At 43.2% G+C, this 57671-nt stretch carries 59 protein-coding genes and 4 pseudogenes (1 of these 63 running past the window's edge); 41 read left to right on the forward strand and 22 right to left on the reverse strand.

Annotation, left to right across the window (positions count from 1 at the left end):
• Positions 1-193 precede the first annotated feature (193 nt).
• The gene (locus CU633_RS01625) at positions 194-496 is read left to right on the forward strand and encodes a hypothetical protein (protein ID WP_257958385.1); all 303 of its coding nucleotides are present in this window, start codon (positions 194-196) and stop codon (positions 494-496) included.
• Positions 497-735: 239 nt separating this feature from the next.
• Here the strand turns inward: CU633_RS01625 and CU633_RS01630 are convergent, their stop codons facing one another.
• The 10 genes from CU633_RS01630 to CU633_RS01675 form a co-directional block, all read right to left on the reverse strand.
• Positions 736-939 (reverse strand): hypothetical protein, encoded by a 204-nt coding sequence (locus CU633_RS01630; protein ID WP_101657990.1) that lies wholly within the window; start codon positions 937-939, stop codon positions 736-738.
• Positions 940-1127: 188 nt separating this feature from the next.
• Positions 1128-2231, reverse strand: coding sequence for a GerAB/ArcD/ProY family transporter (locus tag CU633_RS01635; RefSeq protein ID WP_101657991.1), 1104 nt, complete (start codon positions 2229-2231; stop codon positions 1128-1130).
• A 3-nt stretch (positions 2232-2234) separates the two neighbouring features.
• Complete coding sequence (locus CU633_RS01640; RefSeq protein WP_101657992.1) at positions 2235-3359, reverse strand: GerAB/ArcD/ProY family transporter; 1125 nt, start codon at positions 3357-3359, stop codon at positions 2235-2237.
• Between the two features lie 18 nt (positions 3360-3377).
• Positions 3378-3611, reverse strand: coding sequence for a hypothetical protein (locus CU633_RS01645; protein ID WP_101657993.1), 234 nt, complete (start codon positions 3609-3611; stop codon positions 3378-3380).
• Positions 3612-3617: 6 nt separating this feature from the next.
• Complete coding sequence (locus CU633_RS01650; protein ID WP_101657994.1) at positions 3618-4826, reverse strand: Ger(x)C family spore germination protein; 1209 nt, start codon at positions 4824-4826, stop codon at positions 3618-3620.
• Between the two features lie 12 nt (positions 4827-4838).
• Entirely contained in the window at positions 4839-6434 is a 1596-nt protein-coding gene (locus CU633_RS01655; protein WP_374703338.1) for a spore germination protein, read from the reverse strand.
• 163 nt (positions 6435-6597) lie between these two features.
• Positions 6598-7671: a GerAB/ArcD/ProY family transporter gene (locus tag CU633_RS01660; protein ID WP_180954820.1), complete on the reverse strand. Its 1074-nt coding sequence runs from the start codon at positions 7669-7671 to the stop codon at positions 6598-6600.
• 13 nt (positions 7672-7684) lie between these two features.
• Positions 7685-7903 (reverse strand): hypothetical protein, encoded by a 219-nt coding sequence (locus tag CU633_RS01665; RefSeq protein WP_101657997.1) that lies wholly within the window; start codon positions 7901-7903, stop codon positions 7685-7687.
• On the reverse strand, positions 7896-9068 hold the full coding sequence (locus tag CU633_RS01670) for a Ger(x)C family spore germination protein (protein ID WP_101657998.1): 1173 nt from the start codon (positions 9066-9068) through the stop codon (positions 7896-7898). The genes CU633_RS01665 and CU633_RS01670 overlap by 8 nt, the downstream gene beginning before the upstream one ends.
• A gap of 14 nt (positions 9069-9082) precedes the next feature.
• Positions 9083-10648: a spore germination protein gene (locus CU633_RS01675; RefSeq protein ID WP_101657999.1), complete on the reverse strand. Its 1566-nt coding sequence runs from the start codon at positions 10646-10648 to the stop codon at positions 9083-9085.
• A gap of 405 nt (positions 10649-11053) precedes the next feature.
• Here CU633_RS01675 and CU633_RS01680 point away from each other — a divergent pair, with 405 nt between their 5' ends.
• The 4 genes from CU633_RS01680 (at position 11054) to CU633_RS01695 (ending at position 16437) form a co-directional block, all read left to right on the forward strand.
• On the forward strand, positions 11054-13000 hold the full coding sequence (locus tag CU633_RS01680) for a sigma-54-dependent Fis family transcriptional regulator (RefSeq protein WP_257958390.1): 1947 nt from the start codon (positions 11054-11056) through the stop codon (positions 12998-13000).
• A gap of 265 nt (positions 13001-13265) precedes the next feature.
• The gene (locus CU633_RS01685; RefSeq protein WP_101658062.1) at positions 13266-14225 is read left to right on the forward strand and encodes a thiamine pyrophosphate-dependent dehydrogenase E1 component subunit alpha; all 960 of its coding nucleotides are present in this window, start codon (positions 13266-13268) and stop codon (positions 14223-14225) included.
• Between the two features lie 31 nt (positions 14226-14256).
• Complete coding sequence (locus CU633_RS01690) at positions 14257-15279, forward strand: alpha-ketoacid dehydrogenase subunit beta (protein ID WP_101658000.1); 1023 nt, start codon at positions 14257-14259, stop codon at positions 15277-15279.
• A gap of 15 nt (positions 15280-15294) precedes the next feature.
• Positions 15295-16437 (forward strand): dihydrolipoamide acetyltransferase family protein, encoded by a 1143-nt coding sequence (locus CU633_RS01695; RefSeq protein WP_101658001.1) that lies wholly within the window; start codon positions 15295-15297, stop codon positions 16435-16437.
• 134 nt (positions 16438-16571) lie between these two features.
• Here the strand turns inward: CU633_RS01695 and CU633_RS01700 are convergent, their stop codons facing one another.
• Complete coding sequence (locus CU633_RS01700) at positions 16572-16793, reverse strand: DeoR family transcriptional regulator (protein WP_101579035.1); 222 nt, start codon at positions 16791-16793, stop codon at positions 16572-16574.
• Between the two features lie 422 nt (positions 16794-17215).
• Here CU633_RS01700 and CU633_RS01705 point away from each other — a divergent pair, with 422 nt between their 5' ends.
• The 4 genes from CU633_RS01705 (at position 17216) to pepV (ending at position 21261) form a co-directional block, all read left to right on the forward strand.
• The gene (locus CU633_RS01705) at positions 17216-17929 is read left to right on the forward strand and encodes an ABC transporter ATP-binding protein (RefSeq protein WP_101658002.1); all 714 of its coding nucleotides are present in this window, start codon (positions 17216-17218) and stop codon (positions 17927-17929) included.
• Positions 17922-19091 (forward strand): ABC transporter permease, encoded by a 1170-nt coding sequence (locus CU633_RS01710; protein ID WP_101658003.1) that lies wholly within the window; start codon positions 17922-17924, stop codon positions 19089-19091. Before CU633_RS01705 ends, CU633_RS01710 begins: the two co-directional genes overlap by 8 nt.
• Before the next feature lie 64 nt (positions 19092-19155).
• On the forward strand, positions 19156-19695 hold the full coding sequence (locus CU633_RS01715) for a DUF3231 family protein (RefSeq protein WP_101658004.1): 540 nt from the start codon (positions 19156-19158) through the stop codon (positions 19693-19695).
• A 150-nt stretch (positions 19696-19845) separates the two neighbouring features.
• Positions 19846-21261 (forward strand): dipeptidase PepV, encoded by a 1416-nt coding sequence (gene pepV / locus CU633_RS01720; protein ID WP_101658005.1) that lies wholly within the window; start codon positions 19846-19848, stop codon positions 21259-21261.
• A gap of 333 nt (positions 21262-21594) precedes the next feature.
• On the opposite strand, the gene cysK is transcribed toward pepV, so the two are convergent.
• Complete coding sequence (gene cysK, locus CU633_RS01725; protein ID WP_308314684.1) at positions 21595-22551, reverse strand: cysteine synthase A; 957 nt, start codon at positions 22549-22551, stop codon at positions 21595-21597.
• 205 nt (positions 22552-22756) lie between these two features.
• Between cysK and thpR the strand changes: the two genes are divergently transcribed.
• From thpR to CU633_RS01750, 5 genes are all read left to right on the forward strand, one after another.
• Positions 22757-23329: an RNA 2',3'-cyclic phosphodiesterase gene (gene thpR, locus CU633_RS01730; protein ID WP_101658007.1), complete on the forward strand. Its 573-nt coding sequence runs from the start codon at positions 22757-22759 to the stop codon at positions 23327-23329.
• Between the two features lie 25 nt (positions 23330-23354).
• Complete coding sequence (locus CU633_RS01735; protein ID WP_101658008.1) at positions 23355-24323, forward strand: nuclease-related domain-containing protein; 969 nt, start codon at positions 23355-23357, stop codon at positions 24321-24323.
• Positions 24324-24357: 34 nt separating this feature from the next.
• Positions 24358-25335 (forward strand): diacylglycerol/lipid kinase family protein, encoded by a 978-nt coding sequence (locus CU633_RS01740; protein ID WP_101658009.1) that lies wholly within the window; start codon positions 24358-24360, stop codon positions 25333-25335.
• Complete coding sequence (gene pulA / locus CU633_RS01745; RefSeq protein WP_101658010.1) at positions 25332-27482, forward strand: type I pullulanase; 2151 nt, start codon at positions 25332-25334, stop codon at positions 27480-27482. Before CU633_RS01740 ends, pulA begins: the two co-directional genes overlap by 4 nt.
• Positions 27483-27782: 300 nt before the next feature.
• Positions 27783-28553 (forward strand): phosphotransferase family protein, encoded by a 771-nt coding sequence (locus CU633_RS01750; RefSeq protein WP_101658063.1) that lies wholly within the window; start codon positions 27783-27785, stop codon positions 28551-28553.
• 1 nt (position 28554) lies between these two features.
• Here the strand turns inward: CU633_RS01750 and CU633_RS01755 are convergent, their stop codons facing one another.
• Complete coding sequence (locus tag CU633_RS01755) at positions 28555-28833, reverse strand: YtzH-like family protein (protein ID WP_101658011.1); 279 nt, start codon at positions 28831-28833, stop codon at positions 28555-28557.
• A 176-nt stretch (positions 28834-29009) separates the two neighbouring features.
• Here CU633_RS01755 and trmB point away from each other — a divergent pair, with 176 nt between their 5' ends.
• The gene (trmB, locus tag CU633_RS01760; protein ID WP_101658012.1) at positions 29010-29654 is read left to right on the forward strand and encodes a tRNA (guanosine(46)-N7)-methyltransferase TrmB; all 645 of its coding nucleotides are present in this window, start codon (positions 29010-29012) and stop codon (positions 29652-29654) included.
• Between the two features lie 112 nt (positions 29655-29766).
• Positions 29767-30606: a YtnP family quorum-quenching lactonase gene (locus CU633_RS01765; RefSeq protein WP_101658013.1), complete on the forward strand. Its 840-nt coding sequence runs from the start codon at positions 29767-29769 to the stop codon at positions 30604-30606.
• 59 nt (positions 30607-30665) lie between these two features.
• On the opposite strand, the gene CU633_RS01770 is transcribed toward CU633_RS01765, so the two are convergent.
• Positions 30666-31931: an erythromycin esterase family protein gene (locus tag CU633_RS01770; RefSeq protein WP_101658014.1), complete on the reverse strand. Its 1266-nt coding sequence runs from the start codon at positions 31929-31931 to the stop codon at positions 30666-30668.
• Between the two features lie 45 nt (positions 31932-31976).
• Entirely contained in the window at positions 31977-32369 is a 393-nt protein-coding gene (locus tag CU633_RS01775; protein WP_257958392.1) for a hypothetical protein, read from the reverse strand.
• 285 nt (positions 32370-32654) lie between these two features.
• On the opposite strand from CU633_RS01775, the gene CU633_RS01780 reads away from it, so the two are divergent.
• From CU633_RS01780 to CU633_RS01795, 4 genes are all read left to right on the forward strand, one after another.
• Positions 32655-32855: a cold-shock protein gene (locus CU633_RS01780; protein WP_101658015.1), complete on the forward strand. Its 201-nt coding sequence runs from the start codon at positions 32655-32657 to the stop codon at positions 32853-32855.
• A 339-nt stretch (positions 32856-33194) separates the two neighbouring features.
• Positions 33195-33569 carry a nucleotide excision repair endonuclease gene (locus tag CU633_RS01785; protein WP_101658016.1) on the forward strand — a complete coding sequence of 125 codons (375 nt, stop codon included), beginning with the start codon at positions 33195-33197 and terminating at the stop codon, positions 33567-33569.
• A gap of 324 nt (positions 33570-33893) precedes the next feature.
• On the forward strand, positions 33894-34079 hold the full coding sequence (locus CU633_RS01790) for a hypothetical protein (RefSeq protein WP_101658017.1): 186 nt from the start codon (positions 33894-33896) through the stop codon (positions 34077-34079).
• A gap of 234 nt (positions 34080-34313) precedes the next feature.
• A complete protein-coding gene (locus CU633_RS01795) occupies positions 34314-34904 on the forward strand; it encodes a hypothetical protein (protein ID WP_101658018.1) in 591 nt (196 codons plus the stop codon).
• 118 nt (positions 34905-35022) lie between these two features.
• On the opposite strand, the pseudogene CU633_RS01800 reads toward CU633_RS01795, so the two are convergent.
• Positions 35023-35404, reverse strand: a pseudogene (locus tag CU633_RS01800) (DUF6262 family protein).
• Position 35405: 1 nt separating this feature from the next.
• Positions 35406-35522 (reverse strand): annotated as a pseudogene (locus tag CU633_RS23185) (tyrosine-type recombinase/integrase); the annotation flags it as partial.
• Positions 35523-35674: 152 nt separating this feature from the next.
• Here CU633_RS23185 and CU633_RS23575 point away from each other — a divergent pair.
• Positions 35675-35971: pseudogene (locus CU633_RS23575) on the forward strand (HI0074 family nucleotidyltransferase substrate-binding subunit).
• Between the two features lie 110 nt (positions 35972-36081).
• On the opposite strand, the gene CU633_RS01815 reads toward CU633_RS23575, so the two are convergent.
• The gene (locus CU633_RS01815) at positions 36082-36621 is read right to left on the reverse strand and encodes a hypothetical protein (RefSeq protein ID WP_101658019.1); all 540 of its coding nucleotides are present in this window, start codon (positions 36619-36621) and stop codon (positions 36082-36084) included.
• Between the two features lie 233 nt (positions 36622-36854).
• Here CU633_RS01815 and CU633_RS22650 point away from each other — a divergent pair, with 233 nt between their 5' ends.
• The 6 genes from CU633_RS22650 to CU633_RS01840 all read left to right on the forward strand — a co-directional run bounded on the left by CU633_RS22650 (position 36855) and on the right by CU633_RS01840 (position 40274).
• Positions 36855-37010: a hypothetical protein gene (locus CU633_RS22650; protein ID WP_180954822.1), complete on the forward strand. Its 156-nt coding sequence runs from the start codon at positions 36855-36857 to the stop codon at positions 37008-37010.
• Complete coding sequence (locus CU633_RS01820; protein ID WP_101658020.1) at positions 37007-37666, forward strand: IS1634 family transposase; 660 nt, start codon at positions 37007-37009, stop codon at positions 37664-37666. Before CU633_RS22650 ends, CU633_RS01820 begins: the two co-directional genes overlap by 4 nt.
• A complete protein-coding gene (locus tag CU633_RS01825; protein WP_101658021.1) occupies positions 37663-37899 on the forward strand; it encodes a hypothetical protein in 237 nt (78 codons plus the stop codon). The genes CU633_RS01820 and CU633_RS01825 overlap by 4 nt, the downstream gene beginning before the upstream one ends.
• A gap of 524 nt (positions 37900-38423) precedes the next feature.
• The gene (locus CU633_RS01830; RefSeq protein WP_101658022.1) at positions 38424-39113 is read left to right on the forward strand and encodes a hypothetical protein; all 690 of its coding nucleotides are present in this window, start codon (positions 38424-38426) and stop codon (positions 39111-39113) included.
• A 653-nt stretch (positions 39114-39766) separates the two neighbouring features.
• Entirely contained in the window at positions 39767-39931 is a 165-nt protein-coding gene (locus CU633_RS22655) for a hypothetical protein (protein ID WP_180954823.1), read from the forward strand.
• Positions 39924-40274 (forward strand): hypothetical protein, encoded by a 351-nt coding sequence (locus CU633_RS01840; protein ID WP_101658024.1) that lies wholly within the window; start codon positions 39924-39926, stop codon positions 40272-40274. Before CU633_RS22655 ends, CU633_RS01840 begins: the two co-directional genes overlap by 8 nt.
• 1044 nt (positions 40275-41318) lie before the next feature.
• Here CU633_RS01840 and CU633_RS01850 read toward each other — a convergent pair.
• Positions 41319-41804 (reverse strand): PH domain-containing protein, encoded by a 486-nt coding sequence (locus CU633_RS01850; RefSeq protein ID WP_101658026.1) that lies wholly within the window; start codon positions 41802-41804, stop codon positions 41319-41321.
• 359 nt (positions 41805-42163) lie between these two features.
• Complete coding sequence (locus tag CU633_RS01855; RefSeq protein ID WP_101658027.1) at positions 42164-42478, reverse strand: PepSY domain-containing protein; 315 nt, start codon at positions 42476-42478, stop codon at positions 42164-42166.
• 172 nt (positions 42479-42650) lie between these two features.
• Here CU633_RS01855 and CU633_RS01860 point away from each other — a divergent pair, with 172 nt between their 5' ends.
• The 14 genes and pseudogenes from CU633_RS01860 to ytxJ all read left to right on the forward strand — a co-directional run bounded on the left by CU633_RS01860 (position 42651) and on the right by ytxJ (position 56551).
• Positions 42651-43724 (forward strand): M42 family metallopeptidase, encoded by a 1074-nt coding sequence (locus tag CU633_RS01860; protein WP_101658028.1) that lies wholly within the window; start codon positions 42651-42653, stop codon positions 43722-43724.
• A gap of 132 nt (positions 43725-43856) precedes the next feature.
• Positions 43857-44372 (forward strand): DUF84 family protein, encoded by a 516-nt coding sequence (locus CU633_RS01865; protein WP_101658029.1) that lies wholly within the window; start codon positions 43857-43859, stop codon positions 44370-44372.
• A gap of 262 nt (positions 44373-44634) precedes the next feature.
• Positions 44635-45159 carry a hypothetical protein gene (locus CU633_RS01870; RefSeq protein ID WP_101658030.1) on the forward strand — a complete coding sequence of 175 codons (525 nt, stop codon included), beginning with the start codon at positions 44635-44637 and terminating at the stop codon, positions 45157-45159.
• 134 nt (positions 45160-45293) lie between these two features.
• Positions 45294-46043 carry a YhcN/YlaJ family sporulation lipoprotein gene (locus CU633_RS01875; RefSeq protein WP_101658031.1) on the forward strand — a complete coding sequence of 250 codons (750 nt, stop codon included), beginning with the start codon at positions 45294-45296 and terminating at the stop codon, positions 46041-46043.
• A gap of 316 nt (positions 46044-46359) precedes the next feature.
• Complete coding sequence (locus CU633_RS01880; protein WP_101658032.1) at positions 46360-47382, forward strand: PTS transporter subunit IIC; 1023 nt, start codon at positions 46360-46362, stop codon at positions 47380-47382.
• The gene (locus CU633_RS01885) at positions 47379-47693 is read left to right on the forward strand and encodes a thioredoxin family protein (RefSeq protein WP_101658033.1); all 315 of its coding nucleotides are present in this window, start codon (positions 47379-47381) and stop codon (positions 47691-47693) included. The genes CU633_RS01880 and CU633_RS01885 overlap by 4 nt, the downstream gene beginning before the upstream one ends.
• Before the next feature lie 93 nt (positions 47694-47786).
• A complete protein-coding gene (locus tag CU633_RS01890) occupies positions 47787-48584 on the forward strand; it encodes a DUF1444 domain-containing protein (protein WP_101658034.1) in 798 nt (265 codons plus the stop codon).
• A 1383-nt stretch (positions 48585-49967) separates the two neighbouring features.
• Positions 49968-51383 (forward strand): annotated as a pseudogene (locus tag CU633_RS23580) (DNA translocase FtsK); the annotation flags it as partial.
• 100 nt (positions 51384-51483) lie between these two features.
• Complete coding sequence (locus CU633_RS01900) at positions 51484-52581, forward strand: nicotinate phosphoribosyltransferase (RefSeq protein WP_101658035.1); 1098 nt, start codon at positions 51484-51486, stop codon at positions 52579-52581.
• Between the two features lie 98 nt (positions 52582-52679).
• Complete coding sequence (locus tag CU633_RS01905) at positions 52680-53369, forward strand: hypothetical protein (RefSeq protein WP_101658036.1); 690 nt, start codon at positions 52680-52682, stop codon at positions 53367-53369.
• A 134-nt stretch (positions 53370-53503) separates the two neighbouring features.
• Positions 53504-54805: a UDP-N-acetylmuramate--L-alanine ligase gene (gene murC / locus CU633_RS01910; RefSeq protein ID WP_101658037.1), complete on the forward strand. Its 1302-nt coding sequence runs from the start codon at positions 53504-53506 to the stop codon at positions 54803-54805.
• Positions 54806-55048: 243 nt separating this feature from the next.
• Entirely contained in the window at positions 55049-55522 is a 474-nt protein-coding gene (locus CU633_RS01915) for a DUF948 domain-containing protein (RefSeq protein ID WP_101658038.1), read from the forward strand.
• Positions 55523-55541: 19 nt separating this feature from the next.
• Complete coding sequence (locus CU633_RS01920; RefSeq protein WP_101658039.1) at positions 55542-56120, forward strand: YtxH domain-containing protein; 579 nt, start codon at positions 55542-55544, stop codon at positions 56118-56120.
• Positions 56121-56224: 104 nt separating this feature from the next.
• Positions 56225-56551, forward strand: a complete 327-nt coding sequence (gene ytxJ / locus CU633_RS01925; RefSeq protein ID WP_101658040.1) for a bacillithiol system redox-active protein YtxJ — start codon at positions 56225-56227, stop codon at positions 56549-56551.
• A gap of 128 nt (positions 56552-56679) precedes the next feature.
• Here ytxJ and CU633_RS22660 read toward each other — a convergent pair whose 3' ends face one another.
• A complete protein-coding gene (locus CU633_RS22660) occupies positions 56680-56823 on the reverse strand; it encodes a hypothetical protein (RefSeq protein WP_180954824.1) in 144 nt (47 codons plus the stop codon).
• Positions 56824-56974: 151 nt separating this feature from the next.
• A protein-coding gene (locus CU633_RS01930; protein WP_101658041.1) for a cell division protein FtsA crosses the window boundary here: on the reverse strand, positions 56975-57671 show its 3' end. The gene runs 1463 nt beyond the window's last position; 697 of the gene's 2160 nt are visible here — the last part of the coding sequence; the start codon falls outside the window, past its right edge — the gene reads right to left on this strand; the stop codon is at positions 56975-56977.

The following is a 57671-nucleotide window of genomic DNA, read 5'->3' on the forward strand; positions in this document are numbered from 1 at the left end:
AAACTACCGGATTTCCTCTAAACAAAAAAGGACCGGGCATGGTTTTCGCCCGGTTTTTCTTAACCAATAATAATCACTCTGAAACCAAGTTTCTTCAAAATCTTCTGGGTAAGTAGGCAAATGTCTACTCCCAGGTAATTGAGGAACATAAGATAAAACTGAATACACTCAATATAAGAAAGGGAGTTAAAACGTGCCTCATTATCATCATCACATGTCTTACCAACCTCAATATACTAACCAGTTTCCGCAATACCCTAAGTCTGAAATTTGGGCAGAGCAACAAATTAAACAACCTTTATACCCTCATTTAAAATCACATGTGTTAAATATTATTGACCCTTTTGTAAAATATGGATTAGAAGAAGCAAAACATACTTCATATGGCCATGCATTGCAGGAAATTGCTGCAATGACCTATTTAATTGGTAAGGGTATGGATACAAAGACCGCTTATTTAACGGTCGAATCCTGGGAAATTAATGAAAAATTTTAAAAATTGATATGACCCCGTGCTTATAGAGAAAAAACCATAGCAATGATTTAAAATGTTTAAATGTATTTCCGGACTGTTGGCTCGAAAAAACAGTGGTGTTTAGTAAAAATTGTTTATAGCGACCAGCATCCCTAAAACTGGTCGCTGTTTCTCATATCTGAATTTTCTGATAATATTTTTCTGCATGAATAGATATTTACCCTAAATGTTCAATTCAAAAGGAAATGATGTTAGAAAATTTATTGATTTTGTTTAGTGAATTGCTGATTTTGCTGAGTGTTTTGTTGCATTTGTTGCCCGCTGCCACCCATTCCTGCTGCTAATGGTAAAAATTGCTTCAGAGCTTGTCCCATACCTTTGCCTTTGGTCATACTATAGAAAGCTGCTGCACCTATGCCGGCAGATGCTAGTAATGGAAACCATATTTTTTGTTGTTTCTGCATGATCAATCACCACCCTATACTAACGTTTAATGCTTTTTTAATTTTTGCTTTGAATATTGACATTATGTAAGTGAACGATTTCCATAATGGTAAGAATCAAGAAAGCTTATTTGTAAAAAAAAGTATGTTTTCGAGGCACATGCATATGCATCGACAGTCTTTTTCTTGCCTAAGATTCCTTTAACCATTCACCGGCGGAGATTTAAGTATTTGCGAATCATCACAACGATCAGCAATAGCAATGGAATACCGATTTGAAAAGGGAGATGCAGATAAACTGGAACTATTTTTAATCCCACTTCCAGATGTTCCGGGAAATTACCTGCCATATAGATAGAGCCTACCAGTATGATCAGACCGATCGAACCTATAATAATGTATCGGTGTTTCGCTTCTTTAAATAGATCCTCAATTCCCTTTACCGCTGCATAAAAAAAGATCACGATCTTAAAGAAACCGCCGACAATCAGCATCGAGATCACGATTGCATCCAACCGCTGGATAAAATCTGCAATATTAATCTTATGCACCGTTTTTAACAAAGGAAACATCGAAGTAGACGCGATATATGGGCCAAGAACAGCAATATTAATAGCGGCTGTTAAAGCGAGCAGCAATCCGCTTACAGTCAAGGCAGACAATCCAACTTTTATTTCCATTTTAGGTTTGTTTAAAAAAGGAAGCAACATGGCAAAGACAATCATCTCTCCAAAAGGAAAGGTTAATGTTTGCGGAAAGGCGGTTTTTAAAACAGGTTTCCAGCCGTTATCGAGAACAGGTACGAGGTTTTCGAATTTTACAACACCGGATGCGAAAAGGAAGAAAAATCCGAAAGCAATTAAAACAATCATTAAGCCAAATAAGATTTCTCCGGTCCTTGCCAAAGTTTCGATCCCCTTGGCGATTCCATATACACTTAAAGCAATCATCATTGCACTGATCGCAAGCATAGGGGTTTCCCGCAACGTTGATGTTAGAAGCAAATCTGAGAAATCACGCAAAACCCGTGAGGCGAGATAAACGAAATAAACGATGTATAAAAAAGTGATTGGATAGCCGATCCATTTACCAAGGATTCTCGGAAGATAACTGGTTAAGGCGAGATTCGGATAGTGACGGAAAAGATAACTGTAAACAAGAAATATCAGCAATCCCCCTGTCATCCCCAGAAGGATCGCCAGCCAGGCATCCTGTTTCGCCTGCATTCCCAATCCAACGACAACAGCGCTGCCAAGTTCAAACAAAAAGATTAACGCAAACAATTGAGATGGACTAATTTGCACTTTTTCCACAGCTTATCTATCCTTTTCGCCTGATCGATTGGTCCCTTTTAAATGTTTTTTTCGGAAGATCGCGACCACCAGCAGAAGTAACGGCAGAAAAAATCCAAATGTTAAAGTATAAGGGAACCAGATCTTAGAAAGGAGTGTTTGAAAATAAACCATATTGGGACTGACGATGATCGAAAGCACGACAAGAATCATCCCCAAAGGAAGCGTTAATGGCCGGTATTCTTTCAGTTTGAATGTTTGGGCAAGCCCTAAAACAGAAGCATAAAAACAAATCGTCAGTTTAAAAAAGATCGTGATAAACCACATTCCGGCTACAATCGCTTCAACCCGCTGCAAAAAATCAGCAATGTCTATTTTTCTGGCTAAAACAAAAGATGGGTACAGATTTCTGGCTGTATAATCAGCACCTAGAACCAAAATGCATAAAGCTGTAATGATGATTATCACTATGCCGCCAATCAATGATCCCGTGAAAAAAGCTTTCCGCACTTTATTTATGCTATTGACAAAAGGATATAACATCAACATAATCACTGTTTCCAGGTAAGGAAAAGCGACAACGGAAAGACTCCCCCTGATGACTGGTTTTATTCCCCCCTCAAAAACGGGCTGTATCTTTTGAAAGTCGATTTGCGGGATAATAGAAAAGACAACAATAAGAAAAAAGATGATTGTCCACGGCATCAAAATTTCTCCTGCCCGGGCTATTGGTTCAAGGCCGAGGCGTGTCCCCATAACCACAACACTTAAAAACATAATATGAATAACCTCGATTGGAGTCTCCGGCATGATTTGAACCGTGACGAAATCTCCGATATTTCGCAGAAGGAGCGCCGCAAGGATGAAGAAGAAAGAAAAATAAAGAAGAGCAACGATTTTGCCCAGCCACTTGCCGAGAATTTCCTCACAATATTCAACCAATGTCATCCCGGGGAACCGATTCCCAATCGTGGTGTATAACCATACGAACAATAAGCCAATCCCTACTCCGAGTGCAGCTGCCATCCATGCATCCTGTTTTGCTTCTGCAGCCAGAACGGAAGGTGAAAACAAGATCGCAGGCCCAAGCATAAAGAGAATCGTTAGCACTGTAAACTGACGCACGCTGATTTGTCCATTTTCCAGCAATCGTTTTCACCTTTCCTTCTATTTCAAAAAACTAAAGATAAAATCGCTAAAATGCTTGTAAATCAAAGTAATCCAATCCATTGGATTGGGAATATCCTTGTGTAATCCCTGGGCTATGCTTAATCCTGTTCCAAATAGCAGAAGGATTGAAAAAACCCATAGTTCCTTTTTAAGCCTTTTCCTTAAAAGATAGGGTACTTCCTTAATCACGATGATGACCGCAACAGCCAATATCCCTGCACTTACCCACATGCGGATTTACTCCTTTAATTCATTTAAGAAGGATTTGCTTAATGTTCCTATGCGCCGAATCTTTACATCCACCTTGATATTTGCCTGAAGGTTGACAAATTCCTTCTTCCAATCTTTTTTTGCTTTTTTCCAATATGCCGGGTCTGCTTTATGTATTGCTTCACCAAAGCCGAATATATCGGATTTATAGTCTTTTTGAGCTTTGTTTAACGCTGCTTCAATATCACTTTGAATGGCTTGTTCTGTTTTGGTTTCAAGGTCAGAAATCGTTTTGGGTTTGGATAAATCAAGGTCGCCGCATTGTACTTCCGCAACATTTGCTTCTGTTCGAACGGTGACATCTACTTGTGGCCGCCCATTTACAACCTTGCCTGACACCTTTGTTTTGGAACGTATCAACTCCACGCTAATAATCCCCTTTTTTGGGCATTGCACTGTAACAACAGTACTTTTCACTTTGTCATTAACAAAGTTCGCCCCTTTGCTTTCGTCTTCGTTTAACCAGCCAACCAGTTTATCTTTATTGAATACAGCCAGTCCATTAATCTTTAAAATGGCCTGAGGACTTGTCTGTTGGATATTCTCCCTTTTTTCTCCTCTCGCCGGATCTCCGCTAATCTCAAGTCCTGTCAATAAAGGATCGGTTCCGGCCGCCACCAGGTCGGATATGAGTTCATCCAATGTTTGGGTGGCAGTCGCTGCCCAGGCTTTCTCTGAGGTTTCAAGTGACTCGAACATCTTATTGGCCGGGATTTTTTCTAATGGGATCGAAAAAATTTTCAGCACCTGTTCCGCCGTTGTTTCCTTTGCGACAATAATGAAAAAATCGGTACGGAACTCCGGATCTCTGGAAATCAGGTCCAACGTTTTCGCAATTCCTTCTTCCCTTGCCAATTCCTCACCAATGACGAACAAGCGGAGATGGGCAAAATAGATTTTTCTCGGCGATTTGGTTGTCATTTTTCGAACCGCCTCCATCATGGAGTCGCCTGTTGAGGTAAGTGTTACGATAGGTGAATCGGTTCCTCCACCCTTTTGCGTAATTACTTCTCCAGGATTGACGATTTGAGCAGAAACCTGGTATTGATCCCTTGATTTATCGATTCCCATCGCTACAGCGAGCGCGAGTTCATTCAATTCACGACGGTTCCAGCAACCCGTAAGCGGAACGAGCAGGATGATAAGCACGAAGAATATGAGAACTTTATGTTTCATAAGCTTCCCCCTTTATTTCTGCTCAGGATTGGGTGGGGGAGTTTGTTCACGAATGACATTTTTCTGGCTTATTAAGCGCGGACGCGAAAACATCCTCCAGATTGGTACACGGAATATCATATCCTTTTGATCCGCGGGAATTAGCGGACCGAACGGGGACATATAAGGGATGCCGAAAGAGCGCAAACTGCACAGGTGCAGGACGATGGCCATGATCCCAATCGTAATGCCGAATAAGCCAAATGATGCGGCAAGAATCATCAAACCAAAACGCAACATTCGAATCGAGATCGCCATATTAAAAGCAGGCAACACAAAACTCGAAATCGCAGTGATTGCAACGACGATGACCATGGCGGCGGATACAATTCCGGCTTCCACGGCTGCCTGGCCAATAACCAGAGCTCCGACAATCGATACCGCTTGCCCAATCGCTCTCGGCATTCTGACGCCTGCCTCCCGTAAAATTTCAAACGTGACTTCCATCATCAGCGCTTCCACAAACGCCGGAAAAGGCACTCCCTCCCGTTGCGCCGCCAGATTGATTAACAGCGGGGCGGGGAGCATCTCTTGATGAAAGGTAGTTACCGCAATGTATAGTGATGGCGCGATCAGGGAAATGGCTAAAGCAATATACCGCAATAACCGGAGCAAATTTGCAATATCCCAACGCTGATAATAATCTTCCGCCGCCTGCAGGAATTGCCCGAAAATGGCGGGAACCAATAAAACAAATGGAGTCCCATCCACTAAAATCGCAATACGGCCTTCCAAAAGTCCTGCCGCCACTACATCAGGTCTTTCCGTATTAAACACCGTTGGAAAAGGAGTATAGGTTTCATCTTGAATCAGTTCCTCGATATAGCCGGTTTCCAAAATCCCGTCAATATCAATGCGGTTAATCCGTTCGCGGACCTCCTGGAGCACCTTGTCATTGACAATACCATTGATATACATGATGGATACTTCCGTTTTTGTGACTCGTCCGATTTGGAATGTTTCAAGCCAAAGGCTGGGATCTTTAATTCTTCGTCTGATTAACATCGAATTGTTTCGAATGGTTTCCGTAAATCCTTCCCTTGGTCCGCGAATAACGGTTTGAGACGATGGCTCTTGTACACCCCGCTGTGCCCATCCTCTTATCGCGACGATCAGACCCTGGGCAGTCCCATCTATTAAGATGACAATATCTCCCGATAAAATAGCGGTAAGCAGGGTTTCAAAATCGGTCACATCCTTAATTCCACCTACTGCAAGTGCTTGTTCTTTTAACAGTTGCAAGGCGGTATTTGGGTTGGCGGAAATCTTTTGATCCAGTTCAGATCCTTTCATATCCAGCAATAATGATTCCATAATGAAATTATTAATGGCTTTGGCATCGGCCAGGCCATCGGTATAAAGCACGGCAGCGCGGATGTTGGCTTTTTTGCCGATGCGAACTTCCCGTATTGTTACATCCGAACTATTGCCAACCGCATTTTTCACCATTTGGATATTTTCTTGAATACTCGTTTTCAATGGCTGCTTATTATTCGTTCCGGCCGGATTTTTATTTGCAGTTGAGGAACGTTTTATGATGCTTTTGAAGTTTTTTTTGAAAATGCCCAAGAAACTCCCCGCCTCTGCATAGTTATTTATTAATCCATTATGATCTTGATGAGACTCTTTCATACTTCTTAGTGGCTTGCTTAACTTTTCAACCAATGAAAAAAGAGCTGCAACTTTTGCAACTCTGTTCTTTATCGACCGACTTAATTGGCAGCTGGACCTCCTATGCTTTCAACAACTGTTCGTTCTTTGGTTTTAAGACAAAAAAGAGAACGATTGGAAGTGCAAACTCAAATATGAGAGCGAAGGCCGGCCACGTTTTATTTAAATTGATAAGCTGCACAGTATCCCGAAAAAACAAAAAGGAGCACACATACGCAAAAGCGGCGAGTGGAGTTGTTAGAATTTTGATCGATGCATCCGGGATGATTCTTTTAATCCCATGGCATATAATGTATAAGCTGAACGCTATTTTGGCGATGATCGTAGGCATCCATATCCCAACAAGCGGCAGGTCAAATCGATCAAGGAAGTCGGTTACCTTCAGGTGCCGGACAAGTTCATAGGTGGGATAAAACAACCTCGGCAACAGATTGGTCCCAAGGATAAGCTGTTCAGACAAGACTAGTATAAACAGCATTCCGGCGCCGATCAAAAGGGAGAACAAGCCATATCGCAACCGGAATTTTATATGGGAAAACAGAAAGAAAACGCCAATTACTTCACCAACGTAGGCCACAAAAAACCAGGAGCCTTTTAAAACACCCGGCAGATTAATTTCTGCATAAGGCATTAAAAGGGTAGGATCAAATTCTCTGGCGAGAAGCAATGGAATAAACAAGATAGCTATCGCCATTATTGGAAAATAGACCTCGGTCAGCCTCCCCATCCCCTCAACGCCCCCGCGGCTGATGTACCAGACAGCGATTACTAATAGTGCGGCTGAAATAAAAATCGGTGTATCAGGCAATAAAACAATATCAACAAAATCCGTCAGCATTCTCATATCACGAATCAGAATCATAAAGAAAAACAACACGTAGAACCCGATAATGATTTTGCCGAGCACTGAAAATCTCTCTGTTAAGGCCTGAAATACATTTTGCCCTGGAAATCTTGCCGCGACCTTGGACATTAATAAAACGGGTGGCAAAATGATCAGGGAAGCGATAATGAGTGATAGATATGTATGCTGCTGGGCATGGATGGCCGCCTGGGAAGGCACGCTTATCAAGCTTCCAGTTAAAATAAACGTGGCACCCATTAAGATCACTTGATGATGTGAGATTTTATTCACAATAATCGGCTCCTTATGAAATAGGATCGAACGGTTCCAATAAAAAATTAAGCCACATTGAAGGATAAACATGGTTTGGATCTGTTTGGATGTACACCCAGATCGCAGCGCTGACGAGAAGTAAACCAATCGTAATGATCCAGGTTGATTTTGTAGCCTTTTTAAGGTTTTTCTTTTCAAGAAATAAGATGAGCAAAACGACACTGCCTGCAAGAAGCATACTGTTAATCATTAATGAGATGGCTCTCCTTTCTGCCTAAAGGGGTAATAACAGCCCCCAGGTTTTCAATGTGAATATCGGCTTTAACTTCAACCTCCACCTCTGGATAGATCTCTCCCCACCTGTTTTGGATTTTCTTCCATTCTCCAGGCTGTTCGTTATAAATGATTTTGCCAAAACCGACAACATCAGCCTTATATTCGTTCTGCAGGCGGTCCATCGCTTTTAAAATATCGTCTTTGATTTTTTGGTTGAGTTTCTTCTCCAGAGCCTGTACATTCTTTTCGGAGTCAATATCATAATTGGATTCATTTTCAACGACCACTCCGCGGCCCTCGATCGACATTTTCATAGTGATTTTGTCTCCATTCACAATCGGTTTTACGTCAAGTTTATATTCCTGAATTTGAACTGCGATTTCTTCCTCTCCTGCAGGTGGAGGGACAACTAATTCAGGCTGGTTCGCTTCTCCCATGGCCAAAAGAGCACCTGTGGCTTGATCGGATTTTAAAAAACCCCTTAATTTATTATTTTTAAAAACGGCCAGACCTTCCATTTTGATCAGTTTTGCGTCACTTTTCTCTACAATCGCATATGGAAGTGCAAGATCCACTCCATCTGCAATCATAATGTTGACTACATGCTTTAGTGATCTTGGTTCTTTCATGGAAGTCAATGCTAATTCGCGTATTGATTCAGAGGGAAACTTCTCCAAAGGAATGTCTGTTTCCATTACTTTTTTGGCCTCCCCCCTGGTTACAATCATTAACGCCGATAAGCGATTTTCTGGAATCCTTCCCAATATATCAATGATTGGCTCTATTCCCGAGCGCGCCATATCTTCTCCAACCAAAATCACCCTTCTATGGGCAAAATTAAGCTCCCTGGAGTTGGCTTTCTGCTGCCGATTGTTGATCTCCCGAAGGGTTTTTCCTTCCGCTGATTGCATCAAATACGACTTTCCACCGCTTGTACCGCCACCGCCCCCTTTGCTGCCAGCCCCTCCAAGCTGTCCTGGCAAAGCGATCTGAAGCGTCGCTCTATATTGCTTGTCAGATTTATCAATCGCGGTTCCCATGACAAATGCGACATCATTGATTTCCTGGCGATCCCAGCAGCCGGTTAATGTGAGAAGGAGTGAAGCAAGCAAGAGATAGCGAAGCTTTTGAAATTTCATTTACCTCACCTTTCCTATTGGGTAGGAGGGTTGTTATCCTCCTGCATGCGTTTTAGGTTATGCCGTGCATAGGTGGACGGCCGCGAAAACATTTTCCACCATGGAGCCCTGCCAAGGATGTCTTTTACTTCGTGTTTTCTCAGCGGAGCTATTCCGGCGAAGTAAGGAACTCCAAATGAATTGAGCTGGCATAAGTGAGTAATTAATATAGTGGTACCGATGATAATGCCATATAAACCAAATGCAGCGGCCAGTATCATAAGCGGGAATCTCAATAGACGAATGGCGATGGCAAAATTGAATCTTGGTATTGTAAAAGAAGCGATACCGGTTAAAGAAACAATGATAACCATTGGAGCGGAGACAATTCCCGCCTCCACCGCTGCCTGGCCGATAACGAGCGCCCCGAGAATACTTACCGCTTGCCCGATCGTTTTTGGCAGTCTGACACTGGCTTCGCGGAGCGCTTCAAAAGCAATTTCCATAATCAATGCTTCCACAAGCGCTGGAAACGGGATGGCTTCCCGCGCTGCCGCAATACTGAGTATTAACGTAGACGGAAGCATGTCGTGATGGAAGGTGATCACGGCAATATAAAGAGAAGGTGTAAAAAGCGCCACCATTAAGAAAAAATATCGCAGCCAGCGAATGAAATTTGAAGCATAAAATCGTTCATAATAATCTTCGCTTGCATGGAGCATTTGCCAAAATGTGATCGGGCCGACCAACACAAATGGAGTATTATCAACGAAAATGGCAAAACTTCCTTCAAGCAGCTGCCCGACTACAGCATCGGGGCGTTCCGTATACTGAAACTGGGGGAAAGGTGAATAAGGATTATCCTCAATAAGTTCCTCAATATATCCGGATTCAAGAATACTGTCGATTTTAATCCTGTTTAAGCGTTGTTTTACTTCATCCAGAACATTTTGGGGAATGATTCCGTCTATGTAACTAAGCACAATATTAGTCTGGGTCTGTTTTCCGAGTACCATTGCTTCCATTTTTAATTTAGTCGTTTTCAACCTGAATCGAACGAGAGCGGTGTTTGTCCGTAAATTCTCGGTAAACCCTTCCCTCGGTCCGCGAATGGACGCCTCTGTTACAGGTTCCTCCACGCCCCTGCGAGTCCCCTCCCGGACGGATATTAGCAGCGCGTCGGAATGGCCTTCGACAAATAAGGCTGCATTCCCGGACAGGACGGATGGAAGAATATCCTGATATTTTTTTGTTTTCGTCACGCTTGGATATGACACATTGTTTTCGACCGTACCAGGAAGATCATCCGCAGGCGGGACCCTTGTATACTTATAAATTAAATGTTCGATCACGTTGTCCGCTATTGCTTTTGCATTGACCATTCCGTCGATATAAACAACCAACCCTTTTAAAGACTGTGTGATCGCAATGTCTCTAAAAATAACATCGGAGCAGTCCTGAAAAAGCGCCTTTAATAAGTCGATATTTTCTTTAAGGGCAGTGGAGACCTGCTCATCAATCGAATCGGCGGGATTTGCCTGATGTAAAATCTCCGTAAAATCTTTTTCTTTTACTTTCTTTTTTCTGTTTAGTTTCTTCATACCGTCTCACCTCCCTAAAAATTCATGATAGGAATTAATGTTTCCTCAGGTTAGTAAATGTATGTAAATAGTCCAATTAAAGCCGGCATGGAATTTTTGAAAACAGGCTGTAAATTGCAGCTGTTTGTATGCGCGGAATTTCAGCTTTATTTTTGAAGGAAAAGAACGCACGCGCACAGAAGTAATTAGAGCAATATTCGATTGTATGAAAATTTCATCTATTGCAGTCCGCGAATTAGGTTGCACGCAGACTTTGATTACTCATCAATTTAAAAAAGAAGAGTGAAAATTAAATCCTGACAACGTGATGGATATTTATTTTGCATGTAGCATTTTTCGTGCTTTTCAGTTGTTTTGTCTGGTCTTAAGCCTTTTTTACCTAATATAATTTGGAGGGGAATTGGCATGAAGGAGATTGAGCTGCACCACATGTGGGAAATGTTTGTGAAGGAAGGGAAGCTGCATTCTGATTTAGATCCTGTCGTCAAGAGTTCCTGGTTAAGATCGAAAATCAACAAGGTAGATCCTTTTCAAGACAGCGGCACGGAAAAATTATCTGATCATGAATTAAAGCTGCTGGCAGAAAAGAAGAAAGAATTAATCCAAATTTCACTGCCGCTCATGAACACTCTTCACTCACTTGTAAAAGGATCGGGCTTTCTAGTCATACTCTGCGATGAAAACGGTTACTTACTAAAGGTGATCGGTGATAGGAAACCACTGGTCGCTGCGGAAAAAATTCAGTTTGTAGAAGGGGCGAATTGGAGTGAAGAGGTGATGGGGACAAATGCAATCGGCACAGCCATCAAAATCGGGAGACCGATCCAAATTTTTTCCTATCAGCATTATACAATCGCCACCCAATCATGGACATGCTCAGCTTCTCCGATTTGCGATATTAACGGCAAAATTATTGGTGTTTTAAACATGTCGGGGCCGTTTGAAAAAGTACATCCGCATACACTCGGAATGGTCGTGTCGACGGCCAAAGCGATCGAAAATGAACTGCAGATAAAAGAAAAAATTGAAAAAAATGAACTGATGAAAAGCTATCTCGAAGAAATGACAAACACATTAAGCGATGGAATCATCATTATCAACGAAAAAGGAACGATTATTAAAACAAACAAAATGCTCCAGAAGATGCTTCACATACTTCCAAATGAGATCGAAGGCGTGAAGCTTGCGAACGTCTTTGAAAATAGAACAATCGAAAGCTTCTTTTTGCTGAGCCAGGAGGTTGTTGACAGGGAAATGAAGCTGCGGGTTCGCAAAAACGGCGTCCATCTGTCCGTACTGTTGAGTGCAAAGCCGATTATCAGGGGACTCCATGTCATCGGTTCGCTTGTAACGGTGAAAGAAATCAAGAAAGTACGCCAGTTTGTTAACCATGTATCAGGCAATCAGGCCAAGGTTACTTTCAATGACTTGATTGGCGAAAATGAGCGGTTTCTTGATTGTCTCCACGAGGCAAAGCTGACCGCCCAATCTGCATCAACCGTGCTGATCATGGGTGAAAGCGGAACGGGAAAGGATCTGTTGGCACAAGCGATCCACAATGAGAGCAGCCGCAGGCAACACCCGTTTCTGGCGATTAATTGCGGCGGGATTCCGAGAGATTTACTGGGCAGCGAACTGTTCGGGTATGTGGAAGGCGCCTTTACAGGAGCCAGAAAAGGAGGCAATGCCGGGAAGTTCGAGCTGGCTGACGGCGGGACGCTGTTTTTAGATGAAATTGGCGAAATGTCGTTGGAGATGCAGATCCTCCTTCTGCGCGTGCTGCAAAATCGCGAGGTGGTCAGAATCGGCGGTTCCAAAGTGGTTCCCGTCAATGTCCGGATTATCGCCGCCACAAACAAAAACTTAAAGCAGGAAGTGCAAAAAGGCAGCTTCCGCGAGGACTTGTATTTCCGCTTAAACGTCATGCCGATTACGATGACCAGTCTGCGCGAACGCAAAGACGATATCCCGCTCCTGGTCCATTATTTTTCAAGCCAGCTTGCCCGCCGTTTGCAAAAAAGGATTCCGGTGATTCCGGATGAAGTGATGGATTTATTAATGAAATATGAATGGCCTGGAAATATCCGCGAGCTGCAAAATATATTGGAACGGGCGCTCGTGAAATGCGCCGGAAGCGTGCTTACCGCTGAATTGTTTCCGGAAGAAATAACCGGGCAGCACAGCTTGCCTGCAGAACCCGGTTTATTATTACCGAGAAAGGATGAATTAAAAAAGCAGGCATTAATGGAATCGATCACGAAGTACAATGGCAATTTCAGTAAAGCAGCCAAATATTTAGGCATTTCCAGAAGCACTCTGTACCGGCAGATGGAACGATACAATATTCGCTAGGAGATGAAAACATGGCTGAAGTTAATGATATATTTGGAAAGTTATTTTTGTTAAAACTGTCCCGTTTTGCAACACTGTCCCAATAAAAATGGTGCAACTGTTCCGAAATGGGACAGTTTCTTTTTTATCAATGCAAAAAGAAAGCGTTTTCACGAATGGCATGAAACTTGCATTGAAATAGTTGGGAGTATTTTTAAAAAAAGGAGGAGCTCATGTGTCATTAACAAGTGAAAAAGTTAGTATTCCTGTTGAGAAGCTGAAGTGGATGTACGAAACAATGGTCAAAAGCCGCTATTACGAAGACACGATGGTTGAAGCTTATAACGAAGGGAAAAAACCGGTTTTCAATATTGGGGCAGGGCCTGTACCGGGGGAAATGCACTTAAGTACCGGACAAGAGCCGGCCGCTGTTGGCATTTGCGCCCATCTTAAAAAGGAGGATACGGTGACTTCCCCGCATCGTCCGCACCATCATGCAATCGCAAAGGGTGTGAATTTGAAAAAAATGACCGCAGAGATCTTTGGAAAGGTAACGGGACTTGGCAAAGGAAAAGGCGGCCACATGCATTTGTTTGATCCCGAGGTTAAGTTCTCGTGCGGAGGAATCATTGCAGCCGGTATTCCACATGCTGTCGGGGCAGCACTTGCCGCAAAGAAAAAAGGGAAGGACTGGGTAGCCGTTGCCTTTGTCGGCGAAGGAGCAGCCAATGCCGGAGGCTTTCATGAATCCCTGAATCTGGCGGCGGTTTGGAAATTGCCGTTAATCGTCGTTGTTGAAGACAATGCATATGGAATCTCCGTCCCGAAACAGGCTTCAACCGCTGTTGAATCGAATGATAAACGGGCGGCGGCTTACGGAATTGCCGGTGCCTATGTCCGGAACAATGACCCGATTGAAATGTACCGTGTATCGGAAGAAGCAGTCAAGCGGGCGAGAAATGGACAGGGCCCTACGATTATTGAAATCGAAACGCACCGCCACCTCGGCCATTTTCAGGGGGATCCGGAGCTTTATCGCGATGCGGAAGAAGTACCAAATCTCCGCAAGATCGATCCGATTGTGAAAGTAAAAGAATTGATGCTGCTGGAAGGAATCGCAACTGCAGAAGAAATAGATGAACTGGAATCAAGAGCAAAGCAAGAAGTCGATGAGGCCTATGCTTTCGCAAAGGAAAGCGAATACCCGAAACCGGAGGATGCACTGGAGGACGTGTTTTCAAAATAAACGAATTCAAGCAAAGGAAAGGGGATTTCAAATGGAAACGGTAAAAACGCGGATGTTGACGGGAAATAAAGCGATGGCTGAAGCGATTGCCATGGAGATGGACAGGGATCCAAATGTGTTTGTGTTAGGTGAAGACGTTGGTAAATATGGTGGGATTTTTGGCTCGACTCAAGGATTATTTGAAAAGTTTGGCGCAGAACGGGTTATGGATACGCCTATTTCGGAAACCGCGTTTATTGGTGCGGCAATCGGTGCGGCTGCGGAAGGAATGCGCCCGATTGCCGAGCTGATGTTTGTTGACTTCTTCGGTGTTTGCATGGACCAAATCTATAATCATATGGCAAAAATTCAATACATGTCCGGCGGCAATGTAAAGCTGCCGATCGTATTAATGACCGCTGTGGGCGGCGGCTATAACGACGCAGCCCAGCACTCGCAAACATTATATGCGACATTTGCCCATCTTCCCGGCATGAAGGTGGTCGCCCCATCGACTCCGTATGATTTGAAAGGGATGATGATTTCAGCAATCAGGGATGATAACCCGGTTGTGTTTATGTTCCATAAAACACTGCAGGGGCTCGGCTGGATGGATCAGCTCGACGCGTCGATTTCACACGTGCCGGAAGAAGCCTATACCGTTCCGTTGGACAAGGCGAATGTTGTTCGTGAAGGAAAAGACGTAACGATTGTCGGTTTGCAAATGACGATGCACTATGCTCTCGAAGCTGCGGAAAAGCTTGCAAAAGAAGGCATTGAGGCGGAAGTGATTGACTTGCGGTCACTTGCTCCAATCGACAAGGAGACTATTTTAACTTCGGTTCGAAAAACACACCGGCTGATCGTCGTGGATGAGGATTATTTATCTTACGGGGTAACCGCGGAAGTGTCAGCGATTGTCGCCGAAGAAGCATTGTATGACATGGACGCACCGGTTAAGCGCATCGCCATCCCGGATGTTCCGATTCCATACAGCAGGCCGTTGGAGCAATTCGTGCTTCCAAATGCAGAAAAGATTTTTCAAGAGGCTATTAAACTTGTAAATGAACAATAACAGGAGGTTGTCACCATGTTTGAAGTAAAGCTGCCGCAAACATCCGAGGAGGATTTGGAAAGTGTCATCGTTTTCTGGCACAAATCGGAAGGGGATCCTGTCAAAGAGGGCGATGTACTTGTTGAGGTACAGACGGAAAAAGCTGTCTTTGAAATAGAAGCCGAGGAAAGCGGGGTACTGCAAGAAATTCTCGTTCAACGGGGAGAGGTAGCTGGTGTAGGCGATGTGCTTGCTAAAATTGCAACGGGTGCAGAGATTTCCGGCACGGAAAAGCAGGCTGATCCGGCAGGGGAAGCGCCGCAAGAAAGGACTGTTGCTGCCGAAGCGGCGGATCCGCAGTTTGTCAGGGCATCCCCGCGGGTTCGCCGCCTGGCCAGGGAGCTTGGCGTCGATTTGTCGTCCGTGAAGGGGACCGGACGAAACGGGCAGCCAACTGAAGAGGATATTCGCCAGGCAAGTTTACAGGAGGACGTTTGCGAATACACAATAGTTCCTTTCAGCGGAATCAGGAAAACAATTGCAAGAAGGATGTCCGACAGCCTGCAGGAAGCGGCACAATTAACAGAAACAGCGTGGGCAGATGTGACATTGCTTGATAAAGAACGAAGCCGGATCCAGGACAGACCTTCGTGGAATGATCTTCTCTTGTTTGCGGTAGTGAAATCATTAAGTGCACACCCGGAAATGAATGCCCATGTACATGAAGATCAAATCCACCAATACCGAAAGGTGCATTTGGGTGTTGCCGTTGATACAGATGACGGTTTATTTGTACCTGTTGTCAGGAATGCTGATGAATTAAGTTTAAGAGAGTTGAAAGAACGGGTCAGCGAGCTTGTAGAAAAAGCGAAAGAGAACAGGCTGGCAACTGAGGAATTGTCGGGTGCAACCTTCACGGTTACGAACGTCGGCAGCTTCGGCATTCAATTTTTTACGCCAATCATCAACCGGCCGGAGGCGGCAATCCTGGGCGCAGGCAAAATTGAAACCGATCTTATATTAAAAGCTGGCGAACTGGCCGAACGAAAAAGACTCCCGTTAAGCTTAACATTCGACCACCGCGCCATCGACGGCGCGCCTGCAGCGAGATTTTTACAAACCGTCATTCACTGCCTGGAAGAGCCGGCTAAATTATTGGAAGAGGTTTTGGCGAAATAGATTAGAAGGCTGTCCGTAGGGGCAGTCTATTTTTTATTCACAAAGAGTTGTTCGTGTGTTTTACTTGATCTGTTTCAATGTGGAAGGGGTGGCCATTGCTGGCCACCCCTTGCTTGTGTTTTGTTCCTATGTTTTTAAGAGGTCATTTTCACTTTTTTTTGCGTAGTGGTCCATTTGCCGCGACTCGGGCTTGTGACTAAGTCGTTATAGGCGAGGACGTTCAAGTCTCTTTGGATGGTTCGAGGTGTGATACCAAATTCCTCTACAAGGTCCTGCGTTGTGACAGTTCCATTGTTCCGAATAAACATGTAGATGGACTTGATGCGGTTCAACATTCGGTTAGTTGAAGGTTTCAAAAAACCACTCCCTATCCTTTTTTAAACCAGTGGCACTTCCTGCGACCGACAGATTCTTTGAAGGAATTTGTCTCCAAATGATATGTAGTTTTCTTTTCCTCAGACACTCCTTTTTATTCCTTCGTCAGTAAACCCAAGTTGTATATACCTGTACAATTATTATTTTAACCATAAAACTCTAATAATTTCTAGCATTATAAAAAAGTTCACAAAATATTTACTTTTTCAGTGTGTAAAACTTGTTTTTCAAAGGATGGATTTTCTTTGTTAAATCAAATGAAGTATCCCTCCTTTCAGCCTTGTTATTATAAACTATGGTCGGGACCGGGCTTATTATGATAAATTAAACGAAAATTAAGAAAAATAAATAGTTGCAACTTATCGCTGCTTAAAACCGTAAAATAATGGGGGGAGGAGAGCGAATGCCATTATTAGAGGTTCAGATAAATAAAGCAAGCTATGAAGTCAATAAGCCAGTGATCGAGGATGTTCATTTTTCGATTTCAGCGGGTGAGCTTATTGGATTGATCGGTCCAAACGGTGCCGGCAAAAGCACGACGATCAAATCGATTCTTGGCTTGATGCCGCAAATAGACGGGGCGGCACAGTTTCCGGAAGGCAGCAAATATTCTTATGTCCCTGAACGGCCGCTCTTTTATGATGAATTAACATTATGGGAGCATCTTGATTTTATCGCAGCGGTTGAAGGGCTGGATGATCACGAATATAAAAATAGGGCGGCCGAGCTTCTACGAGTGTATAACCTTACAGATCATGCCCATGAGCTGCCCAATACATTTTCAAAGGGAATGCAGCAAAAAGCCATGCTTATTTTCGCCCTGCTGGCGAGCCCGTCCGTTTACATCATTGATGAACCGTTTATTGGCCTCGACCCAAATGCGATGAAACTGTTTTTAACCTCAATCAACAAGGAACGGGAACGGGGCGCGGGAATTTTGATGTCGACCCATGTTCTCGATATTGCTGAAAAAGTATGTGACCGCTTTTTGCTCCTGCAGGATGGCCGTTTGGCAGCACAAGGCACCCTCGCTGAAATTCGCAGCCAGTGCGGACTGCCTGATGGCTCGCTTTATGACTGTTTCCATGCCATAGGTGAAGGAAGCAGTTATGAGTAGCGGAAAGTTATTTTTGCGGCGGCTCATCGAAGAGTGGAAGTTTCAATACAGGGTGATTCAGTCGATTTTGGATTGGACGATCATGCTGTACCTTGTTGTGCCCGGAATAGTCATTTTTGCGTTTATTTACCGGTCATGGTGGGTGGAGCAGCCGGAGTGGACCGGGTGGATGCCATTAGAAGCCGCTTTCTTGATCGGATATTTGGTCACCTGGAGCGGCAATTACCGCACTTTTGTCCAGGAAGCAGATAAAGTTTTTATCATCAAGCATCCAACCCTATTCCTGTCGATGAAAAAATGGGCTTATCGATACTCGCTCGTCATCCAGGCTCTGTCAATCTTGATCGTTACTTTTTTGCTGCTGCCGTTTTTCATTAATTATTATGATGTTACATACATTCAGGCCTCTGTATTCCTGATCCTGTTTATTACGGTTAATTGGTTTGTAATGGCCATTAAGACGAAGCTGCGAAAAATAGACAGCAGGCCGCTGCGAATTGTTGTGACAATAGTGGTGTTTGTAGCATTAAGCTGGGTCTGCCAATTTGTTTTTCTTTTCTGGGAGAAACATAGTTATGTTCTTTGCCTGGTCACAGCTGCCTGTTTATTAGTGATTTCAAGAGCTATGTACGTGCCGTTCCTTTCGCAAACGTCCAGGTTTGATCAGGAATGGGCCGATGAAAAAATCGAGCGCAATAAATATATCCAGTTGATTTTCCAGATGGCACCCGAGCTTGAAACACCAAGAATGACGGTGAGGAAACGCCCTTGGCTATTTAGGAAATCGAAGCGTATTTTCAAAAAACGGACAGCCGAAAATGGTTTCATTGAGCTTTTTATCAAAATATTTTTGCGAAACCATTCGTATTGGACGATTTATGTGCAGATCGTCTCCGTCAGTTCTGCTGCGATTCTGATTATACCGCCGCTGTGGATCAGGAGCCTGATCGGGATCGGCTTTTTAATCATGTTACATTCCTGGCTCGGTTTGATGTGGGACAAGATTACGATTTCGCATCCGCTTATGAAAAAATACGGCGAGGAAGATGCGTTTTTTAGAGCGAGAAAAACAACTGTAAATTGCTTATTTTTGATTGGGGTCTTGCTGGCCGTTCTTTTTGTCAGCGGCAGTTATTTGGTGATCCACTTTCTGGCGCCCTAACCACGAATATTTAATGGACGATTGGGGAAGTTATAGGAAACAATGTCCAGGAGGAATCAGCCGCATGAATTTCTTTCAAATCACCAAGGATGCTTTTGAGCAATTCACAGATAAAGAAATTAGGCCCCTTCATGTCGGGGAAGTGATGAACTTATGGTTCTATTTGATCGGTACCGAACAAACATTAAGGGGAGACCAGATCTCCCGCAATATTTGCCAGGATGAAGACTTGAAAAAGAAGCTCGACGAGGTTATCAATGATGTGCATGGGCCGATGGTTAAGGAACTGAAAGATTTTCTCCTCAAGGAGGCTGTCCCGCTGCCGGATATAACTCCGGAAAAAAACGTTGGAGATTACCGCACCGTTCCGGATGGAGCAAAGATGAACGATGAAGAAATCGCAAACTTTCTCGCCTACAATCTGGTCGTTGGCATCACTGCAGCGGTCAGAGGCATGACGGAATCCGTACGGGTGGACGTTGCTTATATGTTTTTGAAATACCAAATGATGAAGGTCGCCTATTCTGTTTCATTTAAGAAAATGATGGAGGATAAAGGCTGGTTGAAAATCCCGCCATACTACAACCAGGAGAGACATACGTGAAAAAGACTGCGCAAGCGCGGTCTTGTTTTATTGTTCCTGCCTTGTCAAAAGCAACAAACTTTTCGAAAAAGCTTTATAATAAAAGCAGACAAAAAAATTCTCCATATTGTGGAGAAACCGTACTGAGTTCAAGGAGGATTTTTTGAAGCGATGAAACCAATTGATTGGCTAAAAGAGGCGGTAAGCCGTAAAGATGAATTGATTCATGATACACAAAACTTGCTGCGCATTAAAAGCTTGCTTGATGAGGAGAATGCTACGGCTGACGCTCCGCTGGGAGAAGGCGTGAAGGAAGCGCTGCAGTTTATGCTTGACCTTGGCGAGAAAGATGGATTTATTCCAAAGAATGTCGGCAATCTCGCCGGCCATCTTGAGTTTGGCGAGGGTGAAGAGATTGTCGGTGTGCTCTGCCATGTCGATGTCGTGCCGGAAGGGGACGGCTGGACAAGCGACCCATATGGGGCAGAAATTCGCGATGGGAAAATCTTTGCCCGGGGCGCTATCGATGACAAGGGTCCGACGATGGCGGCCTATTATGCTATGAAAATTGTAAAAGAGCTTGGCTTTCCTTTAAATAAGCGGGTCAGGATGATCATCGGAACAGACGAAGAGAGCGAATGGCGCTGTGTGAAGCATTACTTTAAGCACGAGGAAATGCCAACGATGGGCTTTGCCCCGGATGCTGATTTCCCGATTATCTATGCTGAAAAAGGGATCGCCGATTTTGATCTTGTGCAAAAGATGGCTCAAACAGAAGAAGACGAGTCAAGAATCCAGGTGAACCATTTTCAAGCAGGAAGACGATACAATATGGTTCCGGACTTTGCAAGAGCGGCTCTGTTCGTTCCTTACGATCAAACAGAAGTGCTGCAGCGCTTTACGGAATACTTAAAGAAAAACGAGCTTGAAGGAAAATATTATGTCGATAATGGTGAGTTGATTCTTGAATTGGAAGGGGAATCTGCTCATGGGATGGAGCCCGACAAAGGAAAAAATGCCGGGCTGCTGCTGGCGGCTTTTCTTTGCGAGCTCGAGACAGACGCCAAGTCCCAGCAGTTTTTTGCGTTTGTTTCAAAATATTTTTGTAAGGAGTCGCGCGGACGCGAGCTCGGGATTGCCTATTCCGACGAGATTACCGGCGATTTAACGATCAATACGGGCAAACTGTTTTACAGTCGTGAAGAAGGCGGAAGACTGGGCTTGAATCTTCGCTATCCGGTTACGTTGAAAATGGAGCAAACAAAAGGAATACTGGAAGAGCTGCTCGAGCAGGAAGGCTTTGCGATCGAGAATTTTTCCGACTCAAAGCCGCATCATGTCGAGGAATCCGCTTTCCTTGTGCAAACCTTGAAGAAAGTGTATGAACAACAAACAGGCGAAAAAGCCGAATTGCTGTCCATCGGCGGCGGCACCTATGCACGTTCCTTGAAATCCGGAGTAGCTTTTGGCCCGCTTTTTCCTGGCCGCCCGGATTGCGCACACCAAAAGGATGAACATATTTATATTGATGATTTACTGAAAGCAACGGCGATTTATGCGCAGGCCATTTATGAGCTGGCTCGTTAAATCATGCCGGATACTCAACAAGAGCGGCCAAATGTGGACACAAAACGCTTTTAATTATAAATACAAAAAAGGGCTGATACGCTCGGAATTGTTTTCCGGAGTACCGGCCCTTTTTTAGATGAGCAGAAAAAATCGTTTCGCTTAATTAATGTCAGTTTTCGCTTAATTCCTGTTTTTTTCGCTTAAATCAGAGGGGTTTCCGCTTAATTCCCGCTGATTTTCGCTTAATTATTTTAACCCGACCTCTATAATAGAAAAATATGGTTTAAAATGTAATTATATGTCAGTAAATCAACTGTTTTGACAACTTTTTCTCCTAAAAGGATCAATTTTTCATTCAAACTGGAACAAATCGCTTGATAAATACCTTTCACCAGTATCGGCCACCATGCAGACGACTACATCGTCAGGCGTCAGCTTTTTTGCTGCTTCAATGGCGGCAAAGCAGGCGGCTCCTGAAGACGGGCCAACCAAAATCCCTTCTTCTCTGGCAAGGCGCCTTGTGATTTCGTAAGCTTCTTCATCCTTAATTTGATGAATTTGATCGTAGACGTCCTGATTCAATATTTCTGGAATAAACCCCGGGCTTGTCCCGACGAGCTTATGTTTGCCGGGGTTGCCGCCGGATAGAACGGGAGAGCCCGCTGGTTCAACGACATGGACTTTCAATTCCGGATAATGGCTGCGCAGCACTTCGCCCGTCCCGGTGATCGTTCCGCCGGTACCGGATGTCGCTACGAATGCAGATAAAGGCTTGCCGATCTCGTCCATCGCTGCAATGATTTCAAGAGCAGTCGAATGGCGATGTGCATCAGGATTTGCTTCATTCTCAAACTGCATCGGCATGAAACTGTCGGGAATTTGCTCAGTCAGTTCCCGTGCTTTTAAAATAGCACCAGGCATTTTTTCATCACCGGGAGTTAATACGACTTCGGCTCCATAGGCTTTAAGAAGATTGATTCTTTCCTGGGTCATTGTATCGGGCATGACCAAAATCGCCTTATACCCCCGTGCCGCCGCATTCATTGCCAAACCGATTCCGGTATTGCCGCTTGTCGGTTCGATGATCGTCGCGCCGGGCTTTAGCCTGCCTTCTTTTTCGACCTCGATAATCATATTGTATGCCGCCCGGTCTTTTACGCTTTTGCTGGGATTATAAAATTCGAGCTTCAAGTAGACGGATGCTGCACCTGCAGGCGCAAGCCGGTTTAATTTTACAAGTGGTGTATCGCCGATTAATTCAGCAATATTATTTACTACTTTCACAACGTTCGTCCCTTTCGGTAAAATAGTAACAGGAAGTTTGTATTTCTCCCTCTTTTTGGAAGAGCAAATCATTTATCACCATAAATCATACGATAAAAAAGCCCGGATTCGCAAATCGAAGGACCTGTCCCGCAGCGTTGCAAACAAGAACCGGGTTTAAGCTGCTGCCAATTGGGAGAGGATTTTGCTAGAATAGGTAGAAAGTTGTCGATGAAAGGGCGTCTATCGAATGGGTAATCAACCGCATTATTTTATCGCAGTCAGCCTGCCGAAGGAGACGAAAGAGCAGCTCCATAAAACAGCACAGCAGCTCGGCGAGGATTTTCCTTTTGCAAAATGGGTTCATGAAGAAGATTTTCATATTACGCTCGCCTTTCTCGGTGCTTCATCCGATGAGAAAATTTCGAAAACGATTGAGCTTGTGAATGCAGCGTTAACGAATGCCGGCTCTTTTCCATTGACAATCGACCATATCGGCGTATTTGGGAAAAAGGATTGGCCACGGGTTTTTTGGGCCGGCTTGAAAAGGGAAGATCGCCTTTATGAGATCCGGGATTTGGTGTATTCCGCCTGTGAAAAAGCCGGGCATACACTGGAAACGAGGCCTTTTGCGCCACATATTACGCTGGCGAGAAACTGGACGGGGCCAGAACGGTTAGATCCGCAACAACTTGCGAAAAAAAATATTCTTGAAACAGAGCCGCTTTTGTTTTTGGCAGACGAAGTGGTTTTATATAGGATACATCCGGGGAATACGCCTAAATATCGGGCGTTTGCGACATTCCCCTTACATATTGAATGAAATAATTAAAGGCAGGTTTATTTATATGGGACAGCTGATTAAGCTACAGGATTATGTTTCACGCTATGAACAAAATATATTTCTTTATCCTTCCCGTTTTGTCAGGTTAAAAAAGCAGCAGTGGGAAAAACTGCTGTTGAACTGGGAAACGGACGCTGGGGAGAACGATGATCAATCAGCCGCCTGGCTCGAAGATGATCGCAAACCGCTCTTTCATAAAATAAAAGGGTTCTTGCGGATCGCGGATAAGGAAACGGAAACGGAAACCATCGTCGAAGCAGATACAGATGCGGGTGCAGATTCGGATGAAGATGGGGGCATGCTGTTCACCCCTTCATTGCCGGCCAAACCGGAAACGGTCGAAGATTTGAAAAAGCATTTTCTTGACCAGCTGTTCCGTTTTCAAATGAAGTGGGCAAGTACAACGATTCTGGAAAAGTCGGATGTGGAGCAGAAATTTTATTATGATGAGCGGCTAAAGTTTTTCCTGCAGCGCTTTCCCGATACTCATTTAGTTTTATACAGGCCCGTATTTCTTTTGAAGCAGGCACCGGTCGAAGTAGAAAGCGTCCTGATCGGGCCATCGGAGGTATTATGCATTACATTTCTTGAGGCAGAAGAGAATGCTGTATTTACCGGTTCGAAAGAGCGCTTCTGGAAAAAGCGCCATCAGATGAAGGAGCAAAAAATCTTGAATCCGCTGCTTGCCTTAAACCGGACAGAGAAAATTGTTAAAAAGGTATTGGAACTGTATGAAATCGATCTTCCTGTTCAAAAAATTGTCCTTTTAAGAAACGGATATATCAATTTTCCATCCGCTCCATATGATATCCGTTTGATCGAGAAGCGCAATTTTGATGAATGGTTCCAATCAATGCGCAGGCAGCGGTCCCCGCTTAAAGCTCAGCAATTAAAAGCAGCCCAAGCCTTGCTCGAATATTGCCAGACATCGAGCATGAGAAGGATGGAATGGGATATCAGTGACGAAAAATAAACACGGCCGTTAAGCGCCGAAAGAGGAAACGATCATGGGGAAAATTTATTTTATTGTAAATCCGCGTGCCGGGAATGGACGCTCCCAGATGTTATGGAACAAGATCGAAATGGAGCTGAAGGAGAAAAACATAGCTTATTTGGCGTTTTTTACGGAATATGCCGGACATGCCAAGGAACTGGCAGAATCGATTGCGAAAAACGCGGGCGGGGCGGAAATGGTCTTAACCGCTGTCGGGGGAGACGGAACTTTGCATGAGGTTATCAACGGAGCTGTAGCATATAAAAATGTCAGGATTGGCTTTATTCCCGGCGGATCGGGAAATGATTTCAGCCGCGGGTTTTCAATTTCAAAAAATCCTCTGCATGCTTTGACTGTCCTGCTCAGGCAGCGAAAAAACCCTCCTCGTTATATTGATCTTGGAAAAATCGTGAATGAACAGCAACATGAAACATATTTTGTTAATAATATGGGGGCCGGTTTTGATGCCCTCGTTTCCGATGCGGCAAATTCATCCCCCCTCAAAGGAATATTGAATCGCCTCTCGATCGGCCGGTTAATTTATGTATATATCCTGATTAAAACGCTTGTTTCATTCCGGCGCAGTCCGCTTGAAATAACCGTTGACGGAAAAGAATATCGCTATGATTCCGTATGGTTTGTGGCCGTTTCAAACCAGCCTTTTTACGGCGGGGGCATGAAAATTGCCCCGGGTGCGGTGCCGGATGACGGGCTTTTAAACGTGACGGTTGTCCACAGCTTGCCAAGGTGGAAGCTGCTCCTCGTATTCGGAACTGTTTTTTATGGCGGACATCTGCGCTTTAAGGAGGTGGATAGCTTCAAGGGACGAACCGTGTCGATCAACCCGGCATTGCCTTATATGGTTCATGCCGATGGTGAAATTATTGGGAAGACGCCCATTCAGGTCCAGGTTTGTCCTGCCGTTCTTCCGGTCAGCACGAGGAGCCTGCACAGTGAAGAGCGGGATGTGAAGGAGATGAATCTAAGATGATTTCAATCAAACGCGATTTTTTCGCCTATTTAGACGATATTACGAGCATCACAATATTGTTGCCCTTTGACTATCATGAAGGCGCTTCATCTTCGTTTATGCTCGAAAATGATGGAAATCGCGTTGAGCTTGCTATCGAGGCTAAGGTCTTTTTGGATGATGCGGTAAAATATATTTGCCGAACCGGCAATGAACTGGAATTCGGCCGTGATTATGCGATTATCGATGAACATGGAGGAAGGACGGACCTGCAAATAGGGGCCGTTATCCGGACGGATGCTTTTGATGACAAATTTTATTATGATGGGGATGATCTCGGGGTCCGGTACACACCTGAACAATCAACCTTTAAGCTCTGGGCTCCAACTGCCACTAAAGCAAGTCTCATCTTGAAAAAGTTCGACAATGGGGATGCTGATACAATTCCGCTTAATCGTGGCGGGAAGGGCACATGGTCAACCGAAGTAGCCGGCGATTTAGAGGGCTGCCGCTATTCTTTTCTTGTTTGTATCAATCTTGAATGGAAGGAAGCCGATGATCCCTATGCGATAGCTGTCACGGCAAACGGGCACCATGGAGTCATCATCGATATGACAAAAACAAGAACGGAAAAAATCGAGCTGCCGGCATTTGAGCATCCCGTTGATGCGGTCATTTATGAGACCCACATCCGCGACTTAACGATTCATCCAGAAAGCGGTGTCACCCATAAAGGAACATATCTGGGTGCAGGTGAGGCCAATACAACCGGCAAAGACGGTGAGCCGACAGGCCTTTCCTATATAAAAAGCCTCGGTGTCACCCATATTGAATTTCTGCCCTTTAACGATTTTGAAGAAGTCAATGAACTGCAAAAAGGAGCGGAATACAATTGGGGCTATAATCCTGTCCACTTTAATGCACCGGACGGCAGCTATTCCCTCCATCCGGAAAACCCGTACGAGCGGATCCGTGAGCTTAAAAGGATGATTGCTTCCGTCCATGAGCAGGGGATGCGGGTCATTATGGACGTTGTCTATAACCATGTATATAACCGCGAACAGTCTTCTTTTGAAAAAATTGTTCCTGGTTACTTTTTTCGGCATGGTGAAGATGGCATGCCTTCAAATGGGACGGGAGTAGGCAATGATATTGCGACCGAAAGAGCGATGGTCAGAAAATTTATTATTGATTCAATCCGCTTTTGGATCAAGGAATATCATGTGGATGGTTTTCGCTTCGATTTAATGGGGATTTTTGATGTTGAGACGATGAATCAAATCAGGAAAGCAGTCGACGAGATTTATCCTGGGGCACTGTTGCTTGGAGAAGGCTGGGATTTAAACACCCCGCTTGACCCGGACAAAAAAGCAAATCTTCATAATCAACATCATCTGCCTCGCATCGCACAATTTAACGACTGGTTCCGCGATTCGATAAAGGGAAGCACGTTTAATATTTATGACCGCGGCTATGCGCTTGGCAACGAGCATTATTATGAAGCGGCAAAACAAGTGCTCGCCGGCAGCGTTGGCCTTGAGAAAAAAGAACGGGGAATTTTTCTGGAACCTTCCCAATCTGTGAATTATGTTGAATCCCACGATAATCATACGCTTTGGGATAAGCTGATGAAGTGTGAAGAGGAGACACCCGAACCTATCCGCAAAAAATATCACCGTCTCGCGACCGCAATGGTGATCCTCGCCCAGGGAATTCCTTTTTTGCACAGCGGTCAGGAATTTTTCAGAACCAAAAATGGGATTGGTAATAGTTACCGATCTCCCGACTCGATCAATCAGCTGGATTGGGAGCGGAAAATAACGCATAAAGACAATGTGAAATACATCAGAAACCTGATTGAAATCAGAAAATCACACCGGGCTTTCCGCTTGCCCAGCACCGAGCTGATTCGCCGCCATGTCGAGTTTATTCCGATGCCGAAGCCGATACTTGGCTATCTGTTAAAGGACGTCGGCGATTTTGGTGGCTGGAATACGATTCTCGTTATTTTCAACCCTACTTTAGCGGATGTTGTCGTTGAGCTTGGGAGCGGTGGAGGATGGCAAGGCCTTGCCAACCATGAAAAAGCCGCTGTACATCCTTTCTTTTCTGCCGAAGGGAGTTCGCTTAACGCTCAATCAGCAAGCGTTTATATTCTTGCTCGCTGATATTTTTTAAGTAAGCGGAGATGGGCTTGACGATATACCTCTCTGGAGATAAAATTTAAAAGATAGCTATGATGAAGATTATGCTTCAATAGCTGTCTTTTTTATTTCATAAATGAATCATTATATTTGAGTGTAACGGCATTTAGCTGCCTTATTTTTTCCTTTAAGCCTTTGAAGCAACAAGGAGATATTTCCTGGGAAGCATCCTTTTCCAAGGTACTGCAGGAAGTTGGACAGAATCAGGTTCAGGCGGTTTGGGCAAAACCACCGCCAGAACAGGACAAATTGAAGGTGAACCATTTGGAACATTTATTTGGACAAGGCTGGGAGATCATCCCGGCAGGCGGAGCTACAGGTGAGGCATTTATTGCGCAGAATGAAGAAGAGAGGCTTTTCTTAAAGCGTAATTCCTCGCCTTTTCTTGCCGTTTTATCAGCGGAAGGGATTGTCCCAAAGCTGGTTTGGACAAAGCGGCTCGAAAATGGAGACGTGATTACCGCCCAGCAGTGGTTAAACGGCAGAGAGCTCAAGCCTGCTGAAATGATGGAAGAGCGGATTGCCAGGCTGCTCAGGAAAATCCATCAATCCAGGCCATTGCTCGGGATGCTTGAAAGGCTCGGAAAGTCAGCGCTCCATGCCGATACCTTATTGGATATGATTGAAGGTGAGCTGGATCATGATCTTTTAAGGATCTCATCTGTAAAGCGGTCCATCTCTTTTCTAAAGGATGAGGCCGGTAACGTTTCCTGCCCGGACATGGTCGTCTGCCATTGTGATGTAAACCATAATAACTGGCTGCTCACGGAAGACAACCAGCTGTATTTGATTGACTGGGACGGGGCGATGATAGCGGATCCCGCGATTGATTTAGGGCAGCTGCTTTACTGGTATATTCCCCGCGATCACTGGGAAGAATGGCTGAATCGGTACGGCATCGAGCTGACAAAAGAACTGGAGCTTCGGATGAAATGGTATGTGCACGCACAAACGCTCACTTCCATTCAATGGTATAAAAATAAAGGTCGAATCTCTGAAATGGAAAGATGGATCGGCTATTTAGACGAAATTTAAGCTAGGTCAGCTCATTCATCCCGTTCACCCATGCGGACAATTGCCCTTGATTGGATTCAATATGCTGATTTAAATCGCGGGCATTGATACCATACTGGCTGTAATCATAAATTTCCTGAAGAATATTTTTAACATCTTGATTGATTTCGGTATTGACCATGAGCGATTTAACGAGACGTTCCAACTGCTCACATTCAGCAATAGAACCGCTGCAATCTGTTCGGTGATTGCTCAAAATATCTTTTATTAAATCAACTTGATGCTGCTGATTGAGCGGCATTTGTACACACCCTTTCAAAATCTCCGAGTACGGACTTTAAGGAATTCACAATTAGCTTGTGGATTCCTTTTTCTGTTTATACACATAGTTGGGGCCTGACCCCATATTTCGGGGTTGCATGCGGCCGCGATGAATGATATGGTTTGAACGATATTATTTTTTAGGGGTGTCTGAACTTGAGACTTAGAAATAAACCTTGGGCAAAGGATAAAATAGAGCAATATCCACAGTACGTTGTCGCTGACCCGGCGGCGCAGAAAGGAAACTGGGACAAAGCCTTTGCGGTAAACCAGCCTCTTCATATTGAGATCGGGACGGGAAAAGGCCGGTTTATTACCGAAATGGCGAGAGCAAATCCCGACATCAATTACTTGGGGATCGAATTGCAGGAAAGTGTGATTGTCTCTGCCCTTGACCGGTTAATTGAGGCTGAGCTGCCGAATGTAAAGCTATTGAATGTCAATGCCGCCGAGTTAACATCGTTTTTTGCAAAAGGAGAGGTCGCGCGGATTTATCTTAATTTTTCCGACCCTTGGCCTAAAACACGCCATGAGAAACGGAGATTAACCTATAAAACATTTCTCAGCCTTTACGAAACCATTATGCCAGATAACGGTGAGATTCATTTCAAAACCGATAATCAAGGCTTGTTTGAATATTCATTAATGAGCTTTTCAGAATATGGCATGCTCCTGAAATTTGTCAGCCTTGATTTGCACCATAGTGATTTCGAAGGAAACATTATGACCGAGTATGAAGAAAAATTTTCGAAAAAAGGCAACCGCATTTATCGCTGCGAAGTCCAATACCGAAAAAAATAGCAGGAACCCGGATCAGGTCCGGGTTCTTTTTCTTTCATACGATACTCAAATATTTTTCATCATCTTCTCAGTAATGGTAAACTAAAGAAAACGCAGGCAGGGGGTGATGGATGTGGAAAGTTTGCAGCTTAACGGCTTGAAGATAACATGGCTGAATGGTGGGGTTACCCATCTCGACGGAGGCGCCATGTTTGGCGTCGTGCCAAAACCGCTCTGGTCCAAATTTTATCCATGTAACGACAATAATCAAATCGAATTGCGTACCGACCCAATTTTAGTCCAGACAGATGGGCAGAATATTTTAATTGAATCAGGGATTGGTACCGGAAAGCTGTCCGAAAAGCAAAAAAGGAATTATGGTGTAACAGAAGAATCGAAGCTTGAACAGTCTTTAATGGATAAAGGTTTATCTCCGCAGGATATTGACATTGTCCTGATGACGCATATGCATTTTGACCATGCGTGCGGGTTAACGAAGCCCGGGGACAGCGGGCATGTTTCCGTTTTTCCGAATGCGAAAATTATCACTTCCGAAACGGAATGGAACGAAATGCGAAATCCGAATATACGCTCCCGGAATACATACTGGCAGGAAAATTGGCTGGCGGTTCAGGACCAGGTTGAAACGTTTGAAAAAGAGTGGTCAACACCTTCCATAAAAATGGTCCATACAGGCGGACACAGTGACGGGCACAGCATTGTCATTATCAATTCAGGTGCCGAATTTATCGTTCATATGGCTGATTTGATGCCGACCCATGCCCACCAAAATCCATTATGGGTTCTCGCCTATGATGATTACCCGATGGACTCGATCCGTGCCAAGCAAGAGTGGATCGAATTTGGAAAATCGAAAAATGCCTGGTTTTCTTTTTATCATGATGCCTTTTACCGCGCCGTTAAATGGAATGATGACGGCAAAATTTCCGAGGCAATAAAACAGGAAAAGTGAACAGAGTGCGGCCTTTCTGCAAGAAGAAAAGCACTGCCGGATTCGACCGGCAGCGCTTTTTAAACCCGGGATCGTTGCAGGATTAACGGCTTCAGTGCCTGTGATTGGTCTACATGTATGAAGGCATCGTAACGTTCGCCCATCACGGACGGAACATAATTGCCGTAACTTTCGTATGCGGGATTATAAACTACGCCGATTGCCCGGTGTCCGACTGTTTCACTGAACAGCGGCCGGTTTTCATCATTAAAAAAGAGCATTTTGTCATATGGACCGGTTCTGTGCATGATATCTTCCCAGCTTCCCGGCATCGCAGGGGGCACATTTTTTACTTCCATATTAACGCCCCACTCATCTGCCGCTATCACAGTGCCGCTATAAGTTCCGAAACCGACAATATACACATTATCCGGGTTGTTCCGCTCCCTGATGATCTGCCCGACATTGATCGTACCATTGTCGATCATGTTCGTCGCCCTTGCATCGCCGACATGGGTGTTGTGTTCCCAAATAATCACTTTTGAATCGGGACCGAAAAAGTCGAGAATCTCTTTGAGGGCTTCAACCATATGCAAATCGCGGATATTCCACGATTGTTCATCGTTTAAAACCATCGAGCTGTAATAATGTTCAGCATTAGCCGTAACAAGCGCATTGACTCTCAGGCTTAGACCGCTCTCTTCCCCATCGTTATACTGTTCTTTGTTTTGGCGGATGCGTGCAAGCAGCTCGGTCACTTCTTCTACACAGCCTTCTGAATAAATCGCCGATGCGACCGCATATTTCTCATTGCTGCGGTTAAAAGGTTCGAAACAGGTAAATGCTTTTTTCGCCACCTCTAAATCCGGAGATTGAATTTCCTCCAGATAATCAACAACCTGCTCCATGGACTCCCATAAACTGTATACATCCAGCCCGTAAAAACCGGTTTTTTGCCGGTCGGGACGTGACGAGTTATGTTCCTTAAGCCATTCTGCAAATTGAGCAATTTCCTCGTTTGCCCACATCCAGGTTGGCCAGCGGTTAAACGCTTGCAAAGCGTCTTTAGCGGATTCGCAGCTTTGATCATACCCTTTAATATAGCGGTTTAATTCCATGCAGGAAGGCCAGTCTCCTTCGACGGCAATGATTGTAAAGCCTTTTTCCTGAATCAGCTTTTTGGAAATTTCGGCTCTGATTTGATAAAACTCCGATGTTCCATGGGAGGCTTCGCCGAGAAGCACCATTTTTGCGTTGCCAATTTTTTCGACGAGCAAGTCAAGGTCATGTTCGTTTGTTAAAGGAATGGCATGTTCTTCAATACTGTCTGTTAGCGTTTTTTGCATCGGAAATAGCCTCCTGAAATATTTTTAATCATGATTTGTATATTGTCATTGTTTATACTCGGCCTGATAAGAATTAGGGCCGGCATGGACCGACAGCAGAGTATCAGCATAGCCGACAAGACGGTTCACCAATTCGTCTGCCAGGGCGTAGACGAGGTGATAGGCTTCCTGCTTATGCAGCTTCGGATCATCAAAAATAACGGTTGTATGGATAAAAATTTCCTTATTTCCGTAAAGATTGTAATGAATGATTGCCTTTCCGGCCGCTCCGTCTGTCTGGGGATCCGCGTAATTCTTCAAGAAGATATACCATTCTTCAGCGGTTGCGGATCGAAAATTTTTCGTAAAAGCCATTCGATCAATTTCTTCCTGGATTCGTTTTTTCTGTTCTTCATCCATTCCGTCAATAATTTTCCCCATGCCGATCTCCTGCCTCATTCGTAATCGATTCTCCCTATGTATAATTCCTTTTCACGTTAAAAGTATGTCTGCTCTTCCTGTTTTTCAAGTTATTTAGCTGGGAAAAGAGGAATTCGCGTGCCTGTCCAGAACTTCTAAAAGTATGGGGAGAGATATGATATGAAACAATTCCGGTACATATTAAGCATCCAATTTCTTCTCAAGCTTGAACAGTTATGTTTAGAAAAGGTTTTTTCTGGGTATAATAATTACGCAAAATTAATTTGGAATTTTGTTGATTTTTAACATTGTAGGAGGAAAAAAATGGAACGCGGAAAAGTAAAATGGTTTAACAGTGAAAAAGGTTTTGGATTTATTGAACGTGAAGATGGAGAGGATGTATTTGTTCATTTCTCTGCTATTCAAGGTGAAGGCTACAAAACGTTGGATGAAGGCCAGGAAGTGACTTTTGAAGTCGAAGAAGGCCAGCGTGGACCGCAAGCGACAAATGTAAATAAAGTCTAACTTTGGATACAATAAACAGACTCGAAATCCTGAGTCTGTTTTTATTTAAAAAATAACCCTGCTCGCGAAACAGAGCAGGGAGCAGAAAGAGTATAAAAGGTTTATTTTAGTATTAGACTTTTCGGAAAAATACATGCCTGGTCCTATTGAGTACTGATGGGTGGCCGAAGTTGATGATATAACTGGAAAGTTGAGGATAACATGGCCGACTTGATGATATAACTGGAAAGTTAACGATAAAAAGGCCGAAATTGATGATATATTTGGAAAGTTGACGATATAATAAAAAAGTTCTTATCAATTAAGATGGTCAACATTAAAAAATAGGAAGTGAATGTATTGATTAAAATAGAAGTACCGACTCCAGATTTAGTCATCACTAAAAAAAATCAATTAGCGGAGCAAGGGGATCCTGAAATAAGCAGCGTTTATGGCTTCACTGATTATATGCGGATTCCACGCGATAAAAGCGGAATCTTTATGTTCTATAACATTAATGATGAATTATTGTATGTCGGAAAGGCAAGAAAGCTCAGACAAAGAATCAAGAAACATTTTGAAGATAATGTCTCACCGATCAAGCTGCATCGGGACGAAGTGTACGAAATTGCCGTCTGCTATGTTGAAGACCCGATGGAACGAGAAATATATGAGACCTATATTATTAACATCCAGCAGGCAAAATACAATATAGAGAAAGTGTATTTTAAATGATTTTTCGGTTCATATTGTTTGTCTGAAGCGAAACTATTACATTGGATACGAAAAAATGCTTTGGTAAGAACAGGGCTGCGATACTTCTACCGGTGTATCGTTTTCTTATTCTCCGGACCCTGGAGCAAGTATAATTATCAAAAGTTATGGGTTGATCAATTGAAATTTTTAATCTTCATTATAGGTGTATTGTAAACTTGTTTACAAAACAGTATAATAACTTTATAATCAGTGATGGGCAAATTTCGTTTGTTTGTAAACGTGGATTTTTGTTACACCTAACTCTTTATAAAAGGATTAATTAAGATAAAGGCAGGTTAAAAAATGAGCAAAAAACCTTTTTCAATTCGTGTTGAGCCTCATGTCGTAAATAAATATAAAGCACTTTCCACTGTGCTAAATATTGATGGTGCCACATTATTATCAGAACTTATAAATAATGCTGAATCAAATTTGAATAAGGAACAACTTTCGACATATGAATCATTGTTAAAATTATGGAAGAGTTAACGCAATTAAGAGATTAAAAAATTTTGCAGTCATAAAAGAAATCATCAATTTCTTTCTTACATTTGATATTCTTTCGAAATTCTAATTACTTACTTCAACTAGGTAAGTCCTGCGTTTATTTTTGCTTTTGTTTAAAATAAGGTAAATCTGTCTCCGAAATGGAAACTTGTTGAAGTTTCCATTTCAGATTGTTACTATTATTATATATTAGTCTGTATCGAGGGGGGATAAACCATGAAGAAAAAAATTATCATTGCTTCAGGTGTCTCTGTCATTGGAATACTTGCTGCTTCATTCTTTAGTATGGATAGGGGACGGGCGGACAGCGTTGGCGAATATAACCCCATAAGAGTTATGGAAGAAGTCAAGGACGACCAACCGATTCAAGTTTCCATATCGTATACTCATAATAACAAAAGACCGTCAGTTGATGCAGAAAACTTCAATAGTCCGAACGTCATTTCCGCTTCCAAATATCTTGCAGACGTTTTAATACTTCCCGCTGAAACATTAAAGAATCCGAAAGATGAATTAGAACAAAAACAACGTTTGGTTCAATTAGTTCTTGGTGTTAATGTTGATGTACTACAGGATGCATATGATTTTAACGAATATCCAAAAGAATTGTTAGCAAGTGAATTGGATATTAAATTGAAGCACTTGGAGGAAATGAAACAATATTCAACGAACGATGGATTGAACAAAATAATTTTGGAAGCTGAGACTAATTTTAAAAGAGCAGTTGAAACAAATAATCTTGAATACTATTTCAAAGCAAAAAAGGATTTCGAAAACTTGTCATTATCATTAAACCTGAAAAATTAGTCGCTGTTAATTTATCAAGACCTAAATTGAAAAAATCTCAATAAATAAAGGACAATACATATTTTATATGACCAATATGAATTGTTCTTTTGTTTATTTAAAGCACTCGAGTTGTTTATTAAATGCTCTTATAAACATTTGCATATACAACCTTTAATTGTTCACGTAGTTGCCTATTTTCACTTTCCAGCTTTTTTATACGACGTTGTAAAGAGGCGATTATGGCATCTTTGTTGTTATCGTCTAACTCACGTTTGATTTGCTTAGGGGTAGGGGCATATGCTTGTTGCCTTCGTAATCCCTCAATGCGATCCCGCAACTCCTTATGGTTGTACAGTGTTGATTTTGACAAGCCTGCTTCGCTCGCTACACTATTGAAATTAATGCTCTCAGAGGCTCGTATAAGCCTTTGAATGGCTTCATCAACCTTTTGAAAGGTGGATTGCCTTCCTCGATTTATGAACCGCCTTTAGTTGTTCTTTACGGATATATTCGGCCACTTTATACACCTTGCTTTCTCTTCATTCGATCTTGTCTGCCGAAAATGATATTTCCTTCTCGGATGTTATTTAATATTCCTTGATACCGCTGTAAGTTTCGCTCTTGTTTTTCAACCACTGCCAATGGCGTTGCGGGTGACTGTTATTTAGTTGCCCCGTCACCGCCACAGGCCGTAAAACCGCCATCGAAGGTGGCTGCGGACAAAATGGACGAAATAGGAACCCTTTAATTCAGCTTATATAGATGCTGATATTGTTTACGATGGTGTCATCCAGCGATTTGAGTTCACCTTTGAGTTAAGTTGGAAAGCTTATGAAAATGTTCTTAGAATATACGGGAATTACTGAAATTAAAAGTCCTAGGGCAACGATAAGAGAAGCATTTACATATGGTTAATTGAGGATGGGGAACAATGGATTGATATGATGGTGGATCGTAATAAAACCTCTCATCTTTGCGATGAGGAAGAGGCTAAACTCATTTACAAAAAAGTTAAGAGCAGTTATAGCCATCTTTTGTCCAACATGTATGATAAGTTGGAAAAAGAAATAGCAAGGATAAATTAATGGTTTTAGGAAAAGTAATAAGGTTCGTTATTTGAAAAAACCCCATTCCTCACAGTTATTAAAGGGGTACCGTCAGGAAATCGGATTTCCTGACGGTATCCCATTTAAGATTAATTTAATTTATGGTCTATTGACCAGTTACTTGAGCAGCCGTATTCATTAGCACCTGTATTAACCCAACCATATGAAGAATTAGGATCGACTTTAACCCATCCCATTCCTGTTGCACGATAATACTGAGCAATAATAAAATGTTTATTCGATGCTCCGTGTTGTCCATTACTTGATGCTATTTCATATCCAGAAGGAATGGTTCCTAAATATGAACCTCCTGCTGTATAACGCTCTTCAGTTCGTCTTAATTTGTAAACTCTGTGGTTTACGCCACCTATTGTTGTGTTGTAATTTGCTAACATTGCTAGAGTTGTATATCGGTTTACATCTGAGATTCTAATTACTCCGTATCTTGGGAAATACCCACTTGGATCATTAAAATAAATTTCAGAGTCATATGTTTGTAAGTCGTTATAAACAGGAATGTTATATGATGAGTTATTAACACACCATAACTTGATATCATTTCTTGTACCTGAAAATTCACTCCATAAGCAAAATGCTTCACCCGGATAAATGTCTCCAATTTTAGCCATATTTTTCTACCTCCTAAAATATTAATGATTGTTACAGTTATAGATTAAATGATTTGAAAATTTGTATGGTACAGAAAAAATAGAAGAAAAATTTGATAAAAATCTATATAAACTTCTTATTTATCTCACATTCCGCATGATAATATTTCCAAAAACTGATTAATGAAGGAATCTTCCACCTCCATATTGAAGTCTACAATAACTTATTACTTATTGATATGGAGGTACAGTCGATGGCCGATCAGGTTCTTACCTTGGATGTGGGACCGTCACAGCTATTGTCCAATTTAATGGATGAAATCAGGTTTGAAGAAATTATCAATGAGTCGGTTGTTTGGGACAAAAAAAGGTGTGGGAAGACGGCAACTGGCAGTCAGCCGGGGAAATGACCAACGCGAAGGACGGGGCGCGTTATCGCTATCAGCACTTTGAACGCGAACTCGAAGGACGGACCTACCGGTTCCTCGTCATACACTCCGACCAGTTGGAGAAACAAAAAGCAAAAGGGCTCAAAGCAAAAGTCCAAAAAGAACATGAACAACTGGCAAAAACGCTGGCCAAATTGTGTGATACCCCCTTCCACTGTGAAGAAGACGCTCTCTCTGCCATGAAGGCTTTTACAAAAAAGCAGAAGTCAGACTTTCATGAGTATCGATTGGCAGTCGTATCGCAGGAAGAGCGCCTTAAACGCGGGCGCCGTGGCAGGCCCAAAAAGGGAGAGGAAGCCCAAACTGCCATTGTCTTCCGAATCCAGGTGGCTTCGCTTAAGGAAAGCCATGAAAGAATCGAACATAACCTGAAGCTGGCGAGCACCTTCGTCCTGATGACCAACCGGATGGACCGCATGGAACTCCCGGATGTGAACATGCTGAAAATCTATAAAGGCCAATCGGCCGCAGAGACCCGATTCAGGCTCCTGAAAGAGCCGCACATGATCGATCAGGTTTTCATAAAAACCCCGGAAAGAATCGAGGCGCTTGGCATTGTCTACGTAGGGCCCTGCTTGTATATGGGATGCTTGAATACCGGATCCGGGCAAAAATGAAGAAAGAGTTGGAGCCATTGATTCTTGCCGGAAACCGAAAGCTGTTTGAACCAACCGGGAAAGCGCTCCTCGAACAGCTGCACGACATCCGGGTCATCGTCATCCGGCGGGGCAAGGAAACCATGCGTTACTTGCCTGACAATATCGGTGACCAGACGAAACGAATTGTACGCCTGGCAGGCTATGACATGAACATCTACGTGTCAAACCAAGGCGAAAAAATCAATGCCTAAAAGGAAATTCTGCAGGAACGTTTAGGAGCTGTCGAATAAAGCCGACAATCAGAGAAATAAGCAAGAGATTGTCGGCTCTCAAATGAGTCAGGATATTTTTAAAAAACCGAATTCAGAAATTGGATGGTTGGGTCTTTGACCTGCGAAATGTGAGAAATATAGTAAGTTTCTGGAAATAACTAATATGATATGGACTTTTTCCAAATTATTTGGGATGATGATCAGTATGTAACGATTTATGCAAGAGAACACAATAAAGGTGTAGTAGAAACAATGAAAATTGAATTCAAATAAAAAGAAGCCGACAGATCCACTCCAAGATTGTAGGCTCTTTTTGTTGTTAATAATGACAGGTTAGTTCCATAATATTTCAAAGAGAATTCAACCAGGTAGGAACCTTTTATGTTAGGATGAAGTAAAGAAGTGACGGCTATAAAAATGGTAATAGAACTCATTAATAAAGATATAAGGTAATGCTATAAATACTTAATTAAAATATCAAAATAAGGAGTTTGTTAAAGAAAATGAAAAAAACACTACTCACAATCTCCTCGCTTATTATTGCAGGAAGTCTTATCGCAGGATGCAATACTACCAAAGTCGAAGATGAATCAACTAAAACAACATCTTCAAATCCCCAAACGACAGATGGCGAAAAATCTGAGGATAGAAAAACGATTGACGAAAAAGCTTGGAAGGATGTTACTATAGTTCAAGATGGTGTTAAATATGACTTCCCAACGAATGCAAAAGATTGGATTTCTTCGGTAAATATCACTTTCCAAGAAGAACCAGCCAAGGATTCGGAATTGATTCAAGCAGGATTGGATAAATACTATAATTATTATGTTCAAGCTTTAGCAATTCAAAGTGTTTTAGAAATCATACAAGTGGAAGGAGTCGCACTCGAAAAGGATTTTGATAACTTGTACCTGCTTACAAAAATTATTGAAGAAGAGCAAATTAAGCGGACAGAACACATTGATCCCGATCAATACGATAAGCGAGATCCGAATCAAAGGTTGGCAGCGATTAAGGAATGGAAAGCACCTAGCGAAAAAATGGTCAAAGCAATTGAATACACAAAGCAACTGTTAAATGACATAAATGTTGCTATTAATAAGGACGGAAAAGGAGACCTGTTCGGAGTTGCATATCAAGTGGACGGACAAAATACAAGCGAATTAGAAGTGTTTGTTAAAAGCGAAGAATAATTTCTCTATATCACATACAATTCCCTTTGGTTTTCTTTAAATTGTTTTTTCATTTTTTCCAAGTAGCTGTTATTGTAGTTTTTATGTTTGCTTTTATATAGATTGCGTATTTGACTACCATGAAAATAAACTTCTGTAACTGATAAAAAAGACAATACCAGAAGACCCATCTCATTTGTTAATAAAAAATGATGAGAGGGATAAATTCATAAAAACTTATGGATTAAATTGACTGGATCACGAACCAGTATTGACAGTTCTGTATATTTTCATTCTCTATGGTGAAGCACTGATTTTTGTGCTTCATGGTGGGCTAACAGGGTACTTTAATGGAGTAACAAAAAATCCTAATTTCTCAGTATTAAAATTGAGAAATTAGGATTTTTATATTGGAATTTCCTTAACATTGTAACCGTATTTTCCTGACGCTACCCCTATAAGGAGAAAAAATACAAACCCCCATTGGAATCATACTCTTCCAATGGGGGTTATTCTTTAATTTAACGACTGAATCTGAAAATCAAGATATCCCGAGGTTCGGTTCTCCTTTCCAGCACAGAGCATTAGGACTGCTGTCAGTATCCGGAGAGGTGAAGAATTGGTATAAATCTAATTCACTATTAACAGATGCTATCCTAAATTCGGCAACTGTAGTGTTACAGTTTGTTACTGATGACTCAGCCGGTGTTCCGGATCTGACATTGTGGGCAGTGATAAGCTCGAATGAAGTGTCGGGAGACGTCGAAAGTATCTTAGAAGAAGCTGTTGAATTTGAAGGAACTACAGACCTTGATGGAAGGATGTTTAGCGTTGAGTAAATTAAGAGAAACAATTTTAAATATTAAGGATATAAAAATTGAAAAAGTTTTCGTGCCGGAGTGGAATGTAGAAGTAGAAGTCCGTGGTTTATCAGGAGCAGCCAGAAACCGAATTTTGAGTAAAGCTATTGATAACAAAGGGAATATCAATTTTGATGCAATGTATCCGGATTTAATTGTCGCTTCATTATTCGATCCTGAATTAAATGAACCTATTTTCAAGCCTGAAGTCCGCGATGCAATTAATGCTAAAAGTGGAAAAGCACTTGAACGTATTTCACGGGTTGCTATGAAGTTATCAGGACTGGATGATGGACAGATTGATGAAAAAGTAAAAAACTAAGGCAACACCCTGAACGGCGTTTTTATTTTGATCTTGCTGAACGTTTAGGGTGTACAGTATCGACGCTTCTCGAAAACATATCTTCTGATGAGCTTACTGAGTGGATTGCTTATTTTAAAGTTCTTAGTGAGGAACAGAAGGAAGAGGAGAAAAAAATGAAACAAAGCCGGACTGGCAACAAAGGTCGGCTGGGAAGAAGTTAATGATATCTAAGGAGGCGGTTAATAAGGCTCAGCCACATTTTGAGATTAATCAAGGGAGCAGGATTACTGTTTTGGGGGTACGGAGGCGGAGTTAGTGGATATATTGAAACTAACGAGCTTTTCGTATGGCGAGGAGATCTGGACGGTAGTTATTCGATAGATGTTAGATACTATAACGCTAATACCGGAGAATGGAAAACCGGGTATATTACTATGGCGGATGGTGAAAAATGCGCCGAAGCTTACTCTCGCGAATATGCTCCGAGTACTACCGGAGCTGGATTACCTCGTTTCCCGGTACGCCGTAAATGCCGTATATGGCAAGGCACTACCGAGATAACAAGTATTTACCCGGGGGATCTCATTATAAGCGCTGGAGCCTCCTCGCCTTATGATTGTTTACCGATCGAGAGTTATATTAAAGGCGGAGCGGTTTATAGCCGGGATAATTTATGGTGTGATACCGATATCCTCGAATATGGTTACTCGATGTCGCCTACCGTCTACTCGAATAAATGGTAAAAGATCCTTTACAGTTTCCAAACTTATAAGAGTCTTTCGGGTACTTTTAGAGTACTCGGGAGACTTTTTTAGTTTAATCTCGGCCTAATTTGAAAAATCTACATCTTACTGAGCTTATTTCACTATCATTAGACCTCTGTAGTACCCCCGGAACATTAATGCACCTACAAATATTACTCTTGCATCTATCAATGTTAACACACACCGAAAAAGCCTTCATTTTCAATAAATAGACTTCAAATAGACTTCTTTATTTCTTCCTATTGACATTTTCTTGATATTTGGATGTTTAAGGGACAAAGTGCACATTAATAAAATGCTAAGTTCGTAAATTCTTTTTGAACTCTATAAATTCTTCTTCAGAGATATGCCCGTCTTCTTTTAGTTTTACTAAGCGCTCTAACTGAGAAACGTAATCTACTTCAGGTTTCACTTCAGATTCCATTTTGGTTTCATTTTCTTTTAATATTCTTAGTGTATCATTAATAAATTTTGCCACTAGCTGTAAACCCTCATAATTATGACTGTTCACACTAATTACATGACTGCTGGAGGTTAGGTATATTTTTAAGTCCGCTTCTCCAAACCGCGCTCGATACTCAACTGAACTGATCTGTTCATAACCGGCTTCCTCAACAGTTGTCCCGGATAAAATAGATTTTCCCACAAATAAGACCCTGAGGCTTGTGATAATCAACTCACCTAATGTACCTTTATTTACGCAAAAAACATTACCGTAAACTTTCTCACCCTCCCTTAGCATTTTTAGTGCTTCTTTCATATGCTTATTAGGCTTTTTAGCCATTTTCAGGTCATCCTCTCATTGTTATTTATATTTATATACTAATTGTAAACTGTATTCCTTTTTATAACAAATCTATTTTCTATAGTTATGGCGGTGTAAATACTAGACCTTTGTTAGATTTTCATAAGAAAGAATCAACGTAAGCGTTATATCTTAAGAAAATCCAAAATAAATCGAAAAGAAAAACCATGTGGGGATTTGGATTATTTTTAACAGGGAGATAAAGCATTTTACATAAGCGCATCCGCCCTCGTTCATTTAAAATGAAAATAGATCAAGAAGCAGATAAATTTCTCGCATCTTAATCTATATTGGTTTGCAAAGCTATCTTATTTTTTCACTACGGATTCGCTTGCTTCTTATGTAATCGGATAAATATCAAGAATCGTTCCTGTTTTTGCATCGGCAATAAACTCGTATTGCTCAGCTTCATCATTGATGGTCCTCGAAATCCCGCCTCTGTAGACGTTGTAGCGAAGCTGGTTTTTTTCGTAGGGTTCTGTTTTCATATGAATCCATGAGCCGCTGATCGGGGCTTCTTTTTTGAATTCTGATTTTACATGGGCAAGGACTTTTTCGGAAGAAACGTAACTGTTTTCAGCCAGCAGTTCTTTTACGGCGAGCCCGGTCACGATTCCTACCCCGACGCCAAGGAAAAACGATTTCCAGTTCATGATTGCACCTCCAGTGATTTCAATTGCTCTTTTCATCATATCAAATATTTTTCTGGGAAAAAATCATTAACATACAATTATTTTTGCCGAATGACAATGGTGGTAAGCCGTTCGAAAGTTCTGTAAAATAAAAAATATACATACTAAAAATGGTGATAGAAGGAGTAAGTTAATGAACGAGCAAACATTACAGCTTTTTAAAACGTTAACGGAGCTGCCCGGAACGGCGGGGAATGAGCATCAAGTCCGCAAGTTTATGCGTGAGCAATTGAGTCAATATGCCGATGAGGTGGTGCAGGACAAGCTTGGCGGAATTTTCGGCTTGAAAAAAGGGCCGGAAAACGGGCCAACGATCATGGTGGCAGGCCATATGGATGAAGTAGGCTTTATGGTTACATCCATCACCGATAACGGCATGCTCCGCTTCCAAACGATAGGCGGATGGTGGAGCCAGGTGTTATTGGCCCAGCTCGTGCAAATCATTACCGACAGAGGCCCGGTTATCGGCGTTATCGGATCGATTCCCCCGCATTTGCTGGACGAAGCGAAACGGAATAAGCCAATGGAAATCAATAATATGCTGATTGACATTGGTGCAGATGACCGTGACGACGCTATCAACATCGGAATTAAGCCGGGCCAGCAAATCGTCCCGATCTGTCTGTTTACGCCGATGGCGAATAATAAAAAGATTTTGGCAAAAGCATGGGATAACCGCTATGGCTGCGGATTGGCGGTCGAGCTTTTAAAGGAAGTTAAGGATGACAAATTGCCAAATACGCTCTATTCCGGGGCAACGGTTCAGGAAGAGGTTGGTCTAAGGGGGGCGCAGACGGCCGCCAATATGATTAAACCCGATCTGTTTTTTGCCCTTGATGCAAGCCCGGCCAACGACATGTCAGGCGACAAAAACGAGTTCGGCCAGCTCGGCAAAGGTGCGTTATTGCGGATTTTCGACCGGTCGATGGTCACACATCGCGGTATGAGAGAGCTGGTTCTTGATACAGCTGAAACGAACGATATTCCATACCAGTACTTTGTATCACCAGGCGGAACCGATGCCGGCCGTGTCCACATCTCCAATGAAGGTGTGCCAAGCGCAGTGATTGGCATCTGTTCCCGCTATATTCATACCCATGCCTCAATCATCCATGTCGATGATTATGCGGCGGCGAAGCAATTGCTGGTAAAGCTTATGAAAGCTTGCGACCGCTCGACAGTTGCGACAATCAAACAAAATAGCTGATCATTAGGTTATAGCGGTTCTCGCGCATTTCCTTCATCACTTAAGTTGTAACTATGAAACAAAATAGCTGATCTGGGGGGAGGAGCTTGGTCAGTCCTCCTTTTACCATACTCAAAAAGGGTGAACAGTATCATGAAGGTGATTATTGGATCAAAAAATCCGGCCAAGGTCTCGGCCGTTCAACAGGCGTTTGCAAATTTCCAGGCAGAAGTGATTAGCGCAGATGTGCCTTCCGGGGTGAGCGAACAGCCTTTCAGTGATGATGAAGCGATTGAGGGAGCTGTAAACAGAGCCATTCTTTCACTCGAAACAGGCCGCGGCGATCTTGGAATCGGGCTTGAAGGGGGAGTACAGGAATCGAGAAACGGCTTGTTGTTATGCAATTGGGGAGCACTGGTCCAGCCGGGAAAACCGCCAATTATCGCAGGTGGGGCAAGATTCGGGCTTCCGGAGGAAATTTCGCAGCGGCTGCGGGCAGGGGAAGAATTGGGCCCTGTTATGGATGATTATGCAAAAAAGGCAAATGTCCGCAAAAATGAAGGTGCGGTAGGCATTTTCACGTCCGGCATGGTCGACAGGTCCGCAATGTTTTCCCATATCATGGATCTGTTAATCGGGCAGTACATTTACAGGCAAAATAATGAATGACTACCAGATGGGGACAGCTCTTCGGCAATAAGAGACTGTCCCTCCTGAATTTTTTCTCCAGCTGCTGTGAATCTCACCGGCCAGGTATACGATTAACTCCATCCTTGTAAACCTCCTTTAGCGATCTTCCCTTCAGTTTACCATTTTAACCAGAATGTAACCAATCTGGTTATAAAATTCGTAAAGATGTATTGTCAGCCTATTAAAAAGAACGTTATGATAGGAAAGGAGAATCTGTGACTATTGCAGGGAGGAAAATAGTATGAGAAAACACTATAAAGCAACCTTGCTTTTAGTGATTGCTGTTTTTTTACTCGGAGCATGTTCCGCATCTTTAAAAGAAGAACAAAAAGCTGCAGAAGCTGCTGTTGAGAAAGCTTTACACGGCGATGCAAAAAAAACAAACAAAAAAAATGACGATATCCGATACTATTTGCCGTTTGGCATGGAAATAGAAGATGAAGCAGAAAACAATATCGTGTTAAAAAATGGGGCAAAAACGTATCTGCTCTTCTATAACCAGCATGAAGGAAATAATAGTCAAGTAGTTTATGAGGCAACGGCCCAGCAGCTGAAGTATGATGTCAAGAAAACCTTTGCAAATGATGATCGCTTTGGGTTTTTATTGATAAAAAAACTGGACAACAATAAGAATGAAGTGACGATTGGACTTGGCGGGGTAAAAATCACCTCTGAAGTGAAAACAAGAAGCTTGAAATCGGAAACTGAAATCATGGCGCAAATCGTCCGCTCAGTGCAATTCAACGAAAAGGAAGGGAGCAAATAGCCCTTCCTTTTTAATATGTCTGAAGCCATTACAGGTGTTAGTGAAAAACAGGCAATTTGTGTTTTGAAACTCCGAATAGTTTTGCTGATACTAGCCATGCTATGAATGCAAAAACATATTAAGGAGTGAACCCAATGAAAAAAGGATGGAGCCTGTTCGTTTCAGCGCTATTGTTCTTCGGTTTGACTGGTTGCGGCATCGATAATAATGCTGGTGAGAATGCAAATAATGGCGCCGAACCGATCAGAGTCAGGACCAATAATGACAATAACGGGAATAATGGCAACAATCATAACGAGAGGGTACGGGTGTCAGACCGCGCGGCCCGGAATATTGAACGCATGGACGAAGTAGATCAGGCACAAGTATTGCTTGCAAACAATAATGCCTATGTTGCCGTAAGGCTTGCTGATGATGCTAATAATGGCGGCGCAGGCGGCAACAACAATGCCGGCGGAAATAACAACGGTGGCGGAAACGGGAATAACGATGCAAATGGCGCTGAGGACGGAATCGTTAATCAGACCAGAAACGGAACTGTAAACAATTTTACGGAAAACGGTGTGATTGATGGCAACGGTGATGCTGCGAACAATGACAACAATGGGAACAATCAGGGCAATGGCCAGGGAACCGGCAATGAAGCCGGCACCGAGATGAATTTGGAGCAGAACAACTACGGTGAAGTATCTTCTCCTTTAGAACAAAAAATAGCCGATCAGGTTCGGGAAGCCGACAGGAATATCCACCGGGTGTATATTTCAACGAATCCCGATTTTTATGACACAATGACCGGATATGCGGATGATATTGCGGGTGGACAGAACGATGAAGGACTTTTAGAAGATTTTAATAATACAGTCCGCGGACTTTTTGGAGACTAAGCACTCTCTGGAAAATGGCTGGCTAAAGATGATCCCTCCTGTGTAGCCATAACGGCTTATGCTGGAGGGTTTCATTGATTTTTTAACTTTTGTTTAAGCGTTGTCCCCTGATTCAAAGACCATAGCCAGCTGATGCCCCATATTTCTGAAGCAATTTTTGCGGTATATCATTGCAAACGAGTTTTTCTTGATGTGTCTAGTAAAAATTTTACCTTTGCTGAAAAAATATATTTCCTTTTGCTGCAATCCAGGCTTAAAATAGAAAAGCAACAGGTGTCTTTACACATGTAAAAAAATTGTGCTCAGGGGGAACAGAATGAAAGATTTTCTCAAAAGAAAAGGAGTAAGCCTTTCGCCAAAGGTATATTTTATTGACGCATTGAGCAGCATGACTTTAGGTTTATTCGCTTCCTTAATTATCGGCCTTATTATTAAAACGATTGGTGAACAAGCCGGGATCGACTATCTCGTCCAAATAGGCACTACTGCAATGGACCTGATGGGACCGGCAATTGGGGCAGCAGTTGCCTACGGCCTGAATGCTCCGCCGCTTGTGTTGTTTTCCGCAATTGTGAGCGGAGCGGCAGGAGCAGCATTGGGCGGGCCTGCCGGCAGCATCGTCGCCGCGATGATCTCTACAGAAATTGGCAAACTGGTTAGTAAAGAAACGAAAATAGATATTATTGTTACTCCATTTGTGACTGTTTTTACGGGTTATACTGTCGCAGCTTTTATTGGGCCGGGAATTGCTTTTATGATGAGCCGGCTTGGCGATTTAATTATGTGGGGTACCGAACAGAAGCCGATTGTGATGGGGATTGTTGTCGCTGTACTGGTCGGATTGGCACTATCGGGTCCGATTTCAAGCGCGGCACTAGCCTTAATGCTTGATCTTCATGGGATTGCCGCAGGGGCAGCAACGATTGGCTGTGCCTCACAAATGATCGGATTTGCCGTCAGCAGCTTCCGGGAAAATAAAATTGGCGGGCTTTTGGCGATTGGAATCGGAACCTCAAAGTTACAGATTCCGAATATAGTCAGGAACCCATTAATCTTAATCCCGCCGACGGTTGCAGGCGCCCTGCTTGCCCCGCTTGGCACGACCGTTTTTTTGATGGAAAATAACGCGGCCGGAGCAGGAATGGGGACAAGCGGTCTTGTTGGGCAGATCATGACATTCACGACAATGGGATTCAGCGGTGATGTTTGGCTCAAGGTTGCCTTGTTGCATATCATTGGACCTGCGTTGGTCAGCTTGGTATTATCTGAATATATGAGGAAAAAACGCTGGATTAAACCAGGTGATATGCAAATCCAAACTGGGGGAGAAAGAAAATGAAAAAACTGGAATCAATTGAACAATTCCATGAGCTCCGCGATAGCGGAAAGCATATTTTTATGTTTTCAGCTGATTGGTGTCCTGACTGCCGTGTTATTGAGCCGATCTTGCCGGAGGTCGAGGCAAAGTTCAGCGATTATACATTTATCCATGTGGATCGGGATCAATTCATCGATCTTTGCGGCGAATTGGACGTATTTGGGATTCCAAGCTTTATCGCATACGAGAATGGCCGCGAGTTGGGCCGTTTCGTCAGCAAGGACAGAAAAACACAGGAAGAAATTGAAACATTCATTGCAGGATTATCATAATCGGGAGCAATCCCCTCCGTCTTTCAGCCAGGCGGAGGGGTTTTCCTCTATAGCAGTTAACTATAATCACGGCTCCTCAGAGGGGGATTGAAATTGGATAGCAATAAATTGAGAAAAGAGCTTGAAAAGAGACTTGGCGATCCGGCTCGTTCATTTACTTTTGATCGTGAAAAAGATACGCTGCGGATTGAGAACAAAAACACCGGAAAAGGAATCACCATTTCACTGCCGGGTATCATCGCCAAATGGCAGGTAGAAAAGGATAAAGCGATCGATGAGGTCGTCTATTATGTCGAAGAAGGGCTTCAGGCAATGGTGGAATCTGTTCAGCTCTCCGGGAAAGAAAAGAACATCTACCCGGTTATCCGCGCCGCCTCCTTCCCGACAGAGGCAGAGGAAGGGATTCCGCTTTTGTATGATAAACATACTGCCGAAACAAGAATTTACTATGCCTTTGATATGGGCAATACGTACCGGCTTATTGACGAGAAGCTGCTGCAAAAGGAAAACTGGGATGCGAACCGGGTCAGGGAGATTGCTTTGTTCAATGCCAGGGCACTGCCGATCAACATGAAAACCGATACTGTTGCAGGGAACACCTTCTATTTTTTGAATTCCAATGATGGTTATGATGCGTCCAGAATTTTGAACGAATCATTTTTAAAAGAGATGAAAAGCAAAGTGACCGGAACGATGACGGTCGCGGTTCCGCATCAGGATGTGTTAATTATCGGCGATATTCAAAATAACACAGGCTACGATGTGCTCGCCCAAATGACGATGAGCTTCTTTGCAAGCGGCCGGGTCCCGGTCACGGCGCTGTCATTTTTATACGAGAACGGCGAGCTGGAGCCGATTTTCATTTTGGGTAAAAACCGGAAAAGGGAGTAAGCGAAAAGCATGGCTTGGTGCCATGCTTTTTAATCCAATGAGCACTTTCGCTTAAATAAATGCTGTTTTCGCGCAATTATCGATTTTTCCGCTTAATTCCCGGGAGTTTTGCTTAAATCATCACCAGTTCCGCTTAATTCCGCTCATTTATCGCTTAATTCGAAAAAACAATCTATCTACTTATTTTACAATCCCTTATCCTGCTGGTTTTCCTGCAAAATAATAAATATTTTTTTCTCCAAATTTCAATAAATCAGCTCATTCCTTGATTTTATGTCGATATTTTAAAAATTACTGATAAAATAGATATGATATACGAGAAAGAAGAAAGAGTGATAGATTTTGAGTTGGATTAAAAAGTTGTTTCACATGTTTAAAGATGAAGAGAGCGAATATCTTTCAAATAGAGATGAATTTGCCGGGATGCCTTATCCGGAAATGAAAAAGAGGCGTGGCAAAGATATGGCGACGAAGGTTGCGTATCAATATCCTAAAGGGCAGTTTCGGTTTCCGGTCATTCCCGATGAAAGGGAGACACAGCCGCCAGGACAGAGCAAAACTGAACGCATACATAAAACAAATCGTCCAGTAGCCATTCAGCAAAAAGGTAAAGGACAAGCAACTTTACATGACGACCGAAAGCCAGCTGTTTCAAATGTAGCGCGTCAGCCTTTTCGGCCAGTTGACATTCCGTCACCCGTATTTGGTTTGGCAAAACAGAGTAAAGATGAGATCATCGTCCACGAAATAAGCAGTTTTGAGGCTAATAAAAGCCGATCAAGTGAAGCAGAATCTTATGTTTCCGATCATGAAACTCCTAAAGGCGAGTCTTCAGTTTTTCAGGGAGAAACCGGGTCTGGTCATCATTCTGTTTTCGAAAGTGACAGTTTGGTCAATCAGGGAGAAACCAGGTCTCACCGCCATTCATTTTTCGAAGAGGAAGCAGCACAACAAATTTTTCAGAGAGACAGTGAATTTAACCGCGATCCTGTTTCCGAAAACGAAGCTCCAATCTCTTACGGAGAAACCGAATCTCACAGCAGTTCATTTTTAGGAAATGAAGCTCCTGATATTGAAAGATTTGAAGACACTTCAGTACCGGAAAAAACTGTCGGTAACCCCAGCCCGAAAGATGTGGAGCAACAATCGGAACCGCAGGCTCAACAATCACAGAAAGAAAGGCCGCATTTGCCGTTTAATGTCCTGATGCTTAAGCAGGATAAGCGGAAGCTGGAGGAAAAGCAGCATCCTTCAGCCAGAGAGCATTCCAGGAGCGAGACGGGGGAAATTGCACCTTCTTACGACAAACCGGCAACAGGAACAGGCCCATATGCCGCGGCTAAAGAAGCTGAACCAAATCAGGATAACGCCCAAGGCTACACGCGTCCGGGTGTTAATTTACTCGAGCCTCCTGTTTTTTACGAATCGAATGAAGAGTGGCTGTTCGAACAGGAACAGCTGTTGAATGAAACGCTTGAGAATTTTAATGTCGGTGCCAGGGTGGTCAATGTGGTCCAAGGGCCGTCCGTCACCCGCTTTGAGGTCCAGCCTGATCCAGGGGTAAAGGTAAATAAAATTACCAATCTTTCAGATGATATTAAATTAAGCCTCGCTGCCAGGGACATCCGGATTGAAGCACCGATTCCGGGCAAGCATACGATCGGCATTGAAGTGCCGAACGAGAAAAGCCGGCCGGTATTGATCAGTGAAATCATCCAAAGCCGCGAGTTCAGAGACAGCGCATCGCCGCTGACGGCTGTTCTCGGGCTTGATATTTCCGGGGCACCGATTGTCACCGACTTGAAGAAAATGCCGCATGGCCTGATTGCCGGTGCGACCGGTTCCGGAAAAAGTGTCTGCATCAATACGATTCTTGTCAGCTTGCTGTTCAAAGCAGATCCTGACCAGGTAAAATTACTGCTTATTGACCCGAAAATGGTCGAGCTTGCACCATATAATCATATTCCGCATCTCGTCTGTCCGGTAATTACGGATGTAAAAGCAGCTACTGCTGCCCTGAAGTGGGCGGTGGAGGAAATGGAACGGCGCTATGAACTGTTTGCCCATACGGGTGTCCGCGATATTAACCGTTTTAATGAAATGGCCGAACAGCACAAGCGCTATTCGGATAAGCTGCCGTTCATCGTGATCATTATTGATGAGCTCGCAGATTTAATGATGATGTCGCCGGCCGATGTTGAAGAGGCGATTTGCCGGATTGCCCAAAAAGCGCGGGCGTGCGGAATTCATTTGATTATTGCGACACAAAGGCCGTCCGTGGACGTCATCACCGGTTTGATTAAGGCGAATGTGCCAACCAGGATTGCTTTTTCTGTGTCTTCACAAATCGATTCAAGGACGATTATTGATATAAGCGGAGCCGAAAAGCTGCTTGGCCGCGGCGATATGCTGTTTCTTGAGAATGGCTCATCGAAGCCTGTCCGTTTGCAGGGAACGTATGTCTCAGATCTTGAAATTGATGATGTTGTTTCCCATGTGCGTGCACAGCGGGAGCCCGTTTATTTGTTTGAGCAGGGAGAGCTGCTGAAAAAAGCCGAGGCGGGCGAAGAGGAAGATGAACTTTTTTATGAAGCCTGCGAATTTGTTGTCAGCCATGGGGCTGCTTCGACTTCAAGCCTGCAGCGCCGCTTCAAAATCGGCTACAATCGCGCCGCCAGGTTAATTGATATGATGGAACAGCATGGCTATATTTCTGAAGCGCGGGGCAGCAAACCGCGCGATGTCCTGATTACCGAAACGGAGCTTGAGGCACTGCAAGAGACTGGTCCAAACGATTAATTAATGGTATTCTGTATTAGCATGTATTGAAGAATAGGGTTATCTTTATTTTTACTTAACGGGTTGTCCGGAATATTGACTTCTTTAGAGGAGCTTTGAAATGAAAGAAATAGAATTGAAGTTAAAAGGTGAAATCCAGCGCTTGACGAACCACACCTTTAAATTCGATGAACGAGTGAAGGATGGGTGGTTTTCTGCCGTTTATTTTCTGAAAACGAGGGAAATTGTCCAGAAGTATCTTAAAGATAACATCGTCACTATGCAATTCTTCCAGAAAGAACATGCGGTGCTGTGTGGAACAGATGAAGTGATTGCGCTCATTAAAACATTTGCGGACCGCCCGGAGGATCTTGAAATCTATTCGTTAAAGGATGGGGACAAGATCAGTCCGTTCGAGACCGTTTTAACCGTTACAGGCCCTTACCAGAATTTCGGGTACCTGGAAGGAATCATTGATGGGATACTGGCGCGCCGGACATCGGTAGCGACGAATGTCTATAATGTTGTCAAGGCGGCGGGCATCTCCGGAAAGCAGAAACCGGTCATTTTTATGGGAGACCGTGATGACCATTTTACGACCCAGGCGGGCGACGGATATGCTGCCTATATTGGCGGTGCGACGGCCCAGGCGACCCATGCCATGAATGAATGGTGGGGCAAGCAAGGGATGGGGACGATGCCCCATGCGCTGATCCAGCTTTTTAACGGCGATATTGTCGCAGCGACAAAGGCTTATCAGGAAACATTCCCCGATGATGAATTAATTGCCCTTGTTGATTATAATAATGATGCGATTACCGATTCGTTAAAGGTTGCCCGTGCTTTCGGCGACGATCTGAAGGGGGTAAGGGTTGATACGTCGAGAACCCTTATCGACCAATACTTTTTGCGGAACCAGCACCTTTTAGGAACATTCGATCCGCGCGGCGTTAACGCCGAGCTGATTTTTGGCTTGCGGAAGGCCCTGGATGATGAAGGCTATCACCATGTAAAAATAGTTGTCAGCGGCGGTTTTAATGAAACAAGAATCATTGAATTTGAAAAAAATGGAGTTCCTGTTGATTTATACGGTGTTGGCGGCAGCCTTTTGAAGATTAACATTGGTTTTACAGGTGATAATGTGATGTTAAATGGGAAGCACCAGGCAAAAGCCGGCCGGAAGTTACGGCCGAATCCCCGTCTTGAAAAAGTAGAGTAACATTCCGAAATTCGCTCAGATCCAGCAGGATCATTTTTAATTGAAACTTTAGAAGACCGGCATGTTTTATCCGCCGGGAAAAGGCAGGGAGCATCCTTATGACTTTGGACCGCTCAACTTTAAATTTAGATCACTATCGAAGCCAGAAGCAAGCACAGGCAGAAAAAAGCGTTCAGCACCTGCTCAGGCTTGCCGGTGATTACACCGAAAGAAACACGAATATCCGGGAAAAGGTTCGTGCCAAGCATATCTTCCGCAAGAAACTCGGCCTTCGAAACGGCCACATATTGACTGCCGTCGAAGAAGAGCTGTTTGAGCAGTGGTTTCTATTTGATTATCAGACAATTCAAGGCTTTACGATGCTAAGCCTGTTTTTGAAAAATCAAGCTTCAAATTTAACCGAGCCTGAGATGATCCAGGGTGCTCTATTTTTAAGCTCAGTGCTGGAGCCGTTTACCGTTATATCGGTTGACGAAGGAAATGATGAGCTTACCGTGCAAGACTTTTCGTCAGAGATGACATTCCCTGTATTTTCCAAGCTTCATCCTTTGCAGTCTCAAAACTTGCAATACGTATTTATCAGGAAAATACCAGCGCTAAAAAGAGATATCGCGATCAGCCCTTTATTTGCAGTCAACGGGCCTGAGGTTTTTACCAAACTGGAAAACAGCTTTATCGAGCAAAAATGCGAGGATGCATCTCTCTCGTGGAGAACGTTTTTAAAAAAGAATGCGATTCTTTTTCTTTATGAAGGCTTGCGCAAACAGATTTATAGAAAAGAGATTTAGCCCTCAATTTCACCAGACAGAAGAAAGATGTTATAATGTTTAGGATGCCGTTTTAGACTAATGAATGAAATGAGCAAATTAAGATAAATGTCATATACTGTGTTACAGATAGACGTTGGTTGGAGGTTCTTTACATGACCATTTACCACTTTGTAGGTATAAAGGGGTCCGGGATGAGTGCACTCGCACAAATTCTGCATGACATGAATTATCATGTTCAAGGCTCCGATGTCGAGAAGCACTTTTTTACTCAACAAGCACTTGAGCAATCTGGAATAAAGATCCTTCCCTTTCGCAAGGAGAATATAAAACCCGGAATGACGATTATTGCCGGCAATGCTTTTCCTGATACTCATGAAGAGATCGTGGAGGCAATGAGACTGGGGCTTCCAATCGTCAGATATCATCGTTTTTTAGGTGAGTTTATGGAAAACTTCACCAGCGTGGCGGTAACAGGCGCCCACGGAAAAACTTCGACAACCGGGCTGCTTGCTCATGTGATGAGTGGTGCTAAGCCGACCTCCTTCTTAATTGGAGACGGTACGGGAAAAGGAGACCGGGATGCCGAGTATTTTGCTTTCGAAGCGTGCGAATACAGAAGGCATTTTTTATCCTATTTTCCTGATTACGCGATCATGACGAATATAGATTTTGATCACCCTGACTATTTTGCCCATATAGATGATGTCTTTTCTGCTTTTCAAGAGATGTCCTGGCAAGTGAAGAAGGGTATATTTGCATGCGGTGATGATGAACAGCTGCAAAAAATCCAGGCAAAGGTGCCTGTCGTATTTTATGGATTCGGCGAGGAAAATGACTTCCAGGCAAGGAATGTGGTTAAGTCGACTGAGGGAACCACATTCGATGTTTTCGTCCGGAATACGTATTACGAAACGTTTAAAATCCCTACTTATGGAAACCATAATGTTCTTAACTCGTTGGCGGTGATTGCTCTTTGCCATTATGAGGCGATTGACACAGAAATTATCGCCCGGCAGCTTGCGACGTTTGGCGGTGTTAAAAGAAGATTTTCGGAAAAGGTAATTGGTTCGCAAGTCGTCATCGATGATTACGCCCATCATCCAACCGAAATCAAAGCTACGATCGAAGCAGCGCGGCAGAAATATCCTGATCGCGATATTATCGCTGTCTTCCAGCCGCATACCTTTACGAGAACGCAAACCTTTTTAAATGAGTTTGCCGAAAGCTTGAATAAAGCTGATAAAGTATATTTATGTGAAATTTTCGGATCTGCCCGTGAAAATCATGGTAAGCTTTCAATTGAAGATTTACAGGCGAAAATCGCGCATTCAGAGATTATCAAAGAAGAAGATACAGGCGCTTTACAAAAACATGAAAATAGCGTGATTATTTTCATGGGTGCCGGCGATATTCAAAAATTCCAGTCTGCCTATGAAAAGCAACTGCAATTGTAGAAAACCACCACCTTCCAAAGGTGGTTTTCTTTTTGGTCTAACTCCATTCGAACATGGGCAAATTGTTGATTATAAAGACCAGGTTCAAAAAATGTGCCTAAAGGAGAATTGAAAAAGGGATATCTTTTTAAAATAAGGAGAAGTATGATACCGTTATAGTGAAATACTTATTTAGCAAACAGGGGTTTAGGCTGGAGCGCCCGGGGTAAAAAATATAGTAACGATTATGGAGGTGGAATGTTAATGGAGATTATTTTATATTTAAGCGTAGCTGTGATCGCCATAGCTTTCTTTGTGTTAGTTATGTATTTAACAAAAACGTTGAAATCTCTGCAAACAACCCTTGACAGTGTTTCAAAAACATTGACAGGATTGGAGCAGCAGTTGGATGGGGTGACGAGAGAGACTACGGTGCTTCTACATAAAACCAACGCTCTCGCTTCAGATATTCAGCAAAAGTCCGAAAGCTTAAATACTGTCGTCGATGCGGTGAAGAATGTGGGCTATTCTGTCCAAAGGTTTAATACATCTATTCAAAATATCACCTCATCCGTTGACCGCCAGCTTGAGCAGCACAAGGACAAGATTTCACAGGTTGTTCAATGGAGCAATGTGTTCCTGGAATTAAAAGATAAGTGGGCAGCAAGAAAAAAAGCAAATCAGCTTGAAAACCGGCCTCCCGTTGTTAGAACGGAGCGGGAGCGGGCAAGATATTAAAGATGAGGAGGAACTGAGCATGGTGAAGGAACGCAATCAATTTGACAATTTTAACGATAACAATGGTGGAACCTCGAGGGATTTTGTTTTGGGCGCCATTATTGGAGGGGTTGTCGGAGCGGCAACAGCGCTCTTGCTGGCTCCGAAATCCGGTAAGGAGCTTCGCAGCGACTTAAATGAACAGGCAAGCATGCTAAAAGAAAAAACGAATGAATATTGTGAAGCGGCGATGACAAAAGGAAGTGAGCTCGCTACGCAAGCAAAAGAAAAGACCGGTCAGCTTCGTGAGACTGCCATGGCTAAAGGCGGAGAACTGGCGTCTGTTGCGAAACAAACAACAAGCTCGATCGCCCAGCAGTCGACAGACCTGCTTAACAAAGTCAGAGGCAGCAAAAATTCTTCCGAAAGCGGATCCCAAGCGGGGGATGGTGCCGGGGTTAACACGCCGGATGAATATATTGCAAGTGAAGCGGACATCGACGTATTAAGCGAAACCGAGAACAAAGGGTCCATCCAAACCGGCAACCCCGAAGCAAAGCTTGAGGAAACAAAAAGGGCTTTTGATGAAACAGAGAAAAAGCTAAATCAAAAACATTAAATTTGTTTTAAAAACGGTGAAGTGGTAAGATAGCTTCACCGTTATTTATTGGCCGCTTATGTGCTGAACGGCACGGGCTCCAATGTTGCAGGAGGGGATTAATTTTGAAAAAAATCGACACAGTTGAACAATTTGACGATGCAGTTAAAAATGGAACATTCTTAATATTAAAGCACAGCACAACCTGCCCGATCAGCCAGGCAGCCTATGAAGAATTTGAAAAATTCACAGGGGACCATCCGGAAGTCAACAGCTACTATTTAACTGTCCAGAATGCCCGCCCGCTTTCCAATCACATTGCGGAAAAGTATGATGTCAAGCATGAGTCGCCGCAGGCGTTACTATTCACTAATTCGGGCGTAACCTGGCATGCCTCACACTGGAAAATTACTTATGAGACATTGACGAATGTGTTAGCTGAAAACAAATAACGATGTACAAAACCACCTTTCCTGATATGGAAGGTGGTTTTTGGCTGGTAACGGTCCAATATCCAGCTGTAGTAATCTTTGGAATAAAGCTAAAATCCGGATTTATGATCGCTTTCCGCTCGTAAATCTCAAGTTCCGCTCGTAAATCTCAAGTTCCGCTCGTAAATCTCAAGTTCCGCTCGTAAATCCCAAGTTCCGCTCGTAAATCCCAAGTTCCGCTCGTAAATCTCAAGTTCCGCTCGTAAATCTCGAGTTCCGCTCGTAAATCTCAAGTTCCGCTCGTAAATCTCAAATTCCGCTCGTAAATCTCAAGTTCCGCTCGTAAATCTCGAGTTATTTTCGGATTTATGATCGTTTCACGAGATTTATAAGCGGAAATCCGGATTTATGATCGCCAGCCAGTCCATATGCTTTACTGTACTGCTAATTCTGGCTGGCAAGCGGCCAGAAAATTCTTAAGCTGTCTCCCGCTTCAATCTGATCGTGAAAGGCTACAGGCTGGTCGTTCCGCGTCAGTTCAAAGCTTCCATTCGCATGGGCGGGCATATCGACTTCGACCGCCGTAAAGATATCCTGAAAAATGAACGGTTCAAAGCTTTTTTCAGAAATTTTCACTTGGTCTCCGTCCGACAGAACGTCATCAACGCGCAGTTTTTGCTCGCCCCTGTAAAACTCTGCAATTTCTTTAACAAGCGTAACGCTTTCGCCATTAAACGAGATTGGCAACTTTTGATACAGGTTTATTTGTTTGATTTCGGCCAGTTCCTGGACTGTCGGCTCTTTTCTTTTGACTATCGTTAATGCATCAAGGTCATTGAAGCCGCTCTTCAGTTTGACTTCCACGCCGTTTCGATAGATTTTGCCGCCGAATCCTGGAAAATACTGATCCTTTCCGTTTATGTTAAGGAGAAGCGGGCGCAGTTCCGGCAAATAATGCTGTAATTTTAATGCATGAAGCAGTTCTTCAATCGTCTCTGGGATCGTGCAGGTGATCTTATCGCGATCTTCAAGGAACTTTTCCGGGCTGGCAGCCGCCTTATTGCATGTGAGCACGGCAGAGATGATTTCTGGCTTCCCGTTAATGGTCACCATTTTCTGGGGAAGCTGGTCAATTAAATCT

Origin of the sequence: Bacillus sp. V3-13 (genome assembly GCF_002860165.1) — a bacterium.
Taxonomy (GTDB): domain Bacteria; phylum Bacillota; class Bacilli; order Bacillales; family Cytobacillaceae; genus Bacillus_BJ.

Coding starts and splice junctions, on each gene's coding strand:
- CU633_RS01740 (WP_101658009.1), top strand. CDS start 24,358: ATGGGGAAAATTTATTTTATTGTAAATCCGCGTGCCGGGAATGGACGC.
- CU633_RS01630 (WP_101657990.1), bottom strand. CDS start 939: ATGCAGAAACAACAAAAAATATGGTTTCCATTACTAGCATCTGCCGGC.
- CU633_RS01900 (WP_101658035.1), top strand. CDS start 51,484: ATGAAAGAAATAGAATTGAAGTTAAAAGGTGAAATCCAGCGCTTGACG.
- CU633_RS01915 (WP_101658038.1), top strand. CDS start 55,049: ATGGAGATTATTTTATATTTAAGCGTAGCTGTGATCGCCATAGCTTTC.
- CU633_RS01880 (WP_101658032.1), top strand. CDS start 46,360: ATGAAAGATTTTCTCAAAAGAAAAGGAGTAAGCCTTTCGCCAAAGGTA.
- CU633_RS01735 (WP_101658008.1), top strand. CDS start 23,355: ATGGGACAGCTGATTAAGCTACAGGATTATGTTTCACGCTATGAACAA.
- CU633_RS01875 (WP_101658031.1), top strand. CDS start 45,294: ATGAAAAAAGGATGGAGCCTGTTCGTTTCAGCGCTATTGTTCTTCGGT.
- CU633_RS01830 (WP_101658022.1), top strand. CDS start 38,424: ATGAAAAAAACACTACTCACAATCTCCTCGCTTATTATTGCAGGAAGT.
- CU633_RS01820 (WP_101658020.1), top strand. CDS start 37,007: ATGACCAACGCGAAGGACGGGGCGCGTTATCGCTATCAGCACTTTGAA.
- CU633_RS01680 (WP_257958390.1), top strand. CDS start 11,054: ATGAAGGAGATTGAGCTGCACCACATGTGGGAAATGTTTGTGAAGGAA.
- pepV (WP_101658005.1), top strand. CDS start 19,846: ATGAAACCAATTGATTGGCTAAAAGAGGCGGTAAGCCGTAAAGATGAA.
- CU633_RS01850 (WP_101658026.1), bottom strand. CDS start 41,804: ATGGCTAAAAAGCCTAATAAGCATATGAAAGAAGCACTAAAAATGCTA.
- pulA (WP_101658010.1), top strand. CDS start 25,332: ATGATTTCAATCAAACGCGATTTTTTCGCCTATTTAGACGATATTACG.
- CU633_RS01675 (WP_101657999.1), bottom strand. CDS start 10,648: ATGAAGAAACTAAACAGAAAAAAGAAAGTAAAAGAAAAAGATTTTACG.
- CU633_RS01710 (WP_101658003.1), top strand. CDS start 17,922: ATGAGTAGCGGAAAGTTATTTTTGCGGCGGCTCATCGAAGAGTGGAAG.
- CU633_RS01920 (WP_101658039.1), top strand. CDS start 55,542: ATGGTGAAGGAACGCAATCAATTTGACAATTTTAACGATAACAATGGT.
- CU633_RS01770 (WP_101658014.1), bottom strand. CDS start 31,931: ATGCAAAAAACGCTAACAGACAGTATTGAAGAACATGCCATTCCTTTA.
- CU633_RS01665 (WP_101657997.1), bottom strand. CDS start 7,903: ATGATTAACAGTATGCTTCTTGCAGGCAGTGTCGTTTTGCTCATCTTA.
- CU633_RS01685 (WP_101658062.1), top strand. CDS start 13,266: ATGTACGAAACAATGGTCAAAAGCCGCTATTACGAAGACACGATGGTT.
- CU633_RS01860 (WP_101658028.1), top strand. CDS start 42,651: ATGAACGAGCAAACATTACAGCTTTTTAAAACGTTAACGGAGCTGCCC.
- CU633_RS01855 (WP_101658027.1), bottom strand. CDS start 42,478: ATGAACTGGAAATCGTTTTTCCTTGGCGTCGGGGTAGGAATCGTGACC.
- CU633_RS01795 (WP_101658018.1), top strand. CDS start 34,314: ATGAAGAAAAAAATTATCATTGCTTCAGGTGTCTCTGTCATTGGAATA.
- murC (WP_101658037.1), top strand. CDS start 53,504: ATGACCATTTACCACTTTGTAGGTATAAAGGGGTCCGGGATGAGTGCA.
- CU633_RS01905 (WP_101658036.1), top strand. CDS start 52,680: ATGACTTTGGACCGCTCAACTTTAAATTTAGATCACTATCGAAGCCAG.
- CU633_RS01780 (WP_101658015.1), top strand. CDS start 32,655: ATGGAACGCGGAAAAGTAAAATGGTTTAACAGTGAAAAAGGTTTTGGA.
- CU633_RS01755 (WP_101658011.1), bottom strand. CDS start 28,833: ATGCCGCTCAATCAGCAGCATCAAGTTGATTTAATAAAAGATATTTTG.
- CU633_RS01645 (WP_101657993.1), bottom strand. CDS start 3,611: ATGTGGGTAAGTGCAGGGATATTGGCTGTTGCGGTCATCATCGTGATT.
- CU633_RS01690 (WP_101658000.1), top strand. CDS start 14,257: ATGGAAACGGTAAAAACGCGGATGTTGACGGGAAATAAAGCGATGGCT.
- CU633_RS01705 (WP_101658002.1), top strand. CDS start 17,216: ATGCCATTATTAGAGGTTCAGATAAATAAAGCAAGCTATGAAGTCAAT.
- CU633_RS01815 (WP_101658019.1), bottom strand. CDS start 36,621: ATGGCTAAAATTGGAGACATTTATCCGGGTGAAGCATTTTGCTTATGG.
- CU633_RS01825 (WP_101658021.1), top strand. CDS start 37,663: ATGAAGAAAGAGTTGGAGCCATTGATTCTTGCCGGAAACCGAAAGCTG.
- CU633_RS01885 (WP_101658033.1), top strand. CDS start 47,379: ATGAAAAAACTGGAATCAATTGAACAATTCCATGAGCTCCGCGATAGC.
- CU633_RS01870 (WP_101658030.1), top strand. CDS start 44,635: ATGAGAAAACACTATAAAGCAACCTTGCTTTTAGTGATTGCTGTTTTT.
- CU633_RS01715 (WP_101658004.1), top strand. CDS start 19,156: ATGAATTTCTTTCAAATCACCAAGGATGCTTTTGAGCAATTCACAGAT.
- CU633_RS22650 (WP_180954822.1), top strand. CDS start 36,855: ATGGCCGATCAGGTTCTTACCTTGGATGTGGGACCGTCACAGCTATTG.
- CU633_RS01695 (WP_101658001.1), top strand. CDS start 15,295: ATGTTTGAAGTAAAGCTGCCGCAAACATCCGAGGAGGATTTGGAAAGT.
- CU633_RS01865 (WP_101658029.1), top strand. CDS start 43,857: ATGAAGGTGATTATTGGATCAAAAAATCCGGCCAAGGTCTCGGCCGTT.
- CU633_RS01670 (WP_101657998.1), bottom strand. CDS start 9,068: ATGAAATTTCAAAAGCTTCGCTATCTCTTGCTTGCTTCACTCCTTCTC.
- CU633_RS01650 (WP_101657994.1), bottom strand. CDS start 4,826: ATGAAACATAAAGTTCTCATATTCTTCGTGCTTATCATCCTGCTCGTT.
- CU633_RS01775 (WP_257958392.1), bottom strand. CDS start 32,369: ATGAGGCAGGAGATCGGCATGGGGAAAATTATTGACGGAATGGATGAA.
- thpR (WP_101658007.1), top strand. CDS start 22,757: ATGGGTAATCAACCGCATTATTTTATCGCAGTCAGCCTGCCGAAGGAG.
- CU633_RS01790 (WP_101658017.1), top strand. CDS start 33,894: ATGAGCAAAAAACCTTTTTCAATTCGTGTTGAGCCTCATGTCGTAAAT.